This window comes from Amycolatopsis rifamycinica (assembly GCF_000695625.1).
Taxonomy (GTDB): Bacteria; Actinomycetota; Actinomycetes; order Mycobacteriales; family Pseudonocardiaceae; genus Amycolatopsis; species Amycolatopsis rifamycinica.
The window spans coordinates 1-56106 of the sequence record NZ_JMQI01000066.1 but is presented as its reverse complement, the minus strand read 5'-3'; the positions used below and the strand labels follow the sequence as shown (position 1 = coordinate 56106).

The following is a 56106-nucleotide window of genomic DNA, read 5'->3' as shown; positions in this document are numbered from 1 at the left end:
GACGCCCGGAGCCCGCGGGTCGCCACGGTCGCCCTCGTGCTGCTGCGCAACGAATACCTCACCCGTGGATTGACCACAGTGGACGACGAGGTGCTCGTCGAGATCGTCGACGACGTCTACCTGCCGCTGGTGCGCGCATGACGTCCCGGCTCACTCGTCACGGCAAGATCGCCGCCGCACTGGCGGACGCCGGCGACGACCTCCTGGCCTCGGCGCAGCCGCTCGGCACCGGCATCGGCGGGTCGTCCTGGCTGCTGCGAGTGGCCGGCGAGCCCGTCTTCGTCAAGCGCGTCCCGCTCACCGACGTCGAACTGGCGAACCCCCGCTCGACCGCCGACCTCTACGGGCTGCCGCCGTGGTCGCACTACGGGGTCGGGTCCGCGGGCGGCGGAGCCTGGCGTGAGCTGGAAGCCCACCTCATGACGACCGCGTGGGTCCGCGGCGGCGAGTGCGCCAACTTCCCGCTCCTGCACCACTGGCGCCTCGCACCCGGTCTGCCCCGGCCGCGCGGCGACATCGAGGCCGACGTCGCGTTCTGGCACGGTGACGCCGGCGTGCGGCGAAGACTGGAAGCGCTGGCCGCGGCCACCACCGACCTCGTGCTGTTCCTCGAGTACCTGCCGCACAGCCTCGCCGAATGGCCCGGCGACGACCTGCCGCTCGAGCGGGACCTGCGGCACATCACCGACTTCCTGGCCGCTCGCGGCGTCCAGCACTTCGACGCGCACTTCGCCAACATCGTCACCGACGGCGAACGGCTCTACCTCACCGACTTCGGCCTGGCCGTGGCCCCGGAGTTCGACCTCTCCGACGCCGAAGCCCGGTTCCTCGCCGAGCACGACGGCCACGACCGGGCCTACGTCCTGACCCACCTGGTCAACCGGCACGTCCGCGGCTTGCGCGCGTGGCCGGATCCGCGCACCCGCAACGACTTCGTCCGCGCGTGCGCCGCCGGAGAAGTGCCGCACCAGGCTCCGGTGCTCCGCCGGTACGCGCCGCTCGCCGCCGTCGTCAACGACTTCTACTTCGCGCTCCACACCGAGAGCCGGCGGACGCCGTACCCGCGGGACGCGATCGCCGAGCAGCTGGGCCGCCATCCGCAAGGCTCTTGACCACCGGACCACGCCGACCTAGAGTCAGCGTACCCCGGATCATGTTAACGTTAACATGGGCTGGTCCACCGACGTGCCCCGAAGGAACCGACAACGATGAAGTTGTTCTCCCCGCGCCGTTTCGGCGTCGTGCTGGCCGTCGCGGCCGCACTCGTCCCCCTCGGCGGTCCCGGTGCCGGTGCGGCGCCCTCCGCCGACAGCGGCTCCGGCGTCCGCGCCGCCGCTAGCACGCTGTCCGTGCCCGGCATCGACGACGTCCGCGGCCACCTCACGCTGCCGTCGACCGGCCCGGACGGCACGAGCGTCGCCTGGACGTCGTCCGCGCCGTCGGTGATCACCCCGACCGGCGAGGTCACCCGGCCGGCGGCCGGCGCGGCCCCGGCGAAGGTCGTCCTGACCGCGAAGGTCAGCCTCGGCCGCGAGAGCACCACGCGGCGGTTCACGGCCACCGTGGTTCCCAAGCCGGTCCAGGAACCCTTGGCCGGCTACAGTTTCTTCTACTTCACCGGCGAAGGCACCTCCAACGGTGAGCAGATCTATTCGGCCCTCAGCAAGGGCAACGACCCGCTGAACTGGACCGAGCTCAACAACGGGCAGCCGATCCTCAAGTCGAGCCTCGGCGAACTGGGCGTGCGCGACCCGTTCATCCTGCGCTCCCCCGACGGCGACAAGTTCTACCTGCTCGCCACCGACCTGCGGATCTACGCCGGCCGCGGCTGGGACGCCGCCCAGCGCACCGGCAGCCGGTCGATCATGGTCTGGGAGTCGACCGACCTGGCGCACTGGTCGCGCCAGCGCAGCGTCCAGGTGTCGCCGCCGACCGCGGGCAACACGTGGGCCCCGGAGGCCTTCTGGGACGCCAAGCGCGGGACCTACGTCGTCTACTGGGCCTCGAAGCTGTACGCGGAGAACGACCCGAACCACCTCGGGGACAGCTACAACCGGATGATGTACGCGACCACGCGCGACTTCGTCACCTTCAGCGCGCCGCAGGTGTGGATCGACCCGGGCTACTCGGTGATCGACTCGACGGTCATCAAGAACCAGGACACCTACTACCGCTTCACCAAGGACGAGCGCAACAACACCTCCTCGACGCCGTGCAGCAAGTTCATCACCGAGGAGAAGGCCACCGACCTGCTCGACCCGCACTACGGCTTCGTCGCCGACTGCATCGGCAAGGCCACGGCGACCAGCCCCGGCCTCTCCGCGGGCGAAGGGCCGACCGGGTTCAAGTCCAACACCGAGGACAAGTGGTACCTGTTCATCGACGAGTTCGGGGGCCGCGGCTACGTCCCGTTCGAGACCACCGACCTGAACTCGGGCAAGTGGACCATGTCGGCCGACGCGCACCTGCCCGCCTCGCCGCGCCACGGCACCGTCCTGCCGGTCACGCAGGCCGAAATGAACCGGCTGAGCGCGCCCCCGGCGCCGGTGAAGGCCGACGCCAACGGGCTCGTCGCGCACTGGCCGCTCGACGCGAAGTCGGGCACGGTCGCCGCCGACACCACCGGGCACGGCTACGACGGCGCCCTCGCCGGTGACGTCTCCTGGGCCGGCGGCGCGCTGGCCTTCGGCGGCAGGAACGGGCACGTCCAGCTGCCGAACAACCTGCTGACCGGAGCGGCCGCGGCCACCGTGTCGGCCGACGTCCTGGTCGAGGAGAACCAGCAGACGCCGTACTTCCTGTGGGGCCTGGGCAACACGGCGAAGGACGGCACCGGCAACGGCTACCTGTTCACCACCGGCGGCACCGCGAGCGGCGGCTTCCGCGGCGCCATCGCCACCGGCAACTGGACCACCGAGCAGGCGGCGGACGCCGGCGGCGGGCTGCCGCGCGGGGTGTGGAAGAACGTGACGCTCACCGTCGGCACCGGCGTCGAGGTGCTCTACCTCGACGGCGTCGAGGTGGGCCGCAACACCAACGCCACCATCAAGCCCGCCGACCTCGGCGGCGGTGTCACGGCGGCGAACTACCTCGGCCGCTCGGTGTACGCGGGCGACAAGACCCTGACGGGCAAGATGAAGGACGTCCGCCTCTACAGCCGGGCGCTGTCCGGGCCCGAGGTCGCCACCCTCCCGTCGAACAGCACCGCGATCCGCTCGGTGCAGCTCGACGCGCTCAAGACCCCGGCCGTCGTCGACGCCGGTGCCGGGACGGTCGTGCTGCCGGTCAAGCCGGGCACCGACCTGCGCCGGCTCGCGCCGAAGTTCGGCCTGGCGCCGGGCGCGACCATCAAGCCGGACAACGGGAAGGCCGTCAACCTCAGCTCGCCGAAGCAGTTCACCGTCACCGGGGCCGGCGGTGACCGTCGCGTGTGGACGGTCGAGGCGCACGAGGTGCGCAGCCCGGTGCTGCCGGGCTTCAACGCCGACCCGAACATCGTCGCGTTCGGCGACACCTACTACCTCTACCCGACCACCGACGGCTTCGACGGCTGGAGCGGGACGAAGTTCTCGGCCTGGTCGTCGAAGAACCTCGTCGACTGGACGGACGAGGGCGTCGTCCTCGACCTCGGCAAGGACGTCGGCTGGGCCGACAAGAACGCCTGGGCACCGACGATCGCGAAGCGCGGCGGGAAGTACTACTTCTACTTCTGCGCCGAGGCCAAGATCGGCGTCGCGGTGAGCGACTCCCCGACCGGGCCGTTCGTCGACTCGGGCCGGCCGCTGATCGCGAAGAACCCCGACGGCGGCCAGGCCATCGACCCGGCGGTGTTCCTCGACCACACCGGAAAGCCGTACCTGTACTGGGGCAACGGCAACGCCTACGTCGTCCCGCTCAACGACGACATGGTGTCCTACGACCCGGCGAAGATCACCCGCCTGACCGGCCTGGACGGCTTCCGAGAGGGGCTGTTCATGGTGGAGCGGAAGGGCACGTACTACCTCAGCTGGTCCATCGACGACACCCGCAGCCCGGACTACCGCGTCGGCTACGCCACGGCGCCGAGCCCCACCGGGCCGTTCACCAACCGCGGCCTGATCCTGAGCAAGGACGCCCACCTCGGCGTCCTCGGCACCGGGCACAGCTCGATGCTGCAGGTCCCGGGCACCGACGACTGGTACCTCGCCTACCACCGCTTCGGCATCCCGGGAGGCGACGGCACCCACCGCGAGACGACGATCGACAAGCTGACGTTCCGCCGCGACGGCACGATCGCCCCGGTCGTCCCGACGCTGGAAAGCGTCCGGCCGCAGCGGATCCCGTGGCACTGCGGGGCGGTCCGGGCGAGCTGAGCCGGGTGGGGCCACTCGTCCGGGTGGTCCACCCGATGCGGTGAGACGGAGATCACGAGCAGAGGTGTTTACCCCGGCTGGGCCGGGGTAAACATCCGCCGTTCGGGTTGCTCCAGCTGCTTTCCGCCTCAGGAGTCGTTTGATGACCAGCGTCCTGGCCGACAACCTCGGGAACTCGCGTCCGGTCCCCCGGCCGCGCCCGCGTCCGGTCACGTCCGACACGCTTTCGGAGCTCTCCCGCCTCGCCGCGCTGGCCGAGCTCGCCCGGCGCTCCTCGCCGTCCCTGATGCACCACGCGATCCTCGCCGGCACGTCCCCGGCCACGGTGGCGGCGGCCGCGAAGGTCGACGTCGCCGAAGCACACATCCGCTGGCACGAATGGGCCGACACGGCGGTCGGCCGCGACGAGTACCTCCGCGTGCACACGGCCTTCGCCGAAGCCGTCGTCGCCCGCCACGAGGCCCTGGAGGAGGAGCTGTGCCCGTAGAGACCGCGGAAACGACCCTGGCCGACCTGGCCGCACTGGGCGACGCGGCGACCGACCTGCTGGCCGAGATCACGGAGCAGCTGGCGACGGTGGCTTCACGGCGCTGAGGCCGCCGGACGACACGCGTACCCAGTCGGACGACACGGCGACGACCCCACCGCCCATCGTGTCGTCCACCCACGTACGCGTGTCGTCCACCCAGGTACGCGTGTCGTCCACCCAGGTACGCGTGTCGTCCGGTCGGGGCGGCTTCAGCCGCACGCGAGCCCCCGGATCGGTCGCGGCGCCTCCGACACGGTCCGACCCTGACAGCGGAACCGGCCTCACCCGGCCAGTTCGGGCAGGGCCAGCGTGTGCCGGGTGTACCGGACCTTGGCGTCGAGGTACCGCAGGTTGTCCGGGGTCGCGTGCACGCCGGTGGGCAGGGTGGCGGCGACCGTGACGCCCCGGTCGCGCAGCTGCCGGACCTTGTCGGGGTTGTTGGTGAGCAGGTCCACCTTCGTGATGCCCAGCGCGGCGAGCATCTGGGCCGCCGCGGTGTAGTCGCGGGCGTCCTCGGGCAGGCCCAGCGCGGTGTTCGCCTGGTAGGTGTCGAGCCCGGCGTCCTGCAGCGCGTAGGCGTCGAGCTTGGCGTAGAGGCCGATGCCCCGGCCCTCCTGGCGCAGGTAGAGCAGGACGCCGCCGGCCCGGTCGATCCGTTCCACGGCCTCGCGCAGCTGCGGCCCGCAGTCGCAGCGGGCGGAACCGAACACGTCGCCGGTCAGGCACTCCGAATGCATCCGCACCAGCGGCCGGACCGGGTCGCCGAACACGAGCGCGAGGTGCTCGCCGCCGTCGGCCAGGCCGTCGAAGGTGACGACTTCGGCCGAGGCCGAGTAGCCGTCGGCGAAGCGCAGCGGGACCCGCACGCGGGTGCGGACGGTGGCGGCGGGGATCATGGCGGCTCCAGTTGTCGTTCAAATTTGAACCTGATCCGACCGTACCCCTTGAGTTCGAATTTGAACAACAGGTACGGTTGTGACATGGGTCGTCCGCGGTGGCTGAACGCCGAGGAGAAGCGCGCCTGGAACGCGTTCCTCGGCACCTACGAGCTGCTCAACCGGCGCCTGGACCAGCAGCTCAAGCAGGACTCCGGCATCTCGCACCTGCAGTACGTGATCCTCGCCCGGCTCAGCGGCGCCCCGGACCGCGAACTGCGGATGGCCGAGCTCGCCTGCGCCGTGTCGAACTCCAAGAGCGGGCTGACCTACCAGATCAGCCAGCTGGAGCGAGCCGGCCTGGTGCGCCGCCGCGCGTGCGAAAGCGACCCCCGTGCCGTCTACGCCGTGCTGACCGACGAGGGCACGGCCCTGCTGGAGCAGGCCGCGCCCGGGCACGTCGCCCTGGTCCGCGAGCTGCTGATCGACGTCCTCACCCCGGACCAGCTGCACGCGCTGGCCGACGGCCTCGGCGAGGCGAACCGCCGCATGCTCGCGACCGGGGACACCACCGACGGCTGCTCGTGAGTGACCTGCGCCACTTTCGCCGCTGATCCCCCGGAATTCCGGAACCCGTGGCCCGCCGCCCGGGAACAGCCGATGACACCGGCTGGATCGGAAGGCGGGCGATGACCCCGGAAGACAACGATTCCGACGACGACGCGAGCGTGATGGCGCGGTCGCGGGACGAGCCGAGCCTGTTCGCGGTGATCTTCGACCGCCATTCGCGGCACATCCACCGCTACCTGGCCCGGCGCCTGGGCCCGGCGGCGGCGGACGACGTCCTGGCGGACACCTTCCTCATCGCCTTCGACAAGCGCGCGAAGTTCGACCCGGCCCGGTCCGACGCGCGGCCGTGGCTCTACGGCATCGCCACGAACCTGATCTCGCGGCAGCGGCGGACCGAGGTGCGCGAGCTGAAGCTCCGGCTGGCCGTCGGGCCGCCGGCCGCCGAGGAAGGGCACGCCGACCGGGTGGCCGACCAGGTCAGCGCCCAGGCCCTCGGCAAACGGCTCGACCGGGCAGTGGCCGCCCTGCGGCCGCGCGAACGGGACGTGCTGCTGCTCGTGGCCGCGGAAGGCCTCGGCTACCAGGAAGTCGCCGAAGCGCTCGGCATTCCCGTCGGCACCGTCAAATCACGGCTCAACCGGGCTCGCGGCCGCGTCCGCGCCGAGCTCGGCGCCTTCGACCTCGTGAAGGAGACCTCGGATCATGGATGAACTGGATCTGATCCGCGACCGCGCGGAAACCGTCGGCTTCGCACCGCCGGAGCAGCTCGCCCCCGCCCGCGAACGGCTGCTGGCCGCCGCGCGCGGCGAACGGCGGCACCGGCCGCGCCGCTGGTTCTGGGCCGCCGGCGCCTCGATCGGCCTGGCCGCGGCGATCACCGCCGTGGTCGCGCTCGCGCCCGCCGACCAGGTCGGCATCGGGCCCGCGGTGGCGCACGCCGACCCGGTCAAGGTGCTGACCGCCGCGGCGAGCAGCGCGCTGAAGGAACCGGCCAAGCCGCCGCGTCCCGACCAGTTCCTGTACGTGCGGACAGAGCAGCCGGACCACCACGTCCGCGAGGTCTGGTTTTCGATCGACGGCACCCGCGACAGCCTGATCGGCGGCGTCAAGGACGGCGGCTGCCGCAACGGCAAGGCGCCGATGTACGGCACGAACGACCCGCGCAAGGAAGGGACGCTCCAGGACTGCGCACCCCGGCCGGCCTACCGGACGGACCTGCCGACGACGGCCGACGCGATGCTCGCCTACCTCGAGTCCCAGCCCGGTGGCCGGAAGGGCGACGTCAACGCGATGGGCAAGAGCGTCTACAACCTCGCCTACGAGCAGGTCCTCCAGCCGGCGTCCTACGCGGCGCTGTTCGAGGCGGCGGCGCGGGTGCCGGGACTGACGGCCCTCGACCACGTCACCGACGGCGCCGGCCGCCCGGGCGTCGGCATCACGTTCCCGGTGCCGCCCGGCTCGAGCCCGAAGGCGAAGCCGGTCGTGCTGGTCTTCGACGCCACCACCTACCAGTTCCTGGGCACGACCGACAGCGCGGTGACGGTGAAGACCTACGTCGACGAGGTGGGGCAGCGCCCCTGACGGCCGGCCCGCGGGGACCCGACGGGCCCGCCACCGGCGCGAACGCGCGAGCCGGCCGGTCTTCGCAACCATTCCGGGCTCTCACTCGTGCATTAGAGGTGTGAGGACCTCTTCGGATCGACGACGGCAGTTCCGGGCCCGGGCGGTGGCGGTCGCGGTGCTGGCGGGCGCCGGCCTGGCGTTCGCCCACGCCGCGACCGGCGCGACGGCCGCGGGCCCCATCCTCGCCGCGGCCGCCGGCGGGACCGGCCTGCCCGACACCGCCGCGGCGGCTCCGCCGCCGGTGACCACCACACCCGCCCGGCCGGCGCCGAACCCGGTCCTGCCGTTCAACGCGAAGCTGACCTCCGACGACATCCCCGTCCCGGGCGGCGGGGTGCGCAGCGGTGCCTGCAGCGGAGCGCTGGTCGCGCCGCAGTGGATCGTCACCGCCGGGCACTGCTTCCACGACCTGAAGGACGCCCGGATCGGCGGGCGGCCGCCGTACACGATGACCGTCACCGTCGGGCGGCTCAAGGACACCGACCCCGGCGGCTACACGACCGAGGTCGTCGACGTGCGGCAGTCGCCGGTCAACGACCTCGCCGTGGCCAAGCTCGGCACCCCGATCGACGACATCGTCCCGGTGGCACTGGCCCCGACCCGGCCCTCGATCGGGAAGCAGCTGCAGTTCGCCGGCTGGGGTTCGCATTCGGCGACCGTGCTCGGACCGTCCGACCACCTCAAACGCGGACGGTTCACGGTGTCGGGCATCAACCAGTCGACCCTGGAGGCCCAGCCGGTCGGCCGGCGCACGGTCGAGAACGGCCCGTGCCCCGAAGACTCCGGCGGCCCGTTCTTCGTGTCGGACGACGACCGCACCGGAACACTGGTGGCCATCGTCAACACCGGGCCGCCGTGCCCGCAGCCCGGGCCCGAGACGATCGCGCGGGTGGACGTCGTGGCGAACTGGATCCGCGAACAAATCGGCTGAGCCCCCGGACGCGTGGTGACCGGGCACCGACGTGCCGTAGATGAGGAGGTATCGTTGGGGCGACTCGCGCACTAATCACCCGCCTACAACTCGCGCCGCCTCTGCCATAAACCCAGCAGCATCGTCGTGCCGAGGCGACCGTCAAGATCTGAGTACGCGAACGTGAAGGTACCTGCCGCAGACGTCTCGTCAGTCCCGGTCCTCGAAGTGCATGTAGGTCTCGAACCCAAACCGGGCGACCCGCTTCGTCCACTTCTTGTAGTCGGTTACCCTCACATCGTGCAGTTCCACAAGTCCGTCAATGGGTAGAACGGAAGCGAGTGCAGCCACGACGTCGCCGTCGTCGGGTAAGACATTAACTTGTTGCAGCACTTCCTTGGCTTCTTTTGGCTCCTTCACGAGCACAGCTAGCAATACCGCTGCGGGCCGGTGCGTGTGCACAGCGAACTCGCTGATCCGATTGGGCGGGACAGACAGGCGCAGCAGTCGATAAAGGTTGCTGAACTTTTTGACCGATCGCGGCGTCGGCAGGAACCTGCTGATTTCGGCAAGGAAGTCCTGCTCAGCCATGGTGATCAGGAGCTGCTCTGGGTCGGGTACCACGTCTTCGGCTTCGTTTTCAACCTCGGACAACGCAGTCGCGACATCAACCAGCGGATCCGTCGAAGCAGGCGCCGGTTCTCGGTCGTCCAGTTCAGTCGGCACCGAAACGTTTTGTTTCGCCGGTTCCACGGCCGCGGCATGGGGAGTCTCGTCTTCCCTCTCTCCAGCGGGCGGGTCAGCAACAGCGGGAAGCAGATCTCGCATGTAGCGCCCTGCGTGACTCCCCATGGGGCGGATGGTAAACGGGATGTGAAAGATCTTATCCAGGTACTCCAGCGGGGCAACCGGCTCTTCGTCATCTTCGGTACCCGTTGCGAACGACGTGGTGACATGCTTCCTGATCGACGCGGTGAGCCACCGCGGATCAACCGCGACGACCACCATGAACAGGTCCATGGTGAGCAGCAGGTTCAGTGCCTGCAGCACGTTCATCACGCGGTCGGGCGGACAGCGGTCGAGATCATCCACATATAACACGATGCGCTCCAGTGGCGGCGCGCCGACGTCGGCATTCCAAGCTTTACGGGCCTCCACGAGGGCTTGATCGAGTTGCCTCAGGTCGCGGTGGATTCGGCCGACAAGACCGCGATACGCCTCGTAGCGGGCAGAGTCCGCGAGGTCGGCGAGCAACGACGCGAGCCGGCGGTCAGGGGCGATGCGATCCAGTTCCCGCTCACAATCCTGGATCTTCCGGTCGATGCTGGCTTTCTCCTCGACCAGCTTCTTGTGCGCCTGTTCGGCCCACTCCGCCATCTTCTGCTTCACTACCCGGACAGGGCCCAAATACGCGCCAACGGACGTGATCAACCCTCCCGCTACTGCGATCAGGTCCTTAGCGAAGTGGACTCCGAGGACGATACCGAGAATGCCAGCGACGATCACCAGGATCGTGAGCCAGGCCCGGAGCCTACGCAACTCGCGCAACAATCCCTTGGCCGCCGCTACCGCGACACGCGCGCTCCGGAACGGTGCACGCAATGACGCCAGCCACCCGGACCGGACGTCGACTCTGTCTATGGCGACGAGGTCGGCCGAGATGCGCTCTTTATCCGCCTTATTTGCGGCGAGTTCGGTTTCCAACTCGACTCGGCGATCCGGATTGGCGACTGGCGACCCACCGGTTTGAGTGAGTCCTTGGAACAGGTGCTCGACGAGCCCGACCCAAAGGTGGTCATCGCTGTAGTGCCAGGCGTTGAACCACACCTGGCGAACGTGTGAAACGAACCGCCCCTGCCCAGGTGTACGCGCCGAGCGGGCCGCTAGCGCGTTTACCTGGTCGCTGAGTTGACTCATGAAGCTTGACTTGCCGGCTCCCCAGTTGCCCATGAGGGCGATAGACAGTGGCGGCGCGACCTCTCGAGCGCCGAGCAACAGCGCCATCCGCCGGACGTCTGCCGCCATGCTCAACGAGTCGGCGCTGCTGTGCTTGTCGGTTGCGACGTTCGCGAACTGCTCGAACATCGGCTCGTCCGGGCGGGTCGGCGGAAGTTCGTTGAGTGACCAGCGGACCAAGCCACCGTCGCCAGCGGCCAGACCGGTGGTGCCAGATGGCAACGGGACCACACAGTGCAGCGGCGCGCCATGGTCTCCGACCCGCTCCAGTTGTTCTCCGGTTTCACGGTTCCACGAGATGATGCGTCCGTCTGCGCCCACGGAGACGAGAACAGCGCCGCCAGCGGCATAGGTCACCGCGTTGGCGTAGCCATCGTGCCCCGCCATCGGCAATCCCAGCGGTTCACCGTCGGCGAGACGCCACCGGCACACCGTGCCGTCGTCGCTTGCGGAGACGACCTCCAACCCGTCGGGGGCCATGGCGATCGCATTGATCTGCTTGTGATGCCCACGCCAGTCTTTGCCTATCTGCTGGTCGTTGGCCAGGTTGTACTTGCGCAGAGCACCGTCGGCACCACCGGTGATGACATGGCTTTCGTCCGGGGTGACAGCAAAGGCATAGATTTCCTGCTTCGAAACCTCAATATGGTGGTCGCCTCTGGTTTCAACGCCGGTGTCTAGTACCCATCTACGCAGTCTGCCGTCTGTTCCCGCGGACAGCGCCGCCCTCCCGGCCGCGAGATAGCGGATCGCGGTAACCGCGCCGCCGTGTGCCCTGTCAATCCGGCCGGTTCGCCGTTTCTCGACCAGGTCCCATCGGCTAATGCCACCATCGCGGTCGCCGCAAAGCGCTTCCCGGCCGTCCCCGGTGATGGCGATCGAGACGATCGCTTGATTGGTCTCGAGGATGTCGAATCGCTCGGCGGTCTGGCTGATGAAGCGCTGCAGCACACCATCTAGGCTGCCTGACCATGTTTCCTGGCCCGTCAGAGTCGTAGCCAGCGCGTCGATGGGCCGCTCGCTGCCAACCGAGTCAGCGGCTTCCGTCGGAGGCGGCTGGCGACTGGTCAAGCGCCCGATAGCGCGTTCGACTCCGTCGGCGTCCATGACCGCGAAGTAAGCCGTCGTATTGCCCGCGGCGGCCCGAAGGTCTGCGGTGAGATCAGCGTGACGCGGACTGGAGACCGGCGGCCCTGGATATACATAGATGACGGTCAAAGTGGCGGTCGGTTCGGCGAGGATCTGCTTGGCGCTGTTCAGCCGCTGCTCGAGGACTGTCGACGTGCCTTGTAGACGATCACTCAAGAATCCCTGCGCTGCCTTGATCAGCTTCGCGGTTCCATTGGCGATGTGGCCGGTCCGCCCATCTGCCCAGGAAACGCCGATCAGCCAGACCTGGGACGTGTCGGGCTTGATCGCCACCGCATCGATTCCCAGGTCACCCGGCCCGTCGGTGATCGCGTCCAGCGCCTCGCGCGGCGCGCTCCCCACCAGATCCGCGACCACCACGGCCGTCAGCACCCGCGAGGTGCCGTCCGGGCCGGTTAGCGCTTCACTGAGCAGCGCATCGGTCCTGACCAGGTCACGAAGGAGGTTCTCGACACCCCTACGTCGATCTTCGGGCACTGACAGTCCTTCGTTTGCCGATCAGGAAGGCTGACATCGTAGAGGAACAACACCCCGTTCGCGGCGTCACGGTGGGCGTCGAGCCCAGTGAGCACGCGCTGCTGGGGGTCGCTGCGCGCCCAGTCGCTGATCGCTTGCGTTCCCGCGCCCTTGGCCACGGGGCGCTGTTCGCCCTGCCGGCCGGCGCGCCCACCGCTGATCGCGCGGCCGTCGTCAGCCGACGTGCTCGATCACGAACGCGGTCAGGAAGCCGATGGTGGCGAGCAGGCCGGTGTAGAGCTCGGTGCGTTCGAACGCCTCGGGGATCATCGTGTCGGCGATCATGGCGAGGATCGCCCCCGCGGCCACCGCCGTGATCGCGGCGACGGTCGCGGGGGACGCGGTTCGCAGCAGGACGTTGCCGGCCAGGGCCGCGAGCCCGCTGGCGACCGCGATGCCGCTCCAGACACCGAAGACGTAGCGGGCACTGCGGCCGGCGGCCTTCATGCCGGCGGCGCTGGACAGGCCTTCGGGGACGTTCGAGATGAACACGGCGGCGAGCACGGTGACCCCGATCCCGCCGCCGCCGAGCAGGGAGACGCCGAGCACCACCGATTCCGGGATCCCGTCGAGCAGGGCACCCACGGCGATGGCGGCGCCGCTGCCCGCGGTGTCCTGTTCGGACGGTTGCTGGCCACCGGACCGCTTGCGGTGCCGGGCGCCCCGGCGGGCGAGCAGGACGTTGATCAGGACGTACACGGTGGCGCCGCCGAGGAAGCCGCCCGCGGTGGGCCCGAGCCCGCCGGACCGCTCTGCCTCGTCGACGAGGTCGAAGGCGAGCGCGGAGATGAGCACCCCGGCCCCGAAGGCCATGATCCCGGCCACGACCCGCCGCGAGACCCGCACCCACCAGGCCACGGCGGCGCCGAGCACGAGCGCGATCCCGCCGACGAGCCCCCAGAGTCCCGCTTCCACCCATTGCGGCACGTGCGGCCACCTCCCGCCGAGTCCCTGATCGTCCGGGAGGGGACTACCCACGACGGGCCCGGCGGAACCCGCCGGTCGCCGAGAACGGAAACGGTTCCGAAGATCACCCGGCCGAGCGGACGGCCGCCCGCTCCCCCGCCGCCCTTCGCCTGCCCCGCGTGTGGCGCGCGTCACGGAATGCGCGGCGATCTTCGGCGCTACACACTGGAGAACCGTTCGTCCACAAGGGAGGGCCTATGTCCGCCACCACCACCCCGGAAGAGTCCGTCGCCGTGCCCGAGCTGGAGGACTTCGACTTCCCGCTCACCGATGGCGCCGCCTGCCGCATCGACGACCCGGACTGCGAAGCCTGCCAGTGAAACCAGGCTCCGGCCACGGCGTGACGCACGTGGCCGGAGCCTGACGACCTAGACGTGCATGGCCAGCCACAACGCCATCCAGGCGAGGCACGCCAGCGCCCCGCCGACCCCGAACGCGAGCAGCACGCGGCGCAGCCCCGCGACGACTCCGGGCCGGCCCGACATTTCGGTGATTCCCGCTTCCGTCATGGCCACCAGGTGCCCGCGTCCGAGGCCGACAAACCTCACGTCCCCATCACGAGACCCTCGATCGTGTGTTTCTGGGTGATCGGCGTCAGCACGTCGACGACCGGGCAGTGCAGGTGCGCGCGCACGGATTCCGGCAGCGACGCCCAGAACCGCTTCGTCACCGCGGTGTCGTGGCGCTCGTCGTTGCCCGCCCCCGGCGCGTCGAGGCCCAGCACCAGGACGGGACGCGCCTTGGCCGAGTGGTTCGCGGTGCCGCGGTGCAGCGTCAGGGCCGACCGGATCGAAATGTCGCCCATCTGCGGGAACTTGCGCACCGCGAGCTCCTCGTAGCGCGGCCAGGCCTCGCGCGGCGGGAACATGCCGTGCTCGAACGCGCTGCCGCTGTCCCAGTGCGTGCCGGGCGCGATCTCGAACGGGCCCATGTCCGGCTCGGTGTCGACGGCGGTCACGTTCACCGCCAGCGACGTCAGCCGCCGCTCGCGGGCGGTTTCGGCGGGCATCGGGAAGTCCCGGTGCCACGGCTGGTCGACCGCCCCGGCGAGCGGGACGTCGAAGCCCACCTCGACGATCCGGTACTCCGGCCCCAGCACCGCCTCGGCGACCGCCGTGATCCACGGGTGGGTGACCAGGTCGGTGAACCCGCGCAGCTGCTCCGGGTGGATCTCGACGTAGAACCGGTTCGGGCCGCGGCCGACGGCGCCGTCCGGCCGGGCGCGGGCCTCGGCGAACGCCGTGTCGATGTCCTCGCCGAGCTGCCGCACCCAGTCGCGGGAGAACGCCCCGGGCAGGCCGATGATGCCGTCGGCGTCCAGGCGCTCGGTCAGCGCCGCGAGTTCGGCGGCGGCCTTCGGGGCGGGGGCGGTCTGGTGTGCGGTCATCCGAACCTCCTGGGGGACACGACAGCGTGCCAGGCCAGTTTGCAACGTGGCATGCCACGTTGCAAGAGGTACGCTGCGCCGGTGAACCCGAAACTGCGTGACGTGGCCGAGCACGCCGGCGTCTCGGTGCGCACGGTGTCCAACGTGGTCAACGGGTTCCGGTACGTGGCCCCGGCGACCCGGGAGCGCGTGCAGGCGAGCATCGACGCCCTCGGCTACCGGCCCAACCTCGCCGCCCGCACGCTGCGGCGCGGCCGCACCGGGCTGGTGGCCCTGGTGATCCCGGAGATCGACTCGCCGTACTTCGCCGAGCTGGCCGCGCGCACGGTCCGGATCGCCGGCTCCCGGGGCATGACCGTGCTCATCGACCAGACCGACGGCGACGCCGAGCGCGAAAAGGAACTGCTGCACGGCCGGCGCAGCCAGCTGGTCGACGGCGTCCTGTTCAGCCCGTGGGCGGTGGCGCCCGCGGAGCTGGCCGCGCGCACCGACACCGTCCCGCTGGTGCTGCTCGGCGAGCACGACGGCACGGGGGGCGTCGACCACGTCGCCATCGACAACGTCGCCGCCGCGCGCGAGGCCACCCGGCACCTGCTGGCCTCGGGCCGCCGCCGCGTCGCGGCGCTGGGCATCCAGCCGCGCTCGCTGAACGCCACCGCCCGCCAGCGGCTGGCCGGCTACCGGCAGGCGCTCGCCGAGGCGGGCCTGCCGGCCGAGCCGGAGCTGGAAGTCCCGGTGCGGCGCCTGCACCGGGCCGACGGCCACCAGGCGATGCTGCGGCTGCTGGACCTGCCGCGGCCGCCCGACGCCGTCTTCTGCTTCACCGACGAACTGGCGCTCGGCGCCCTGCGGGCGGCCGCCGACCGGCGCGTCCCGGTGCCGGAGTCCCTGGCCCTGGTGGGGTTCGACGACATCGAAGACGGCCGCTACAGCGTGCCGGCCCTCACGACCGTGGCGCCGGACAAGGACCGCATCGCCGAACTCGCCCTCGACCGCCTGGCGCGGCAGGCGGCCGACCCGGCACCCCCGCGGTCGATCGTCGCCCCGCACCACCTGGAAGTGCGCGAAACGAGCTGAGCGTGTGGGGTGGCCGCCGCGGGGTAACCGCGCGGAAACGACCCCCCGGAGGACGCGATGGCACGGGACATCTACTCGGCGGAAGCGACGTCGAGCCGCGGCAGCGTCCGGGTGGACGGCCGCGGCGACCTGGCCTACCCGGTCGGCGAGCCCAGCGGCAACGGCACGGCCGACGCGCTCAACCCCGAGCGGCTCTACGCCGCCGCGCTGGCGACCTGCCTGCACCAGTCGCTGACGATCGCGGCGACGTCACTGGACGTGGAGCCGGCCGAAAGCGTGGTCACGGCCGAAGCCACCCTGTCCCACCGCGACGACGGCCGCTACGAACTCCACGCCGCGGTCGGCATCTACCTGCCCGGCGCGTCGACCGACGAGCTCTACGACGCGGTCACCCGCGAGGCGCTGCGGCTGTGTCCGCTGGTCGGCACCGAGGTGCCGGTGACCTTCGACCACGACCGCGCACGCGCGCTCCAGCACCACCGCGGCCCGGCCGACCCCGGCCAGAACTGACGGCGTCAGCACCGGGCGACGGCCACCCGGTCCCGGCCCGCCTTCTTGCCCGCGTACAACGCGTCGTCGGCCGCCCGGATCATCTCGTCGAGGCCGGCGCCGGGCTCCGACGGGTGCAGGGCCGCGCCGATCGTCGCCGACAGCGTCACCGGCTCGCCCGTCGGCGCGGTGATGCGCAGCGCCCGGATGCGGAGGCGGATCCGCTCGGCGATCGTGCGGACCTCGGCTTCGTCGACGTCGGGCAGCAGGACGGCGAACTCCTCGCCGCCGTAGCGGCCGACCGTGTCCCCGCGCCGGACGGCCCGGGTGAGCACGGTGGCCACCTCGGCGAGGACGTCGTCGCCGACCGGGTGGCCGTGGGTGTCGTTGATGCGCTTGAACCAGTCGAGGTCGATCATCAGCACCCCGATGCGCCCGCGGGAGTGCTCGAGCGCGTGCTCGGCCTGCTCGTGCCAGGCGATCGCGTTGAGCAGCCCGGTGCGCTGGTCGGTGCGGGCGGCGAGCTTGAGCTGGTCGAGCTGGACGCACTGGTGCAGCGCGAACGTCGGGATGATCATCAGCAGTGCGGCGGGCGGCCACCACAGCAGCGCGAGCGCGACGAACACCCCGAGCGCCAGCTGGCTGACCTCCAGCAGGTTGTCCGAGGCGCTGCCCAGCAGCCGGCGGGGGTGCTCGACGGTGACCGTCCAGGCGATGGCCGCGGCGACGAGCCCGGTGTTGACCACCCACTGCACCGCGGCCGCGGCGACGACGGCGGCCAGGTCGGCCCAGCCGGGCCGGGCGCCGGCGGCCAGGTGCTCGTGAACGCCGCTCGCGCGCAGCACGCCGGCCGCGGCGGCCGCGGCCAGCGCGAGCGTGGCGGCGGTGAACACGGTGCGGTGCGGGGGCCGGACCGCGTCGAACCGGTTGACCAGCACCCAGCGGTGGACGTAGATGACCGCCACCAGCACCAGCTCGAGCACCAGGGGTAGTGCGACGACCCCGGCGAAGATCCAGACGCTGCAGAGGTCGACGTACGGCGTGCCGTCGCGATCGCGGCGCCGCCGCTCGATCAGGTGCGAGGCGTGCAGGTGCGGCAGGGCCGCCGCGGCGAGCCAGCCCGCCGTGACCCATTGCTCCGGTGTCGGCGCCGTGCGGGCCGCGAGCGCCAGCACGCCGAGCGCCAGCAGGGTCACGCCCAGGACGAGCACGCGCACCCGGCCCGGCAACGACCACAGTTTCCAGCCGGGCGGACCTCCGCCGGTGGCCACGGTTTCCCCCATCGCAGCGCCTCCCCCGCGCCAGTGATCCCCCGATCGCCCAGGGTAGTCGCGTCACGGCCGGATGTCAGGTGTTTCCCGCGGGGACGACCCGACCGGGCGGCTGAGACGATTCCGGGGTATCCGGTACCGGACGAACCGCACGGAAAGGCGCGCCGATGAGCGACAAAGGCTGGTGAACCCCAGATCCTCCGCCCCTGCCACCGAGAAGGAGCCCGCGATGAGCGACAAAGGCTGGTGAACCTCAGGCTTCGGCCGGCAGCGCGGCCGAAACGGCGTCCGGGCGGCGACGTGCCCAGGCCGCGGCCGCGGCGAGCGCGACCAGTGCTCCCGCGGTCCCCGCCACGGCGATGGCCGTCGCCGGCCCGGCCAGCTGGGCCAGCACGCCGCCGGCCAGGATGCCGAGTCCCTGCCCGGCGATCATGCCGGTCCGCGCGAAGCCGAGGGTCCGCCCGCGCACGCTCGGCGGGGACAGCTGGACGAACGTCGCCCCGGCGGTGACCTGGTAGGCCGAGCACAGCCCGGACACGAACAGCAGGACCAGCGCCGTGCCCAGGGCCGGCCGCCCCCAGAAGGCCACGAGCGGCGCCGACGTCCCGACCGCGAGCACGCCGAGGGCACGCACCCGCACCGTCCGCGCGACCCGCCGCAGCAGCAGCGCGCCCGCCACCGCGCCCGCCGGTTCCGCGGCGAGCAGCACCCCGATCCATTCGCCGCCGGCCCCGGCTTCGTAGGCGAACGGGACAGCGAGCCCTTCGGGGACGACGGTGAACAGCGCCAGCCAGCCCAGCCACACCAGCGTGGCCAGCGTCCGGTCCCGGCGCACGGCCACGGCACCCGCGGCGATCCGGCGCCACCACGTCGCCTCGCTTTCGGCGGGCGCCGCCGGCGGGTGAGGGCCGAGGCCGGCGCGGATCAGCAGCGCGGAAGCCGCGAAGGTGCCGGCGTCGATGGCCAGGGCGGCGTGCGCGCCGACCCCGGTGACGACGAACGCGGCCGCGGCGAAGCCGAGCACCAGGCACAGCTGCGTCGTCACCTGCTGAACCGCTTGTCCCGCCTCGTACCGGCCACCCAGCAGCTCGGGCAGGACGGCGCCCTGCGCGGCCGAGAACGGCGCTTCGGCCAGCTGCACCAGCACGAGCAGCCCGGCCATCAGCGGCAGCGGGACCACGGGCACCGCCATCACCGCCACGAGCACCGCCCGGATCACGTCGCAGGCGACCATGACCCGGCGACGCGGGTACCGGTCGGCCAGCCACGACAGCAGCGCACCCGAGACGAGGGCGGGCAGCATCGACAGCGCGTACGTGGCCGCGCTCAGCGCGGCGGAGCCGGTGCGCTGGAAAACGAGTATCGACAAAGCGACCCGAGCCAGCTGATCCCCGGCGACCGAGAGCAGGCCGGCGAGCCAGAGCAGGCGGAACCCGCGTACCGCGAACGCGGACCGCGTCACCGCCATCCCCACCCCCAGGCACTGTCACGCAGAGCGTTGCCCAAGGCGCTCACGGTAGCGCGTCGGCGTACTCGCCACCATCGCCGAACGTCGGCCCCCGGTCTTCAAGCGCGCCTTTCCCGCGAAAAGTGCCGCTTTCGGGAGCGGCTGCCGGAAGTACGCGGGCCGGGCGAACGGCACCGGACCGTGAGCGGTTGGACCACGCCCGACCGGGTAGCCGGGACGGCATGCAGAGAGCCCACCTCCGTGACACCCCCGCCCCGCCGCACCGCGCGCTGACCGCCGTCGAAGACGCGAAAGCACTCGACGCCCCGGCCGCCGCTCTCGCGCAGCGGCTGCGTGGTGCCGCCGCGAGCGCGCCCGGCGGTTTCCTGCGCGGCCGCTGGCTCGGCCACCCGCTGCACCCGCTCGCCGTCACCGTGCCGATCGGCGCCTGGGTCTGCTCGGCCCTGTTCGACCTGCTGCCGGGCCAGGACGAAGCGGCCCGCCGGCTGGTCGCCACCGGCCTGCTGACCGCGCCGGCGGCCGTGGTCCTCGGCCTGTTCGACTACGCCGACCTCGACGAACGGCGGCGCCGGGTCGGGCTCACCCACGCCGCGGGCAACGCGGTGGCGATCGCCCTTTTCGGCGCGTCCTACGCCGCCCGCACGCGCGGGCAGGTGACTCGCGGCCGGGTCCTGGGCGCGCTCGGCCTGGCGATGGCGAGCGCCGGGGGCGCGCTCGGCGGGCACCTGGCCTACGCGCAGGGCGCCGGGTTCTTCCGCTGGCAGGCCGCCCGATGAGCTACCTGGCGATCTACCTGCGGGACCAGCTGGCCCTCGGCGTCACCTGGCGGGAGCTGGCCCGGCGCGCCCGCGACCACAACCGCGGCTCCGACCTCGGCCGGACGCTGGGCGAGGTCGCCGACGCCATCGCCGAGGACGTGCGGACCTTCGAAGGGATCATGCGGCGCCTGGAGGTCCGGCCGAACCCGGTGAAGGTCGCCGCGGCGGTCGTCGCCGAACGGGTGGCCCGGCTGAAGCTCAACGGCAAGCTGACCGGTTTCTCGCCGCTGAGCCGGTTCCTCGAGCTCGAGGTGCTCGTCATGGGCATCGACGGCAAGAAGACGCTGTGGCACACCCTCGGCCAGGTCGCGGGCCTGCAGGAGCGGTTCCCCGACATCGACTTCCAGGCTCTGATCGCGCGAGCCGACGCGCAACGCGACGCGCTCGAGCCGTTCCGCCGCAGCACCGGCGCCGAGGCCTTCGCCTCCCGAAGGCGCTAGGAACGGGGGAAAACGGTCCCGTCGAACAGCTTCCGCGCGGTGCGGATCACGGTCGAGCGGCGGACGCGGGACTCCTCGAATTCGATCGCGACGGCGAGCTTGCCGCTCGGGTGCTCGATCTGGACGGGGCCGCCGCCGGCCTCCAGCAGCTCGTGGCCGACCGCGCCGTCGAGCAGCAACGCCGTGACGACGCTGACGCCGCCGAGCACGCCGATCGACGGGTGCGGCTTGACCGGGATGAACGTGCGGGTGCAGATCGCGCCGCCGTCGCGCGGGGCGGCCACCAGCGTGGTCTTGGGAATCGAGCTCCCGCGGACGTCACCGAGCCCCATCAGCTTCCCGGCCTCGACGCGCAGGGCGTCGATCCGCCCGGCGAGCTCGCCGTTCGCACCGAGCTCCTCGGCCGGTTCGTACCCGGTGATGCCGAAGTCGCGGGCACGGGCCACCACGACCGGCATCCCGTTGTCCACACAGGACACTTCGATCCCGCCCACCTCGTCGCGGACGTGGCCGGTGGGCAGCAGGCTGCCGCACACGGACCCTTCGGTGCCGGTGAAGTCGAGTTCGACCGGCGCGGCGGTGCCGGGCACGCCGGAGATGGCCGTCTCGCCGCGGTAGTCGACTTCGCCGCCCGGGGTGGCGAAGCTCGCGACGGCGATCGACCCGGTGTTGAGCAGCCGCACGCGGACCGTCGTGCGCTCGGCCCCGGCGGGCACGAGCCCCCGTTCGACGGCGAACTGCCCGACGCCGGCGAGGAGGTTGCCGCACGTCTGGCGGTCGGAGACGGTGGGTTCCTCCACGCCGAGCTGCAGGAACAGGTAGTCGACGTCGTGGTCGGCGCCGGTGGCCTTCGCGACGATCGCGACCTTGCTGGTGACCGGCTGCGCGCCGCCGAGGCCGTCGATCTGGCGCGGGTCGGGGGTACCCATGATCCGCAGCAGCAGGTCGTCGCGGGCGGCCGGGTCGGCGGGGAGGTCTTCGGCGAGGAAATAGGCGCCCTTCGAGGTGCCTCCGCGCATGAGCATGCAGCGCACGCCGGTCATGACCGCTCCTTCGCGTACTCCTCGGCGGTCAGGTACCGGACGCCGAGGGCTTCGAGTTTTTCGCGCAGGCCGTAGCGGTCCAGGCCGAGCTGGCCACCGGCGAAGGCTTCCCTTGCCGCGGCTTCCTTCTCCAGCCGCGCCTGCGCCCGTTCGAGTCCACTGTGGACCTCTTCGCGCCGGACGCACAGGACGCCGTCGTCGTCGGCGAGCACGGCGTCGCCGGGGCGGACGAGCTGCCCGCCGACGACGACGGGGACGTTGACCGCCCCCGCGGTCGCCTTGACCGTGCCCTGCGCACTGACCGCGGCCGACCAGACCGGGAAGCCGAGGGCACGCAGGTCGGCGACGTCGCGGACCCCGGTGGTGGTGACCAGGCCCCGCACCCCGCGGCGGCGCAGCGCGGTGGCGAAGAGCTCGCCGAAGAGGCCGTCGCGGCAGGGCGAAGTGGTGGTGACGACGAGGAGGTCGCCTTCGCGGCACTGCTCGACGGCGGCGTGGATCATCAGGTTGTCCCCGGGCCAGCACAGCGCGGTGACGGCCGTGCCGCCGACGCGGGCGCCGTCCTGGATCGGCCGGAGGCCGGCGGCGAGCAGGCCCGAGCGGCCGAGCGCTTCGTGCACGGTGGCGACGCCGTAACCCGCCAGCCGCGTCACCTGATCGAGGTCGGCGCGCGGCGGATCGGTGACGATGACGGGGTCCATACCGCCACCGTACGATCCGGTCGACGAAATTGTCAACAATTTTGGCGGCAGCACTGGTCGCGGGTCAGGGGTGGAGCGGCGAGACCTCCGCCTCGGCCGACTTCAGGGCCTCGATCACGCTGGCCAGGTGGGTGCGCGCGGCCTCGGCCGCCTTCTCCGGCTGGTGGGCGCAGATCGCGTCGATGAGCGCCAAGTGCTCCGGGAGCGACACCTGCGGGCGGCCCGGGCGCATCGCGAGGCGGAACTGGTGCCGGACGCTCTGGCCGCGCAGCCGTTCCAGCACCTGCGCCGCCGTCCGCTGGCCGCTGATTTCGCGGACCCGGCGGTGCAGCCGCTGGTTGAGGTCCGAGTACCCGACCACGTCGCCGCCCGCCACGGCCGCCCGCATCCGCTCGCCGAGTTCGCGCAGCTCGCCCGCTTCCGCGTCCGAAATCCGCTCGGCCGCCTTCGCCGCGCACAGGGACTCGAGCATCATGCGCACCTCGGAGATCTCGACGGCCTCCTCCAGCGACACCGCCCGCACGCGGGCACCGCGGTTCTGCACGCGCTCGACGAGCCCCTCGTTGGTCAGCTCGATCAGCGCCGCGCGCACCGTCGCCCGGCTCGCCCCGAACTGGGCCGACAGGTCGGCCTCCACCAGCCGCTGGTTGGGGACGAACTCGCCGCGGACGATGGCGTCGCGGATGGCCGCCGCCGCGGACCGCTCCCCCGGCAGCCGGTCCGGCGCGTTCTCGGTCATACCTCGGCTCCGTTTGTTGACAATTTTGTCGAGCACATCGTGTACTCGATCGTAGCTGGCGAGGAGGATGCTGCTGTGACCGGAACCATCGCGGTACTCGGATTGGGCGAAGCGGGCGGCGCACTGGCCCGCGACCTGGTGGCCGCGGGCGCCGTCGTGCGCGGCTACGATCCGGCGGTTTCCGCCGCGGCGGGGGTGGTCAGCACCGGTTCCGAAGCCGAAGCCGCCCGTGGCGCCGACCTCGTGCTGAGCGTGAACAGCGCCTCGGCCGCCCGCCGGGCCCTGGACGCCGGGCTGGCCGGACTGCGCGAGGGCGCCGTCTGGGCCGACCTGAACACCGCGTCCCCCGGCACGAAACGGGAGCTCGCCGCCGTCGCCGCCGGACGCCGGGTGCCCTTCGCCGACGTCGCGATCATGGCGCCCGTCCCCGGCCGCGGGCTGCGGGTGCCGATGCTGGCCACCGGGCCGGCCGCCGTCGCCGTCGCCGCGGCGCTGAACCCGCTCGGCGCCGCGGTGGAGACCATGCCCGGCGAGGCCGGACTCGCCGCCGAACGCAAGCTGCTGCGCAGCGTCTTCTTCAAGGGGATGTCCGCCGCCGTCGTCGAGGCGCTGCGGGCCGCCCGCGCCGCCGGCTGCGAAGACTGGCTGCGGAAGATCGTCGTCGACGAGCTCACCGCCGCGGACGCGTCCACTGTGGACCGGCTGGTCGACGGGTCTCACCGGCACGCCGTCCGCCGCACCGCCGAGATGGCCGCCGCCGCCGAGATGCTCGGCGAACTCGGCGTCCGGGCCGACGTCGCCACCGCGGCCCGCGACCAGCTCCGCGGGCTCGCCCGGGACGGCTGACAGCCCGGCCGCCACGGCGCCCGGCCGCCGCACCGCGCGTAGACTCGGAAGCCCCGAGACTGCGCAGGTGAACCTTTCGTGACAGACGCCGCCCTCGAACGGGAACGGCTGCTCGCGCCCTCGCGCATCTACGTCGAACCCGCCGCCGCCGAGCTCCCCCGCGGCCGCCAGGTGCTGGACCGCTTCCCCGGCGCCACCGTCGTCGAAGTCGACAGCCACTGGCGCATCCCCGAGCTCCACGGCGACGAGACCAACGTCCGCCGCTGGGTGCGGATCAAGCGCGAAGCCCTGGTCCTGGGGATCAAGAAGTCGCTGACGGCCCGGCCCAACGGGCGCTCCGCCGACTTCATCGCCCCGTCGACGTCCAACGGCTGCGCGATGGCGTGCGCCTACTGCTACGTCCCCCGCCGCAAGGGCTATTCCAACCCGATCACCGTCTTCGCCAACATCGAGCGGATCACCGGGTACCTGGCCCGCCACATCGCCCGGCAGGGTCCCAAGCCCGAGCCGAACCAGTGCGACCCCGCCGCGTGGGTCTACGACATCGGGGAGAACTCCGACTGCTCGGTCGACGCCCTCGTCAGCGACAACGTCGCGGACCTGATCGACCTGTTCGCCGGCCAACCGGCGGCGAAGGCCTCGTTCGCCACCAAGTACGTCAACCACGGGCTGCTGGACCTGGCCCCGCGCGGCCGCACGCGCATCCGGTTCTCGCTGATGCCCGAGCAGCCGGCCAAGCTGCTGGACCTGCGGACCAGCCCGATCGCCGACCGGCTGCGCGCGCTCGACGACTTCGTGGCCGCCGGGTACGAGGTGCACGTCAACTTCAGCCCGGTCGTCGTCTACGACGGGTGGCTGGCCGACTGGACCCGGCTGTTGCGGGACCTCGGCGACGCCACGAACGACGTCACCAAGGCCCAGCTGGCCGCGGAGGTGATCATGCTGACCCACAACCGCGACCTGCACGAGGTCAACCTGGGCTGGCACCCCAAGGCCGAGCAGGTCCTGTGGCGGCCCGACCTGCAGGAGACCAAGCGCAGCGAGGGCGGCGGCGTGAACGTCCGCTACCGCGCCGGCCACAAGCGAGCGCTCCTGGACGAGCTGCTGGACCTCATCGCCGTCCACGCCCCGTACCTGCGCGTCCGGTACGCGTTCTGAGTCAGACGCCGGCCGGCGCCGCGGCGGCGCGCCCGAGCCGGGCCTGCCGGGTCCGCGGCCCGAAGACCGCCAGCACCAGGGCGCCGGCCAGCCACGTCCCGGCGATGAAGAAGAACACGCTCCGGTAGCCGCTGCCGTTGTAGAGCCCGGCCACGACGAGCGGTCCCGCCGCGTTCGACAGCCGGCCCAGGCCGTACGACACACCGGTACCCAGCGAGCGGCCGCGGGTGTCGAACAGCTCCGGCGAGTACGCGTACCCGAGTGCCGTGTACCCGCGCTCGAACATGTTGACCAGGAAGCCGAACACCACGATCAGCACCGGGTCGAACGTCAGTCCGTAGAGCAGCCCGCACACCGCGATCACCGTGCCGAAGGCGACCAGGCACCACTTGCGCTCGAAGCGGTCGGTCACCAGGGCCGCCAGGTACGAGCCCAGCGGCGCGCCGACAGTGGTGAGGGCCACGTAGAACACGGACTTCTCGACGCTGAACCCCTCCTTGGCCAGCAGCGTCGGCGCCCAGCTGGAATAGCCGAAGAACCCGATCGTCTGGGTGACCCACAGGACGGTGAGCAGCAGCGTCGGCAGGAGGTACTTCCTGCGCAGCAGCAGCCGCAGCGGCGCCTTCGCGACCGACGCTTCCCCGGCCGGCGGCGCCGGTTCCGGCAGCGGGCCCTTCTCCGCCTCGACCTGCGCCTCGATCTCCCGCAGCACCGCGTCCGCCTTCGCGTGCTCGCCGCGGCTTTCGTACCAGCGGGGCGATTCCTTCAGCCTCCGGGTGAACAGCACGAGCAGGACACCGAGCGCGCCCCACAGGTAGACCAGCCGCCACGCCCAGTCGCCGAGCGGGACCACGACGCTGGCGATCAGGTTCGTCACCGGCGTGCCGCAGATGCCGATCACGATCGCGTACGCCTGGTACTTGCCTCGGTTGGCGGCCGGGTACAGCTCGTTGACGTAGATCACCGCGACCACGGTCATCGCCGACAGGCCCGCCGACGTCAGGACGCGGAACACGCCCAGCGACACGATGTCCCACGAGAACACCGCCGCGAACGAGAAGACGCCGAACCACACGGTGGTCAGCACGAGCGCGTTCTTCCGGCCCCAGCGGTCGGCGATCGTGCTCGCGATGATCGAGCCGAAGAACATGCCGACGAACGACAGCGAGGTCACGTACGCGACCTGGTTGACGGTGACGCCCCAGAGCTTGATCAGCTTGGGCGCGGTGGTGGCGAAGCTGTTGATGTCGGCGAACTCGAAGAAGTAGGCGAACGAGACGGCGAACAGGGTGACCTTGTGGAACCGGGCGATCGGCAGGCGGTTCAGCCGGTTGAGCGCGTTGGCGTGCTGCATTGCATGCCCTTCGGGGGTTCAGGCGGTTTCGCCGGGCCAGTAGAGGCGCATCGGGTTGTCGACGAGCAGCTTCCGCCGCGCTTCGGGGGTGTCCGCGAGGTGCCGGACGTGGTCGACGAGCAGGCCGTCGTCGGGCATGTGGTGCCTGAGGTTCGGGTGCGGCCAGTCGGTCCCCCACAGCACCCGGTCCGGGAACTCGTCGACGACGCGGCGGGCGAAGGGCACGACGTCGGTGTAGGCGTGGCGTTCGCCGTCCAGCGCCGGCGGCCCGGTCACGGTGAGCCGCTCGGGACAGCTCACCTTCACCCAGACGTCGTGGGAGCCGGCGAAGCCGAGGAACCGCGTGAACTCCGGCCCGTCGACCGGCCGGGTCACGTCCGGCCGTCCCAGGTGGTCGATCACCAGCGGCGTGGGCAGTGACCCGAAGAAGGCCTCCAGTTCGGGCAGGTCGGCGGCCTCGAAGTAGAGGACGATGTGCCAGCCGAGCGGGGCGATCTTCTTCGCGATCGTGCGCAGCGCTTCGTGGGGCGCGGCGTCGACCAGCCGCTTGACGAAGTTGAACCGCACGCCCCGCACCCCGGCGGCGTCCAGCTCCCGCAGTTCGGCGGCACCGACGTCGGGGCGGACGGTGGCGACCCCGCGCGTCCGGCCGCCGGCCGCCCGGACGGCGTCGACCATCGCGGAGTTGTCCGCGCCGTGGCAGGTGGCCTGCACGATGACGTTCCGGCTGACGCCGAGGTGGTCGCGCAGGGCGAACAGCTGGTCGCGGCTCGCGTCGCAGGGGGTGTACTTGCGTTCGGGCGCGAAGGGGAACCGCGCCTGCGGGCCGAACACGTGGCAGTGGGCGTCCACCGTGCCGGGCGGCAGCCGGAAGTCCGGGGTGGCCGGTGCGGGGCACCAGTCCAGCCAGCCGGGCGTCTTCGGGGCGGTCACCGGCCCTGGCCCTTCAGCAGGGCGTCCAGCCGGGGGTAGACGGCGCGGGCGTTGTGCTCGCGGATCGCCGCCCAGTCCGCTTCGGACAGATCGGCGGCCTCGGCGTACCGGCGGGTGTCGTCGAAGTGGTGGCCGGTCCGCGGGTCGACGCCGCGGACGGCTCCGATCATCTCCGACGCGAAGAGGATGTTGCGCGCCGGGACGACCTCGAAGAGCAGGTCCGAACCCGGCTGGTGGTAGACGCAGGTGTCGAAGAAGACGTTGTTCAGCACGTGCTCCTCCAGTTCCGGCTTGCCCAGCGCCATGGCCAGGCCGCGGAACCGGCCCCAGTGGTAGGGCACCGCGCCGCCGCCGTGCGGGATGATCAGCCGCAGCGTGGGGAAGTCGGCGAAGAGGTCGCCCTGCACGAGCTGCATGAACGCGGTCGTGTCGGCGTTGAGGTAGTGCGCGCCGGTGGTGTGGAACGCCGGGTTGACGCTGGTGCTGACGTGCACCATCGCCGGGACGTCGTACTCCACCATCTTCTCGTAAATCGGGTACCACGACCGGTCGGTGAGCGGCGGCGCCGTCCAGTGGCCGCCGCTGGGGTCGGGGTTGAGGTTCAGCGCGACGGCGCCGTACTCCTCGACGCAGCGCGTCAGCTCCGGCAGGCAGGTGGCCGGGTCGACGCCGGGCGACTGCGGGAGCATCGCCGCCGGGACGAACCGCTCCGGGTAGAGCGTGCTGACGCGGTGGCAGAGCTCGTTGCCGATCGCCGCCCACGCCGCCGAGGTCTCGAAGCCGCCGACGTGGTGGGCCATGAAGGAGGCCCGCGGCGAGAAGATCGTCAGGTCGATGCCGCGTTCGTCCATCAGCCGCAGCTGGTTCGGCTCGACGCTCTCGCGCAGCTCGTCGTCGCTGATCCGCAGGTCGCCCCGCACGGGCGGAGCACCGGCCCCGTCGAGGGCGGCGATCTGCCGCTCGCGCCACGCCGCCAGTGCGGGTGGGGCGGTCGTGTAGTGGCCGTGGCAGTCGATGATCAAGGTGGTTCCTCGTCGCTTCGGGTCTCGATACGCGCACCCTAATCGTCGATGAGATTGTTAACAATATCTACGACGAAGTTGGTCGAGCGACTTCCCAGCCGGGCGCTGTTCCATCAAATCCATTTGATGTACTGTCCGCGGATGGCCACCCAGCCACCCGAGTTCGTCCGCCTGGCCGCCCACCCGGTGCGGTGGTCGCTGCTGACCGCGCTCGCCGGCGGCGACCTGCGGGTCCGGGAGCTGGTGGAGCGGGTGGGCGAGCCGCAAAACCTGGTCTCCTACCACCTGCGGCTGCTGCGGGGCGGCGGGCTGGTCACCGCGACGCGCAGCAGTTTCGACGGCCGGGACAGCTACTACCACCTCGATCTCGACCGCTGCGCGGGCGCGCTCGCCGAAACCGGTGCGGCGCTGCACCCCGCCCTGCGCCCCGAAGCCCCGCCGTCGCCCTCCGGCCGGGTCGCGGTGCTGTTCCTCTGCACCGGCAACAGCGCCCGCTCTCCGATCGCCGAAACCCTGCTGCGCCGGCGCACCGCGGGGAAGGTGACGGTGACCAGCGCGGGCAGCCACCCGAAGGCCGCCCTGCACCCCGCCGCCGTCCGGGTGCTGGACGAGGAGTTCGGCATCGACGTCACCGGGCAGCGGCCGCGGCACCTGGACACGGTGGCCGGGCAGCGGTTCGACCACGTCATCACGGTGTGCGACAAGGTCCGTGAGGTCTGTCCCGAGTTCCCGCACCGCCGCCACTGGAGCATCCCCGACCCGGCAGCGGACTCCATGGCCAGGACGGCTTCGGAGCTCGACACGCGCGTCCGGCACCTGCTGCCGGAACTGGTACCCGGCAAGGAGGCCCCGTCATGACCGAGCAGCACGCCAGCGTCCGCTACATCGTCGACGACGTCCAGGCGGCCATCGACTTCTACACGACCCACCTGGGTTTCACGGTCCGGATGAGCGCGGCACCGGCGTTCGCCGACGTCGTCCGCGGCCCGCTGCGGCTGCTGCTGTCCGGCCCGGCGAGCTCCGGGGCCCGCGCCACCCCGGCGGACGCCGCCGCGGCCGGGCGCAACCGCATCCACCTGGTGCTCGACGACCTCGACGCGGAGATCGCCCGGCTGACCGGAGCCGGGATCGCCTTCCGCACCGAGGTGGTGTCCGGCCCGGGTGGACGGCAGGTGCTGCTGGCCGACCCGGCCGGGAACCTCGTGGAGCTGTTCCAGCCCGCGCACTAGGCTCCGCCGGGTGCCGGACACGCGTCTCGACCTCGCCCGGATCCAGGCCGCCCGCCGGGTGATCGACCCCGTCTTCCTCGACACGCCGCTCTACCGCTGCGAAGCGCTGGAACCCGTCCTCGGCTGCGCGGTGAGCATCAAGCTCGAGACGGCGAATCCGGTGCGGAGCTTCAAAGGCCGCGGCACCGAGGTGGTCGCGAGCGGGCTCACCGGGGCGGTCGTCTGCGCCAGCGCGGGCAACCTCGGCCAAGCCCTCGCCTGGTCCGGGCGCGGCCGGGGGCTCGACGTCACCGTCGTCGCCTCGCGGCAGGCCACGAAGGCCAAGCTCGAGCGCATCCGCGCGCTGGGCGCCCACCTCGAACTGGTCGACGGCGACCACGAACTGGCCCGCGAACGCGCCGCGGCCATTGCCCGGCACGACGGCATCCGGCTCGTCGAAGACAGCCTGGACCTCGAAACCTGCGAGGGCGCGGCAACCATCGGCCTGGAACTGGCGGACGCCGCGGAGCCGTTCGACGCCGTGCTGATCGCCCTCGGCGGCGGGGCCCTCGCGACCGGGGTGGGCCACGTCGTGCGGTCCCGGACGCCCGGGACCGAAGTGGTCTGCGTCCAGCCGGCCGGCGCCCCGGCCATGACGCGGTCCTGGCACGCCCGGCGCGTCGTCACCACCGGCCCGACGGACACGATCGCCGACGGCGTCGCCGGGCGGCGGCCGATCCCGGAGGTACTGGCCGATCTGCTCGTCGTCGCGGACGACGCCGTTCTCGTCACCGAAGCCTCGATCATCGCCGGGATGCGGCTGCTCCTCGAGCACGCCGGGCTGGTCGTCGAGCCCTCGGCCGCGCTGGGCATCGCCGCGGTCCTCGAAGATCGTGACCGCTTCGCCGGCCGGCACGTGGTGACCGTCGTGTGCGGCGGCAACGTCGACCTGGCCGCCTACCGCCGCTGGGTCGGCTGACTGCGGAAATTACCAAAGGTAAGTTCTGTCGCCGCCTTGACTTTACCAATGGTCAGGGAGGAAGGTACTGGCCACCCGATTCGTCTAGACCAATCGGTGCTCCCCGCGGTACGGCAACCCCAGGAGGAGACCCATGTCCCGCAGCGCCCGGACCACCACCGCAGCCCTGACGAGCCTGGCCACCGCGGCCGCGGCCGCCGTCGTCCTCTCCGGCGGGGCCGCCGCCAGCCCGGCGTCCGCCGCGGCCGGCTGCGGTGTGCTCTTCGACGACTTCCACTACTCCTCACCCGCCGATGCCGCCTTCGGCAGCGCGGGCTGGACCACGCGCAACGACGTCGGCAGCCCCGGCGTGCCCGGTGCGCGCTGGCTCACGAGCAACATCACCTTCCCGGCCGTGGGCGGCGAGCGCGTCGCCCAGCTCGCCGCCACCACCGACGGCAGTGCCGCCGGCACCACGCACGCCGAGCTGTACCAAAACCAGCTGCGGTTCTTCGAAGGCACGTACGCCAGCCGCGTCCGCTTCACCGACGCGCCGGACAGCGGCCCCGACGGCGACCACGTCAACGAAACCTACTTCACGATTTCCCCGCTGCGGTACGACCGCGACCCGCTCTACAGCGAACTCGACTTCTCCGAGTACCTGCCCAACGGCGGCTGGGGCGGCGCGCAGGCGAACTACCAGACCAGCTGGTACACCTACTGGAACAGCCCGACGTGGGACGGCCTGCGGACCTCCACCGCGCAGAACCGCAGCCTCGCCGGCTGGCACGACATCGTCACGCAGGTCTCCGGCGGGCACGTGAAGTACTACATCGACGGCGTGCTCACCGCGGACCACACCACCGACGCGCAGGGCAACCCGGTGTACCCGCGCACGCCGATGTCGATCAACTACAACATGTGGTTCATCGACACCGCCGGGCACACGAGCGGCACCAGTGCCTACACCGAGCAGGTCGACTGGACCTACTACGCGGGCAACCAGGTCGTCGCCCCGGCCGACGCCGTCGCGCAGGCCGGGCAGTACCGTTCGGCCGGAACGTCCCATGTGGACACCGTCACCGGCTGCACGACGCCGACCACGCCGCCGACGACGACCAAGCCCACCACGCCGACGACACCGACGACGCCCACCACGCCGTCCCAGCCCGCGAACTGCTCGGCGGCGTCGGAATGGGACTGGGGCACGGTGTACCTCGAGGGACAGCGGGTGAAGCACCACGCCCACCTCTGGCAGGCGAACTGGTGGACCCAGGGCTCGGAACCCGGCCTCACCGCCCAGTGGCGCGACCTCGGCCCCTGCTGACCTCCGGGAGATCCCCATGCGCAGCCGCACCCTCGCCGCCGCACTGGCCGTCGCCGCCGTGACCGCCAGCGCCTGCGGCACCGAAACCCCCGCTCCCGCCGCCGGCGGCGGCACGCTCACCGTCTGGCTGATGAACGGCGACCTCAGCGACCGGGCCACCGCGGCGATCAACGCCGCTTTCGAGAAGGCCACCGGCGCCAAGGTCACCGTGCAGGTCCAGGAGTGGGACAACATCAACACGAAGATCAGCACGGCGCTGGCCCAGGACACCACGCCGGACGTCATCGAGATCGGCAACACGAACGTCCCGCTGTTCGCCGCCAACGGCGCGCTGACCGACCTCACCCCGCGCCGTGACGAGCTCGCCGCCGGCCGGACCTGGCTGCCCGGGCTGGCCGGACCGGCCACTGTGGACGGACACCTCTACGCCGCCCCGCTGTTCGCCGGCAACCGCGCGGTGATCTACGACAAGCAGGTCTGGGCCGACGCCGGCGTCACCGCCCCGCCGAAGACCCTGCCGGAACTCACCGCGGCCCTGGACCGGATCAAGGCGAAACACCCGGCACCGGACTTCTCGGCCTTCCACTTCCCCGGCCGGTACTGGTTCGGCGCGCTGCAGTTCGTCTGGGACGCCGGTGGGCAGCTGGCCACGCAGCGGGACGGGAAGTGGGCCGGTGCCCTCGAAAGCCCCGAAGCGCTGAAGGGGCTGCAGGCGTGGAAGGACTTCCAGAACGCCTACTCCTCCCCCGCGTCCCGCAACGTCGACACCAAGGCCCCGGACCAGGCCGCGATCTTCTCCGCGGGCGGTGCCGCGGCCATCCTCGACACGAGCGTCAACACCGTGCTCAAGAACAAGCCGGAGCTGAAGGACCGGCTGGGCACGTTCCCGTTCCCGAGCGCCACGCCCGGGAAGACGCAGCCGGTGTTCCTCGGCGGCTCGGACCTCGCCGTCGCGGCCAAGAGCCGCCACCAGGACCTGGCGCTGGCCTACCTCAAGGCCGCGACCGACCCGGCCGTGCAGCGGGACGCGATCGCCGGCATCGACGGCTGGACGCCGATCTCGACCGAGCTGATCGACCAGGTCACGCCGGCACTGCCGCCGCTCAACACCGCTTTCGCCACCGCCGCGAAGACCAGCGTCGCCACCCCCGCCGCCCCCGGCTGGGCGACCATCGAAAGCGACAAGTCCATCAACACGTTCTTCGCCGACATCGCCACCGGACGACGGCCGATCGCCGACGCCGCCCGGGAGTTCGACGCCCACCTGACCGAGGCGCTGGGCGCCCGCTGACCGGCGGGGTGGCCCGGCCGACCGCCGTCCCCGCCGAGCCACCTCGCCCCTGTCCCGCGAAGGAGTCCCCGTGCTGCTCGAAAAGGCGCGCGTCCGGGAAAGACCGCGACGCCGTTTCTTGCTCCCCTACGGCCTGCTCCTGCCCGCGGCCACGCTGCTGGGGCTGGTGCTCGGCTACCCGCTCGTCCGGCTGATCGTCATTTCGCTGCAGGACTACGGCCTGCGGTCGCTGTTCACCGGCACGACGGCGTTCGCCGGCGGGGACAACTACGCCGCCGTCCTGAGCGACCCCCAGCTGCTGCCGGTACTCGCCCGCAGTGTCGGGTTCTGCGCCGCCCTGGTGCTCGGCACACTCGCGATCGGGTTCGGCGTCGCGCTGCTGCTGCGGCGCCTGGGCCGCCGGATGCGCACGGCGGTCACGCTGTGCCTGATCGCGGCGTGGGCGCTGCCGAACGTGGCGTCCACAGTGGTCTGGCAGTGGCTGTTCCAGCCCGGCTACGGCGTGGTGAACTGGCTGCTGACCCGGCTCGGCTTCGGGGACCTCACTCAGCACGACTGGACCACGAGCCCGGCCTCGGCGTTCGCCATCGTCTGGCTGCTGGTCGTGTGGCAGTCGGTGCCGTTCGCCGCGCTCACCCTGCACGCCGGCCTGTCGCAGATCCCGCGGTCCTACTACGAAGCCGCGGCCCTCGACGGCGCCGGGCCGTGGCGGGCGCACCGCACGATCACCGTCCCCTTCCTGCGGCCGATCCTCGGGCTGGTCACCATCCTCTCGATCATCTGGGACTTCACCGTGTTCAACCAGATCTGGATCCTCACCCAGGGCGGCCCGGCCGGCGGCACGACGACGCTGGGCATCTGGACCTTCACCCGCGCCTTCAGCCGCAACGACTTCGGCCAGGGCGCGGCGATCGCCGTCGTCTCCGTCGTGCTGCTCGTCGGCCTGACCGCGGTCTACGTGCGGCGGCTCGTCCGCTCCGGGGAGGACCTGTGATCCGCCGGATCGGCCGGAACGCCGTCGCCGCCCTCTTCTGCCTGGTGTGGATCTTCCCCGTCTACTGGATGGTGCTCACGGCGTTCAAGCCCGCGGGCCGGATCCTCCAGCCCACCCCGCAGTTCCTGCCCGTCGACGTCACGCTCGACAACTTCGCCGGCGCGCTCGCCAAGCCCGGGTTCGGCCAGGACCTGCTCAACAGCGCCGTGGTGGTCGTCGCGGTCGTGGTCCTCTCCATCGTGGTCGCCTTCCTGGCCGCGACGGCGTTGACGCGCTTCCGCTTCTTCGGGCGCCGCGGCTTCCTCGTCGGCGTGCTGGTGCTGCAGATGGTGCCGGTGCCCGCACTGGTCATCCCGCTGTTCCTCGGCCTCAAGAGCGCGCACCTGCTCGACACGCTGCCCGGGCTGATCCTCACCTACGTGGCGCTCGTGCTGCCGTTCACCATCTGGACGCTGCGCGGCTTCCTGCACGGGATCCCGGCCGAGCTCGAGGAAGCGGCGATGATCGACGGCGCGACCCGCGGGCGCGTCATGCGCTCGGTCCTGCTGCCGCTCGTGCTGCCCGGGCTGATCGCGACCAGCGTGTTCGCCTTCATCACCGCGTGGAACGACTTCCTCTTCGCCTACGTGATCATGAAGGACAGCTCGGGCTACACGCTGCCGGTCTGGCTCGTTTCGTTCAGCACCAGCACGGGCACCGACTACGGCGGCCTCATCGCCGCGTCGACGCTGTTCGCGCTGCCCGTCGTCGTCTTCTTCGCGCTCGTGCAGCGCCACCTGGTCGAAGGCATGACCGCGGGCGCGGTGAAGGGCTGATGCTCATCCCCCGCCCCGCGCGGCTGACCCGTCGCGCCGGTTCCTGCGTGCCCACCGGCATCCTGGCCGGCCCCGGCACCCGGGGCCCGGCCCGGCTGCTCGCCGCGTACACCGGTCTCCCGCTGGTCCACAACGGACCCGTCATCCGGCTCGCGTCGAAACCGGGGCTCGGGCCGGAGGAGTACACCCTGGACGTCACCCCCGACCGTGCGCTGCTCACCGCGTCCACCGAAGCGGGCCTCCTCGCCGGTGTGCAGACGATCCGCCAGCTGGCTCCGCGGCTGCCGTGCCTGACGATCCGCGACGCGCCCCGGCTGCCGTGGCGCGGCGTGCTGCTCGACGTCGCCCGGCACTTCCTGCCGATGGAGTTCCTCCGCGAGTTCGTCGACCTGCTGGCCCTGCACAAGTACAACGTCCTGCACCTGCACCTCACCGACGACCAGGGCTGGCGGATCGAGATCGCCGGCCGGCCGCGGCTCACCGAAATCGGGGCGTGGCGGGCCGAGTCGATGGTCGGCCCCGCCGGCAGCGGCGTCTTCGACGGCGTCCCGCACGGCGGCTTCTACACCCAGCGGGAGCTGCGCGAGCTGGTCGCCTTCGCCGCCGAGCGCGGAGTGCGGATCGTGCCGGAGATCGACCTGCCCGGGCACGTCCGCGCGGCGCTGGCCGCCTACCCCGAGCTGGGCAACCGGCCCGAGGTGCCGCTGCCGGTGTGGACGGAGTGGGGCATCAGTCCCGACATCCTCGGCGTCCACGACGACGTCTTCGCCTTCTGCCGGGACGTCCTCGGCCAGGTCGCCGACGTGTTCCCGTCGCCGTACCTGCACATCGGCGGCGACGAATGCCCGACGACCCAGTGGGAAACCAGCCCGGCCGCGCGGGCGAAGGCCGCCGAACTCGGCGTGCGCCCCGCCGAACTGCACCCGTGGTTCCTCGGCCGGCTGCACGACATCGTGGCCGGCCTGGGCCGCCGGGCCGTGTGCTGGGACGAAACCGGCCACGCCGCGGGACGGCTGCCCACGGGCCTGATCGTCACCGCCTGGCGCGACGCCGCCCACGGCGCCCTCGCCGTCGCCGGCGGCCACCCGGTCGTCATGGCCCCGCACACCTCCACGTACTTCGACTACCGGCAGAGCGAAGACCCCGGCGAGCCACCGCGCGAACCCGTGACGACCCTCGAGGACGTCTACCGCTTCGATCCGCTGGCGGGCGGCCTGCCCGTCAGCGACGGCACCACGCCCGGCGTGCTCGGCACGCAGGCCCAGCTGTGGACCGAGCACGCGCCGACCCCCGACCACGTGCGGCACCTGGCGTTCCCGCGGCTGTGCGCACTGGCCGAACGGGCGTGGTCGCCGCCGGGCCGCGGTTATGCTGACTTCCACCAGCGCCTGACCGGCCACCTCGACCGCCTCCGGGCGCTGGGCGCCCTGCCCAAGGAGCGCGTCCGGTTCGCCGGCGCACTCGGAGTACCCGGGAAGACGGTGCCTTGACCGCTGTGACATCCGAGGCTTCGCCCCAGGCCGGGGGCTCCACAGAGCGCCCGCCCACCGTCAAGCGCGACCGCGTCCGCCGGCACCTGCTGAACGTCATCGAGAACGCCGGTCCCGGCACCGGGCTCGCGTCCGAACGGGAGCTGGCCGCGGAGCTCGGCGTGTCCCGCCCGACCGTCCGGGCGGCCATCGACGAGCTGACCCGCACCGGGCTGCTGGTGCGCCAACGCGGGCGCGGCACCTTTACCAGCCCGCAGAAGGTCACCCAGGAACTGGCGACCGGCCTCGCGGTGCCGCCCGCCGAAGGCCACTGGACCAGCCGGGTGGTCGCGTTCGCGGTCTCCCCCGCCCCGCGGTCACTGGCCGGGGAGCTGGAGCTCGAGCCGGGCACGCCGGTCCTGCGCGTCACCCGCGTCCGGCACGTCGACGACGAACCGATCGCGATCGAACACCTGGCGCTGCCCGCTCCCCTGGTCCCCGGCCTGCGCCCGGCGGACCTCGAAACCGGCAACTTCTACCGGCTGCTGCGGGAACGCTTCGGGATCACCGTGCAGGACGCGGTGCAGACGATCGAGCCCGCGGTGACCGACCCCGGCCAGGCCGAGCTGCTCGAAATCGCCGTGTACGCCCCGATCCTGCACATCGAGCGGCTCACCCGCGACACGACGGGCCGGATCGTCGAGCTGACCCGCTCGGTCTACCGCGGCGACCGTTATCGCATCACGTCGAAACTGCGGTTCGACGCCGAATCGGGTTAGTCAGCCGAGGGCGTCGAGCAGCTCGCGCTCGCGCCGCGCGCTGAGGCCCGCCTGGCGTTCCCGGTCCAGGCCCTGCTCGCGTTCCCAGCGCAGCGTGTCGGCCAGCAGCTCCGCCCGGGGCCGGTGCCGCAGCCCCGCGGCGCGTGCCGCGGACCCGTCCCGGGCCGACCACCCCTCCCAGCCCGGCTCGACCAGCCACATCGCCAGCGACTCGGGCCCCATGTACTCGGCCACGCCCTGGGCGAGCAGCCACGCCGGTTCGGCGGTGACCACCGGACCGGTGTGCCCGCCGGCCGCGCGGGACAGCTCGATCCATTCGGCGAACGGAACGACCGGGCCGACGGCGTTGTACGTGCCGGTGGCGCCCGTCTCGGCGGAGTCGAGCAGCCACGCGGCGAGGTCCCGCACGTCGATCACCTGAGTGGGCAGCGACGGCGTGCCGGGGACCAGCATCGGCCCGCGCGGATCGCGGGCCGCGCGGGCGACCCAGTAGCCGGAGCGCCCGGTGTGATCGCCCGGTCCGCCGATGAGCCCGGCGCGGGCGACGAGGAGGCGGTCGCCCACCGCGGCCGCCGACGCCTGCTCGCAGGCGACCTTCGCCTCGCCGTACACCTCGCGGCCGGCCTCGTTCCGGTCCGTCGGGGGGAGCAGGGCCGCGGACTCGTCCGCCCCCGGCGTGGCGTGGGAGGCGTAGACGTTGCCGGACGAGACGTACACCCAGTGCCCGGCCTGGCCACCCAGCGCCTCGAGCGCTCCGCGCACGAAGCCCGGCTGCCAGGACACCTCGACGACCGCGTCCCACCCCCGGTCCAGCACGGGTTCGTATGCCGACGGAGCACGCCGGTCGGCCGCGACCAGCGTCGCTCCGTCCGCCACTTCGCCGCTCTCGCCCCGCGCGAGGCAGGTCACCCGGTGGCCGCGTCCGATCGCCTGCCGTGACAGTTCCCGGCCCACCCACGCCGTCCCGCCCAGCACCAAGATCTCCATACCCGGACACAAGCACCGGGAGCGCCGTTCGGCCAGGCGGTTTCGCTGACAGCGGATGTCCCGCTCAGCGTTACCCGAACGAGTGAACGACGGGCGGCGTCCGGGTGACGGCCGCCCGAGGTCCGCTCGCCACGGCAGGTGCGCACCCCGGCGCACCGGCCGGGAATTGCGCTGTTCGCCTTGCCTTTTCGGCGCCGGAGTGAAAGCGCTTCAAATCTCGGGTCCACGCGGCATAGGATTTTCCTTCGGCCAGGAAAACGATTCCCGGCCATTTCCCTCCTTTTCCGGAATCGAGGACCAACCATGCGAAGACGCATGCTGGGGGCGGTCCTGCCCCTGGTGCTGACGGCGGCCACCGCCGCCCCGCTGCCCGCGGCCGCCGAGCCGGCGGTCTCGGCGCTGACGAAGTCCGTGCAGGGCACCGGTTCCCCGGCCGCGCACGGCGCGACCGCGAAGTGGGTCGTCGGCTACGAAGACCACGCGACCACGACCGGCGCCGCCACCGTCACCGACGCCGTCGGCGCCGGGCAGGCCTACCAGGCGGGCTCGCTGCACGTCCCGCCCGGCTGGACGCCGGAGTGGTCCACCGACGGCAGCACGTTCACCGGGACCGAACCGGCGTCCGGCGTCACCGCCGTCCGCGGGACGAACCCCGCCGCCGGGCCCGACGCGACCCGGCTGAGCGGTGCGCTGACCCCGCCCGTGCAGGCGGTGACCACGGCGACCGGCGGCGACGGCTTCACCCCGATCCTGTACCGCACCCCGGGCGGCGTGCTGCAGGCCTGGAACATCTTCCACCATTCGGCGGCCACCTCGCCGAAGGTGGTCTGCACCGATCTCGCCACCGGGCAGCGGTGCCCGGGCGGACCGTGGCCGAAGGTGCTCAACACCGCGCCCGGCCCGCTCGGCACCCTGGGGGCCGGGGACATCACCTCACCCTTGATCGAGCAGTACGTCCGGGATCCGGCCGCGCCCGCGAAGGTCTACTACCCCGGCCTGACGGCGACGTCGGCCGGCGTCGGCTGCCTCGACCTGGCCGCGGCGGCCAACTGCGGGTTCTGGCCACTGGCCGCCCTCGGCGGGTCGCCGCCGGTGCACAACCTCACGGGTTTCGCCGAAAGCGGCGGAAACCTGTACGGCGTGGTCAGCTCCGGCGCGGTGCTCTGCTGGACCATCGCCACGCAGAGCGCCTGCGGCGGCCAGCCGTACGCCCCGATCCTGCCCGCAGCCGACCAGCCGTACGTCTACGGCGCGGTGACCGTGGTGGCGGGCAAGGTGTTCGCGTCCACGGCGGCACCGGGCACCGCGCTGCCGCCGGCACTGGGCTGCTTCGACCCGGCGACGGCCGCGGCCTGCGCGGGCTGGGCGTCTTCCCGGCCCACAGGACCGGCGGGCAATGTCACCTACAACGCCTACACGGCGTACAGCACCACCGGTGTCCCGGTGGGTGCGTGTTCGTCGACGACCGGCGGCACCAACGTCACGACGTGCTACGCCCTCGACGGCTCGGCCCTGCCGGTGCCCCCGAGCGCGGCCGCGCTGCCGAACGGGACCTACGTCTTCAACCCGGAGGTCGTCCCCGATCCGGGCGGTCACCTGCGCAGCTACCTCCCGGTGTGGAACGGGGGTATCGCCGGTGCGGCCCTGTGCCACGACTGGGCGACCGGCGCGGCGTGTGCGGGACTGCCCACGCGGATCACGCACCCGAACGCCGCCGGGGGCGACACCCGGGACTACGGCTACGCGTACGACCAGCCGTCCGGCTGCCTGATCGGCCTCGGCGACGCGGGCGTGCTGTTCTCGATGGACCCGGCCACCGGCGCGACGCCGTGTGTCCGCTCCGGCGGGCAGGTGACCCTGCGTCCGGGTGACTTCTATTGCGACGGCGGTGCGCACGTCCAGGGCTACACGTCCGCGCGGCTGACGGGCGTCGACCCGGCGAACGTCGACTTCGCGGCGTCGCGGGTGACGGTCGTCGACCAGGACAACGCGGTGGTGGCGACCCCGGGCTTCGCCCCGGACGGCTCGGTCGACCTGACCGGCGTCTCGGTGGCGGCGCACCCCTCGATCACCGTGACGACGACGCTGGTCCTGCGCAGCGCGGCGGGCTTCAGCGGTTCACTGGTGGTCGACTTCGCCGGCGACGCACCCCAGCTGTGCTTCCGCACGACGATCTCGGCGGACTGCGCGGTGACGTCGGTGGCGAACACGGCGACCGGCACGGACTCGACGGGTTCGTTCACGTCCAACACGGTGACGCTCCCGGTCGCCCCGGGCGCGTCGTGCACCCCGAAGGTGACCGTGGAGAAGGAGATCTGCACGGCGGTCCACCCGGACCAGTGCGGCCCGGGCGGCGCCGGACCGTGGGCGAAACAGGCCCCGGTGGGGCTGCTCGGCGTGCTCGCCGCGTCGGCGTACTGGCGGATCACGGTGACGAACCAGGGTCCGGTGGGCATCACGTCCGCGCAGGTGGTGGACACCGTGGAGCCGTCGTGCCAGACGGGTCCGTTCACCCTGGCGGCGGGCCAGTCGAAGCAGGTGCACTGCACGACGTTCGCGCTGCTGAACCTGTTCCCGATCACCAACAAGGCGAAGGTGACCTACGTACCGGTGAACGTCCCGCCGGGGACACCTCCGTCCACAACGGACTGGTCGGCGGCCAAGGCCTGTTCGCTGCTGTGCGGCCTGTAGGGAGGTGAGACCGCCGGCTCGCGGGGACGTTCCCCCGCGGGCCGGCTCACACCGGGACGGCGTCGGCGGGCTCGGGTGCCTTCGGCGCGACCGCGGGCGCCATCAGGACCGCGCACAGGGGCACCGCCATCGCGATCGCCGCCAGCACGAACACCGGGAACAGGAAGGAGAACACCTCCGCGCCCGCCGGATCCGGGGCGTTGGGGTCCATGGTCATCCGGACCGCCGCCATGCCCGTGTAGTGCATGCCCGTCACCGCCGCGCCCATCACGAACCCCGCCACCAACCGCAACGCGAGGCGGTCGAGGAAGACCGCGAACCACAGCGCCGCCGTCGCCGCCACCACGGCGATCACCACCGACAGCGCCACCAGCCCGCCGTCGTAGCCGAAGTCACCCTTGACCCGCAGCGCCGACATGCCCGTGTAGTGCATGACGTTCACGGCCAGGCCGGTGATCACGCCGCCGAGGGCGAGGCGCCACCAGCCGAACTTCGCGCGGCCGCCCACCACCAGGAGCCCCGCGAACACCGCCGTCACCGACAGGATCGCCGACAGGACCGTGCGGAAGATGTCGTAGCGGACCGGCATGCCCGGGGTGCTGAAGCCGAGCATCGCCACGAAGTGCATCAGCCAGATGCCGACGCCGCCGATCGAGATCGCCGCCAGCACCAGCCACCGCACGCGGTGGCGGGGATCGGCGGCGTGGCGGGCCTGCACCGCGCACGCCAGCCCGAGCGCGCAGCCGACCACCGACGTCAGGTACGCGAGCACGAGCAGCCAGTGCCCCAGCGCGAAATGCTCCATGGCGAAGTCCTCTCTACAGGTCGCGCAGCCCGTACAGCACGCGTTCCATCAGGTCGTGGCGCTCGTCCCAGGTGGCGGTGTCCGACAGCGTGTCGCGGACGATCACCAGGTGGTCCTCCATCAGGTCCGCCACGAGCACGCGGACCACGCCGAGCGGCAGGGCCAGCAGCGCGGCGATCTCCATCGGCGACCGCGGCCGGACGCACAGCTCGAGCACCTCCGCGGACGCGTTCGACGACTGGTGGACGGCTTCGGCCCGGCCGTCGGCCGTGGTCTCGACCAGTGCCTCGACGGCGATCTCGACCGACGGGGCCGTCCGGCCTTCCGTCCACGCGTAGGGACGGGCGAGCGCCGGGCTGCGGCGCGGCTCGTCCCCGTGCGCGTCGTCGGTCACCGGTGGTCCTGGGCCACCGGTATCTCGCGCGCGGGCACGTCGACCTTCTGCCCCACCCGCTCGACCAGCATCGTCATCTCGTAGCCGACCAGCCCGATGTCGCAGCCGGTCGAGGCGAGCACGACGAGGTTCGAGCCGTCGCCGACGCTCATCAGCAGCAGGAACCCCTGTTCCATCTCGATCACCGACTGCACGACCCGCCCGGCGGTGAACAGCTCGGCGGTGCCCAGCGACAGGCTGGACAGGCCGGCCGCGATGGCCGCGAGCTGGTCGCCGCGCTCGCGGGGCAGCGCCTCATCGCCGGCGACGAGCAGGCCGTCGGCGGAGACGAGCACGGCGTGCGCGACCCCGGAAACGTCCTGGACGAACCCGTTGACCAGCCAGTTCAGCGTCGCGGACCGTTCGGGTGGCAACGTTCCGCCGAGGGGGCCGGCCGCCTGCTGGCCGGCGGAGCGCCGGGGGTGCAGTTCCGTCATCGCGGATCCACTTCGTCCTTTCCGGGTTGTTCGGCGCGCGCCGCGCTCTCCAACCGGGCGGCGCGCATGCCCTGGTAGTGCCGGGAGAGACTGCTGCGCACGGCGGCGGCGTCGCGGAAAGAGCCACCGGTCTGTTCGCGCACCCGGGGGACGACGGCGCCGGGCGCGAGCTGCGCCCCGGGCCGCCGGGTGGGCAGGCCGGCGTCGGTGAGCCGCTGCGCGGCGGCGGGCTGGAGAGCGCTTTCGGCGGCTTGCCGCGTGCGATCGGCGGGGGTGTCCCAGTCGCCGACCGGGGTGAGTGCGGGCCGGGTGGAGCCGGCGGCTTGCGCCGGAGCGGTGGAGGCGGCTTGCGCCGGAGCGGCGGTGACGGCCGGAGTCTCCGTGGCGTTCTCCGCCGCGATGGCCCGATGCGCTCCGGAAGTCTCGCCCGCCCGCTCGGCGTGGGCCACCCGGTCGACCGGACTCGCGGGGGTTTCGGCCGCGGGCGGCCAGTCCGCTGACTCGACCACCGGTGCTCCGTGCGCGGCGGAAGCTTCGAGCGCAGGTCCGCTCGCCGGTGCCGGTGCCGGGGCCGGTGCCGAGGCCGGAGTCGGAGCCGGAGCCGGTGCCGAGGCCGGAGCCGGAGCCGAGGCTGAGGCCGGAGCCGGAGCCGGTGCCGAGGCCGGGGCCGGGGCCGGGGCCGGATCCCCCACCGTCGGCCGCCTCGCCGGGCCCGTCGTTCCGTTCCGGCGGACCACCGGCTTGGCCGCCGGCTCGGTGAACCAGCTCGTCACCACCTGCTCGAAGATCGGCGTCGAGGCTTGGGCCGGGACCGCCGGTGGCCGGGAGTTCCCGTTGCGGATCGCCGCCACCGCCCGGCCCGCGCCGATCGGGCGGGCCAGGTCCGCGACCACCAGTGCGCCCGGGACGTGGACGCTGGCCGTCACCCCCGCGTGGCGGGCCGCCGTTCCCGTGGACCGCAGGCGCACCGTCACCCCGTGCAGCGCCGCGAGCCTGCCGACGACGAACAGGCCCATCCGGCGGGTCGTCTCCGGGCCGACCGTGCCGGCCGCCGCCAGCCGCTCGTTCACCGTCGCGAGCTCCGCCGGCGTCATGCCCAGTCCCTGGTCGACCACCTCGATGAGCAGGCCGCCGTCGGCGCCGCGGTCGGCCGTCAGGGCCACCTTGTGCTCCGGCGGCGAAAAGCGCGTCGCGTTCTCCAGCAGCTCCGCCAGGATGTGCACCACGTCCGCCGCCGCCTCGGGCTGGACCGCACCGCGCGGTGCGTTGCCCAGCGCGACCCGGCGGTAGTCCTTGACCTCCGAGGTCGCCGCGCGCAGCAGGTCGCGCGTCGGCACCGGTTCGCGGCCGTGGCGGACCGGGCGGCCGCCCGCCAGGACGTGCAGGTTCTCGCCGTTGCGGCGCAGCCGGGTCGCGATGTGGTCGATGCGGAACAGCTCGTCGAGCCGCCGCGGGTTCTGCTCCCCCGCTTCCAGGTCTTCGATGATCGACAGCTGCTGCTCGACCAGCGACTGGCTCCGCCGCGACAGCGTCATGAACATCTCGCTGACCTGCTTGCGCAGCTCGGCCTGCTCGACGGCGAGCCGCACGGCCTGGCGGTGCATGTCGTCGAACGCCCGCGCCAGCTGCCCGATCTCCTCGTCCGTCCGCACGCCGGAATCGGGCACCGCGCGCCAGTCGACGTCGTGGCCCTCGCGGATCTGCCGCACGGTCTCCGGGAGCTGGTCGTTCGCCGCGCTCAGGGCGGCCGCGCGCAGCCGGCGCACCGGCGTGACCAGCGAGCGCACCACCAGCAGCGCGATCGCGAGCGCGCCGAGCAGCGCGCCCAGCACCAGCGCGGTGTCGCGCAGGGAGTCCGACCGCGCGTCGTCGGCCGCCGCCGACACGTTCGCCGACAGCTGCGTCACGACGTCGTCCAGCACGCCGGTCACCCCCGCTGTCTCGGCGGTGATCGAGGGCAGCAAGGACGCCAGCGGGCGGCCGCCGTTCGGTTCCTGGAGGGCGTCGAGCCGGGCGTCGGCGGCGCCGGTCGCCGCGGTGAACCGGGCCAGCTGCGCGCCGGCCAGCTGGTGCTCCGCCTGTTCGGCGAGCACCTCCTGCTCGGCGGCGGTCTGGATGACGGCCGGGCGCAGCGAAGCGTCGTCCGGGCTGTTCTGCGCGGCCCGGCGGTAGGTCTCTTCGGTGGCCAGTTCGCCACGCAGGTGTACCAGCAGCCGGGCGGTCTCCGCGTTGCCGGCGTCGGCCGGGACGAAGGCGGGCACCAGGTCGCCGAGAGTGGCGATGATGTCGTTGTAGCCGGCGGCTTTCGTGCGGAAGTCGCCGCCGCCGGCGCCGGCCGCGCGGATCCCGGACAGCTTGCCGAGCGCGGTGTTCAGCGCCCGGCCGCTGTCGCCAGGCAGCGGCGCGAACCCGGCGTCGCGCTGGACCGCGGCCACCTTCGCGTCGACGGCCGCGGTGAGCGTGTCCGGCGCCCCGGCCGGGACCGCGACGGCGGCGACCATCTCCTCGCCGAGGGAGGCGGTCAGGGCGATCGTGTCGCGCAGCACCGGCAGCCGGTCGCGGGCCGCGCTGAGCGCCGTGGCCCGGTCGAGTTCGCCCTGGATCCGGATTTCCGCGAGCGCCACCGCGACCAGGACCGGCAGCAGCAGGACGACGCTGATCTTGGTGCGGACGCTCCAGTGCGCCGGCCACCACGCGGCGTCCGCCGGGCGGCGGGGCGTGGATCTGCTTTCGTGCATGGCGGAATCGCTCGATTCCCAGCCGCGCGGACGGCTGACGTCGAACTCGGACAGGACGAGGGGGCCCCAGGGGCCGATCGAGGACGCCGGAGAAGCGGACGGGAACCCGGCTCCCGGACCGGGTACGACGTGGCGTTGATCGAGCCGATCAGCAGCGAACATCACCCCCGGCGTGGTTGTCAACCCTGCGCAGCGGCGTTTCGGAATGCCGGCTTCGAATTATTTCCGGCACCCTCCCGCGGTTGACACAACGTGTTCTTCCGGTCGCTGCTTGTACATCGTTCAAACATATTTGCGCAGCTCCGGCGACTACCCGGCGGTGGCTCAAATCCTCCCGCACACTGGCGGCAGAATTACCCACAGCAGTCGCCGGGGCGAATTCGGCCATCGCTCGAATGGTGGGTTATTAATTTCCGCGATGTGCCCGGGTGGAAGTCCCGACCCGGGACGCGGCAGAATCGCGGCCGTGACCGAAGTGGACGAACGGGGCGGCAAGCGGGTCGGCTGGGTCGAGCTGTACTTCGACCTCGTCTTCGTGTTCGCGGTGGGCCAGGTGGCGCACGGCATCGTCGCGGACCCGCACTGGGCGCGCGCCGCGGCGGCGCTCGGCCTGTTCGCGACGCTCTGGTGGACGTGGATCGGCTTCGCGGTGCTGTACAACCGGCGCGGCGACGACAGCCGCGTCGCCGACCGGCTGTTCGTGCTCGCCGGCACGATCCCGTGCGGGATCGCCGCGACCCAGGCGCACCACGTCTTCGAAGGGCACCCGGCGATCTTCGCCGCGGCCATGGCCGCGGTCCGGCTGGTCCTGGCGGCCGCGCACCGCTGGCCGCGCGGCGGCGGTGACCAGCGGCGGATCAGCTGGGGCTACGCGGTTTCGGCGGTTCTGTTCGGCGTCTCGGCGGTCCTGCCGCACCACGGCCTGGTGTGGGCGTTCGCGCTGGTGCAGGAGGCCGGGTTCCTGCTGCTGGGCGACCGCCCCGACCGGCGTCGTGGCGAACGGCCCACGCGGGCGGCCCGGTGGCGGATCATGTTGACGCCGCCGCGCGACCCGAACCTGGCGGTCGACTCGGCGCACCTGGCCGAGCGGTTCGGGCTGTTCATGATCCTGCTGCTCGGCGAGCTGGTGATCACGGTCGGCACGGCGGCGCTCGAGCGCCCGGCCGACGACCTGGGGTACTGGCTGGCCCTAGCCGGCGGGCTCGTCCTGGCCGGGGCGCTGTGGTGGGTGTACTTCTCCTCGGCGGCGGAAATCTACGAGCGCATGCTCGGGTTTTCGGGCGGCAACCCCGCGCTGGCGTACTCGCTGTACGCGGGCGGCCACCTGATGCCGGCGTTCGCGCTGCTGCTGATGGCGGCGGGGATCAACCTGTCCCTGCACGAGTCCCCACCCCACGCGGCAGCGTGGTTCACGACGGCGGGCCTGACGATGTACCTGGCCGGAACGCGCGTCTTCGCGGCGGGATCGCACCGCTGGTACTTCGCGCTGGCCCGGGTGGCGGCACTGGCGGCGACGGTCAACCTGGCGTTCCTCGACCGCGTGCTGCCGGCACCGGCGGTGGTGCTGGTGATCGCGGTGTGGGCGGCGGCGACGGCCGTGGCGACGGCGGTGATCCGCCACCGCAACCTGACTCGCCTCGGCGACGACCCGGTGGCGTTCTTGAGGCAGATCGCCGACCACCGCCGCCCGGAACCCGAGGGCGGCTGAGGACTTTCGCCGGTTGCCCACATTCGGGGCGGGGTGTGGACAAGGGGGGCTCGAGGGGCGGCTTCGGCGGATTTTCCGTCGGGGCGGGTCGATACGCTGGAGCGGGGACGGACCCCCTGGGCGCTGCTCTCAGGCGGGCGCTGCTCTCAGGCGGGCGCTGCTCTCGCGCGGGCACAGCTCTCGCGCGGGCACAGCTCTCGCCCGGGCACAGCTCTCGCCCGGGCACAGCTCTCGCCCGGGCACAGCTCTCGCCCGGGCACAGCTCTCGCCCGGGCACAGCTCTCGCCCGGGCACAGCTCTCGCCCGGGCACAGCTCTCGCCCGGGCACAGCTCTCGCCCGGGCACAGCTCTCGCCCGGGCACAGCTCTCGCCCGGGCACAGCTCTCGCCCGGGCACAGCTCTCGCCCGGGCACAGCTCTCGCCCGGGCACAGCTCTCGCCCGGGCACAGCTCTCGCCCGGGCACAGCTCTCGCGCGGGCACAGCTCTCGCGCGGGCACAGCTCCCCGGCGAGCGCCTCTCGGGGCTCCCGGCGCTGCTCGCCCGCAGCCAGCGCGTACCCCGGCGGCCAGTGCTCTCCGGCGGAAACTGCCCTCCGGCGGGCGTCCCTCCCCGCCGAATGCCGCCCCGGCCGGCGCTGCCCGCAGGCTCCCGGCACTGCACCCCGGCGGCCAGCGCTGCACCCGGGCGGCCAGCCCTGCTCTCGGAGGTCGGGCGGGTCGCGGCCCGCGCCTGCTACCGGTCCAGCCCGGGCGTGGCCCACCCTCAGCGGTGCGCCCGGCGGTCCATCGGACCCCACTCGCGGGACCCCTGCTCGTCCACCAGCTCGCGAGCCTCCTGCAGCACCTCGTCCGCCACCCAGGCCAGCGGCTCCACGGCCACCACCAGCGGCTCGTTGTCCGGGCCGCGGGCGATCTCGCGGCCGCGCAGCACCCACGGCCGTACGTCCGGGCCGCGCAGGCTGCGCAGGTGCTCGTAGTCGTAGAGGCGGCGGGCCAGCCACAGCCGCAGGGAGCGGTCGTGCCACCACTGCTCCAGCCGCAGGGAGTTCGCCGACAGGCCGGGCAGCGGGATCCCGGTCAGCCCGTCGCGGCTCGACGCGCTGTCCGCGAGGTCGACCTCCGGGCCCCGGGACCAGCGGACGTACAGGTCGTCGCCTTCCGCTCCGAAGAGCCGGGCCAGCTCGGCCAGATCCTTCACCGTGGGCAGCATGATCACGCTTTACCCGCCCGGCGGCCGGCTAACCTAGTTGGTCAGGATCTGCGGCGATAGCACCTTCAGCATCGCGTTCGTCCACTTCAGCTGCCGCAGCGTCTGCGGGTGGCAGCGGGTCGCCAGCTCCAGCAGTCCGGTGTCCTTCGCGGCCTGGGCGCTCTGCGCCAGCAGCTCCCAGTCGAGTGACACGCCCGCCGCGCGGCGGTGCAGTCGGCGCAGGTCGGCCAGCAGCAGCACGCCCGGCTCGGGGCGGCGGCCGCTCAGCTCGGACAGGGCCGTCCGCAACGGCTCCAGCGGGCCGGGACCGGGGACGTCCTCGCCGAGGTCGAGGCCGTGGGCGCGGCCGGCCCGGGCGATCTCGCGCACGTGCGCCGCCGACCAGCCGGCCAGGTCGCGGGCGAGGTGGTGGATCTCGTGTTCGGCGTGGTGGCGGTCGGACGCCTTCAGCAGGTCCTTGGCCATCGCCGTCTCCGCGCGGTGCAGTTCGCGCAGGACGAGGTCGAGCTTCATCGGACGACCTCCTCGTCGACCGTCGCGGGCACCGGCTCGGCGGCCGGGGCAGCCACGGCGCCGACCCGGCGGAGCGCGGCCGCGGCCGTCTTGAACAGCGGCTGCTTGGACACCGGGTCCCAGTCGGTGAAGGTGAGCTCGTTGGCCGCGCGGTCGCCGTCCTTGCCCGCCGGGTGTTCGACGTCCCAGTAGCCGTAGTGGAACGGCAGGAACAGCACGCCGTCGCGGATGCCGCCGATGCGGACCCGGGCGCGGACCGCCCCGCGCGGTGTGGAGACCTCCGCGAGGTCGCCCTCGGCGAGCCCGGCGGCCTCCGCGTCCCGTGCGGACACCTCGAGCCACACCTCCGGCGCGGCCGCGCGCAGCTCCGGTGCCCGGCCGGTCTTCGTGCGGGTGTGGAAGTGGTAGATCGTCCGGCCGTTGATCAGGAAGAACGGGTGGTCTTCGGACGGCGTTTCGTGCGCCGGGAGGTACTCGGCCGCCTTGAGCATGGCCTTGCCGTCCGGGTTCATCGCCCGGTACTCGGTGGGTTCCATCGGCGCCCCGGTGACGAGGTCGCGACCGTAGCCCTCGCAGTAGTCCGGCTGGGCGAAGAACTTCCCGTCGGTGTAGAGCCGTTCGGTCCCCTCCGGACTGTCCGGAGTGCACGGCCACTGGACGCCGCTGACCTCGCGCAGTTTCGCGTAGCTCAGGCCGCTGTAGTCGCACGGCCGGCCCGCCGACGCGCGTTTCCACGCTTCGAACGCGGTTTCGGCGTCGTGCCACTGCGGGAACGGCTCTCCGTCGTTGCCCCGGAAGTCCATGCGCCGCGCGTAGTCCAGGAAGATGTCGAGGTCCGGGCGCGCCTGCCCGGGCGGCTCGACCGCCTTCTCCGACAGGTGCACCGTGCGGTCGACGTTGGTGAAGGTGCCGGTCTTCTCGCCCCACATCGCCGCGGGCAGCACCACGTCGGCCAGCTCGGCGGTCTCGGTGAGGAAGGCGTCCTGCACGACCAGGAACAGCCGCGGCGAGTCCAGGATGGACCGGATCCGGTGCAGTTCGGGCAGCGACACGACCGGGTTGGTGGCCGATACCCACAGGAACCGCAGGGTGCCGGTTTCGGCGTAGCGCAGCATCTGCATGAGGTGCGTCGGCGGCCCGTAGTGCGGGATCTTGCCGACGTCGACGTTCCACAGCGCCGCCAGCTCGGCCACGTGCGCGTCGTTGGCCCAGTTCCGGAAGCCGGTCAGGTCGCCGTCGGCGCCGCATTCGCGCGTGTTCTGCGCGGTGGGCTGGCCGTTCATCTGCAGCACGCCCGCGCCGGGCTTGCCCAGCATGCCGCGCAGCAGCACGAGGTTGTTGACCTGAACCGCGGCCGCGGACGCCTGGTGGGACTGGTAGAAGCCCTGCAGCACCGTGCACAGCAGCCGCTCCGCCGAGCCGAGCAGCCGGGCGGCTTCGCGGATCTCGCCGGCGTCCAGCCCGCAGATCTCCGCGGCGCGCTCGGGCGGGTAGTCCGCGACCAGCGCGGCGAGGTCGTCGTAGCCGACCGTGCAGCGCTCGACGTACTCGCGGTCGACCCACCCGTGCTCGATGATCTCGTGCAGGATCCCGTTCATCAGGGCCACGTTGGTCCCGGGCAGCGGCGCCAGGTGCAGCGTCGCCGCCCGGGCGACCGGGGTGTCGCGCGGATCGACGCACAGGACCGCCGGTGGCCGGGGCCCGGCGAGCCGGTCGAGGATGCGCGACCACAGGACGGCCTGGGTTTCGGCCATGTTGTGGCCGAAGAGGGCGATGACGTCGGCGTGGTCGACGTCGGTGTAGGACGACGGCTGGCCGTCGCAGCCGAAGGACTCCTTCAGCGCCGCGGCCGCGGTCGCCGTGCAGAGCCGGGTGTTGCCGTCGAGGTGGTTGGTGCCCAGCCCGCCGCGGGCGATCGCGGCGAGCGTGTAGTACTCCTCGGCGAACAGCTGGCCGCTGGTGTAGAACCCGAGCGCGCCGGGCCCCTGTTCGTCCAGCAGTTCCTTGCTGCGCCGCACGACCAGGTCCATCGCCTCGTCCCAGCTCGCCTCGACGAGCTCGCCGTCCTTGCGCACCAGCGGGGTCGTCAGCCGGTCCGGCGAGGAGTTCGCCTGCCAGCCGAAGAGGTCCTTCGGGTCGAGGCGGCCGTGGTTGACGCGGTCGTCCGCGCGGCCGCGGACCCCGGCGATCCGGCCGTCCTTCACCGCGATGTCGAGCCCGTCGCCGTTGGAGTGCAGCACCGCGGCGCTGCGGACCCAGCGGTCAACGTCGTCCGGCCGCAGGTCGCCGTCGAGGTGGCTGTCCACCCGCACCGGCCACGGCTCGCCCGGTCCGTACGGCGTTCTGGTCCCCCAGGGCTCGGTGATTCCGTCACGCTTTCCCACCGCAAGGACCTCCGATCACGACCTAGCTGTCGCCGGGGTACCCGGCTTTCCCGTCGGCAAACGTCGTTTCGCGCCATTTAATTTGCGCGACGCAAAAGTGAGCGGGATTCCGATTCGTCCGTTTCCACCGCCCGGGCGAACCGCTCGAACGCGGCGATCGCCGCCGTGCGCGCCGGCGGGTCGAGCCGGTTCAGGACGCCCGCCAGCACCCGGCGGCGGTCCCGGTCGACGCGGTCGACCACCTGCCGCCCCGGCCCGGTCGGGGCGAGCAGCGTCTCCCGCCGGTTCAGCGGGTTGGGGGCCTTTTCCAGCAGGTTCAGCGCGACCAGCCGGTCACACGCCCGGGTGACCGAAGACGGGTTCATCGCCAGTTCGCGCGCCACCCGGCCCATGGTGACCGGCGTCCGGTCGACCACCACCCGCAGCGCGCGGAACTGGGTCAGGGTCAGCTGCTCGGTGTTCCGCTCGACGGTCGAGTCGGCGATCAGCACCATCGCCCGAAGCGCGGCCAAGGCCGCATCGGTTCCGTCTGGCTCCTGCCACGTTTGCGTCACGCAAGTATGATAGACGGCGAAAGCGGGTACAGCGATTCGTGAGCGCCGACGGCGACCACGAAAGGAGGCGTCCGCGCCGGTGAAACCCGATCCCGGGCACGTCGAGGCCGCGGCCCTGCGCGACTACGTCGAGACCGTCGCCGAGCTGCTGCGCGTCGAACCGGCCGCGTCGTGGAGCGAATGCGGCAGTCCGTCGACCGCGTACATCGCCCTCGCCGCCCGGCGCGCGGGCCGGTTCCTGATGCTGTCGTGGACCGACGGCGGCGGGTGGTGCCTGGCCGTGGAGCCGGACGGCGTCGAAGAGCCCGCGGTCCTGGTCCGGTGGCCCGAGCCGGCGCGGCCGCGGCCCGCCGTCGTGGCTCGCCGGGTCCACGAGGCGCTCACCGAAGCGGCACCGCACCCCCAAGGGAGTACTCATGAGCCAGACAGTCGGTGACTACCTGCTCCAGCGCCTGCGCGAGTGGGGCGTGGAGCAGGTCTTCGCCTATCCGGGCGACGGCATCAACGGGCTCGTCGCCGCGTTCGGCAAGGCGGACAACCAGCCGCGGTTCGTGCAGGCCCGGCACGAGGAGATGGCCGCCTTCGCGGCGGTCGGCTACGCGAAGTTCAGCGGCAAGGTCGGTGTCTGCATGGCCACCTCGGGCCCGGGCGCGATCCACCTGCTCAACGGGCTCTACGACGCGAAGCTCGACCACGTGCCGGTGGTCGCGATCGTCGGGCAGACCGCGCGCAGCGCGATGGGCGGCAGCTACCAGCAGGAGGTCGACCTGCAGGCGTTGTTCAAGGACGTCGCGAGCGAGTACCTCGTCGAGGTCAACGTCGCCGAGCAGCTGCCGAACGCGCTCGACCGGGCCATCCGGACGGCCGAGTCGTCCCGCTGCCCGACCGCCCTGATCATCCCCGCCGACCTGCAGGAGGAGGCGTACTCGCCGCCGCAGCACGCGTTCAAGCAGGTGCCCTCCAGCCCGCCGGGCACGGCGTGGTCGCGGCCGGTCCCCGCCGACGCGGACCTCGACGCGGCCGCCGAAGTGCTCAACGCGGGTGAAAAGGTCGCCATCCTGGTCGGCCAGGGCGCGCGCGGCGCGGCCGCGGAGGTCCGCCAGGTCGCCGAGGTCACCGGCGCCGGCGTGGCGAAGGCGTTGCTGGGCAAGGACGTCCTGCCCGACGACCTGCCGTGGGTGACCGGCTCGATCGGGTTGCTCGGCACCCGGCCGAGCTACGAGCTGATGCGCGACTGCGACACGCTGCTGATCGTGGGCTCGAACTTCCCGTACAGCCAGTTCCTGCCGGACTTCGGCCAGGCGCGGGCCGTGCAGATCGACCTCGACGGCCGGCTGATCGGGATGCGCTACCCGACCGAGGTCAACCTGGTCGGGGACAGCGCGGCCACGCTGCGGGCGCTGCTGCCGAAGCTGACGGGCAAGCCGGACCGGGCGTGGCGCGAGACGATCGAGAAGAACGTCGCCTCCTGGTGGGACACCGTCGAGAAGGAAGCGGCGGTGGACGCCCAGCCGGTCAACCCGATGGCCATCGTGTCGGAGCTGTCGAAGCGGATCCCCGAGGACGCCATCGTCACCGCGGACTCCGGCTCGTCCACCAACTGGTACGCCCGCAACCTCCGGATGCGCGGCGACATGCGCGGGTCGCTCTCCGGCACGCTGGCCACCATGGGCCCGGGCGTGCCGTACGCGATCGGGGCCAAGTTCGCCCACCCCGACCGGCCGGTGATCGCCCTGGTCGGTGACGGCGCCATGCAGATGAACGGGCTCGCCGAGCTGATCACCATCGCGCGGTACCAGCACCTGTGGAGCGACCCGCGCTGCGTGATCTGCGTGTTCCACAACAACGACCTCAACCAGGTCACCTGGGAGCTGCGCGCGATGGGCGGCGCGCCGAAGTTCGAGGAGTCGCAGACTCTGCCGGACGTCGACTACGCCGGGTTCGCCCTGTCGCTGGGGCTCGCGGCCGTCACGGTCGACAAGCCGGACCAGCTGGCCACGGCGTGGGAGACGGTGCTCTCGGCGGGCAAGCCGGCCGTGCTGGACGTCCGCTGCGACCCGGACGTGCCGCCGATCCCGCCGCACGCGACCTTCGAGCAGGTGAAGTCGGCGACCGAGGCGGTCCTCAAGGGCGACCCCGACGCGTTCCACCTGGTCGCGCAGGGCGTCAAAACGAAGCTGCAGGAGTTCCTGCCGGGCGGGAAGAGCTGATGACGCGCGGAGTCGCGGCGGCGCGCGCAGTGTGGGGCACCGGCATCGTGGCCGCCTCGCGGTCACTGCCGGTCCCCCGGGAAGTGGCCCTGGCGCTGGGCCTGCGCCACCTGGCGCAGGCCACGGCGGTGCTGCGGCGGCCGGACGGCCTGGTGGCCCGCTGGGGCTGGACGATCGACGTGGCGCACGGCGTGAGCATGCTCGGTCTGGCCGTGGTGTCCCCCCGGTGGCGGACGGCGGCGCTGGCGAACGCGGTGGTCGCGGCCGCCTGGGCCCGCGCGGCCCACACCGGAGAACGGAGGCAGTCATGAGCCAGGTCGTCGTCGTGACCGGCGCCAGCGGCGGCATCGGCCGCGCGGTCGCCCGGGCCTTCGGGGCGCGGCAGGCGCGCGTCGCCCTGCTGGCCCGGGGCGAGAAGGGGCTCGAAGCCGCCGCGGAGGACGTCACCCGCGCCGGCGGGACGGCGCTCGCGATCCCCGTCGACGTCGCCGACTTCGACCGGGTCGACGACGCCGCCGCCCGGGTCGAGCAGGAGCTCGGCCCGATCGACGTGTGGGTCAACGTGGCGTTCACGTCGGTGTTCGCGCCGTTCGAGGAGATCAAGCCCGACGAGTTCCGGCGCGTCACCGAAGTCAGCTACCTCGGCTACGTGCACGGCACGATGGCGGCCCTGCGCCGGATGAAGCCCCGCGACCGGGGCACGATCGTGCAGGTCGGCTCGGCGCTGGCGTACCGCGGAATCCCGTTGCAGAGCGCGTATTGCGGCGCGAAGCACGCGATCCAGGGCTTCAACGAGGCGTTGCGCTGCGAGCTGCTGCACGACGGCAGCCACGTCCGCACGACGATGGTGCAGATGCCGGCGGTGAACACCCCGCAGTTCTCCTGGGTCCGGTCCAAGCTGCCGCACCAGGCCCAGCCGGTGGCGCCGATCTACCAGCCGGAGGTCGCGGCGCGCGCGGTGCTGCACGCGGCCGACCACCCGCGCCGGCGCGAGTACTGGGTCGGCGGCAGCACGGTCGGCACGCTGATCGCGAACGCCGTCGCGCCGGGGATTCTGGACCGCTACCTCGCCCGGACCGGTTACGGTTCGCAACAGACGAGCGAGGACAAGCCCGCGAAGCAGCCCGAGAACCTGTGGAGCCCGGCGGACCGCGCACGGGACTTCGGCGCGCACGGCCAGTTCGACGACGAGGCCAAGCCGAGAAGTGTGCAGCTGTGGGCGAGCCGGCACCACGGCGCGGTCGCCGCCGCCGGCGGCGCCTTGGCCGCGACGGCGCTGGCGGTGTGGCGGCGGGCCCGGACCTAGCCGGTCGGTCACCTCGGCCGAAAGGACGAGGCCGCGGCGGCCGAACCGCCCCTTCGGCCGAGGTGACCGGGTCCTCCCCTCCCCTAGCTTGCTCATGAGCCGGAGGAGGGGCCGTGCAGTTCACCGCCAAGCGAGTCGTCGTTTCCGCCGCCGTGGCCGGCGTTGCCGTGGTTGCCGCCGGGGCCACCGTGCTCGCCACCGCCGCCGATCCGGTCTCGCCGGAGGTCACCGGTACGACCCCCGCCGAGGCCGGGCACGAGAACGAAGGCAAGTACTCCGCCGGGGACTTCGTCCTCACCGTGCACGAACTGGACGACGACGGCGCGGGCACGAGCACCGCCATCGGGCCCCACACCGTTTTCTACTCGAAAACCCTGCACGGGAACGGAAACCGGCAGCACACGGTCGTCAAGTTCTCCGCGGGCCCGGACGCCGGCGCGCCGGTCTTCTTCAGCTATCCCGTTCCCGCGCCCGGCCGGGTCGTCGACTGCGTGGCCGCCGGGACCGAAGCCGCGCCGCGGGTGCGGTGCGAGACCAAGCCGTCCGGCTGAGGGGTCACCGGCCGAGCGCCGCCACCAGCAAGGCCGCCACCGCGGCACGGTGCTCCGGACGGTCGGCCCACCGCAGCCGGCGGCCGGCCTCGACCACCACGCCGAAGCCCGCGTGCACCAGCACCCGGGCCTGGCGGGCGTCGAGGTTCGGGCGGGCTTGGCGCAGGTGCTGCTCCCACACCGCGATGTGCTCGCGCTGCGCCGCGACCAGCGGACGGCGCAGGCCGTCGGGCAAGCCGGCGATTTCCGCGTTGGCCACGCTGTTGAGGGCGCTGTGCTCGAAGCTGTACGCCACGTACGTCGCCGTCAGCGCGCTCAGGGCGTCGTGCGGGCCGGTCGTTCCGCGCAGGTTGTGGTCGACCGCCTGGGCCAGCAGCCCCGCCGCCTGCAGGCAGGCCGCCGCCAGGATGTCGGCCTTGCCCGGGAAGTAGCGGTAGAGCGCGGACGGGACCAGCCCCACCGCCTCGGCGATCCGGCCGTTCGTCACCGTGGCGAACCCGTCGCGTTCGAACAGCGGGACGGCGGCCGCGAGGATCTCCGCCCGCC

54 protein-coding genes (1 of these 54 only partly in view) are annotated in these 56106 nt (G+C 72.4%); 31 read left to right on the top strand and 23 right to left on the bottom strand.

Annotated features, from left to right (window positions below):
* The 4 genes from DV20_RS31815 to DV20_RS31800 form a co-directional block, all read left to right on the top strand.
* Window positions 1-141: the 3' end of a TetR/AcrR family transcriptional regulator gene (locus DV20_RS31815; protein WP_043786751.1), read on the top strand. 441 nt of this gene lie to the left of the window's left edge; only the last 141 of its 582 coding nucleotides appear in the window; its start codon lies off the left edge, out of view; it ends in the stop codon at window positions 139-141.
* Window positions 138-1112, top strand: coding sequence for a hypothetical protein (locus DV20_RS31810; RefSeq protein ID WP_043786750.1), 975 nt, complete (start codon window positions 138-140; stop codon window positions 1110-1112). The genes DV20_RS31815 and DV20_RS31810 overlap by 4 nt, the downstream gene beginning before the upstream one ends.
* 96 nt (window positions 1113-1208) lie before the next feature.
* On the top strand, window positions 1209-4352 hold the full coding sequence (locus DV20_RS31805) for a family 43 glycosylhydrolase (RefSeq protein WP_043786747.1): 3144 nt from the start codon (window positions 1209-1211) through the stop codon (window positions 4350-4352).
* Between the two features lie 142 nt (window positions 4353-4494).
* A complete protein-coding gene (locus tag DV20_RS31800; protein WP_043786745.1) occupies window positions 4495-4839 on the top strand; it encodes a hypothetical protein in 345 nt (114 codons plus the stop codon).
* A 323-nt stretch (window positions 4840-5162) separates the two neighbouring features.
* Here the strand turns inward: DV20_RS31800 and DV20_RS31795 are convergent, their stop codons facing one another.
* Window positions 5163-5777: a GTP cyclohydrolase II gene (locus DV20_RS31795; protein WP_043786744.1), complete on the bottom strand. Its 615-nt coding sequence runs from the start codon at window positions 5775-5777 to the stop codon at window positions 5163-5165.
* 84 nt (window positions 5778-5861) lie between these two features.
* Between DV20_RS31795 and DV20_RS31790 the strand changes: the two genes are divergently transcribed.
* The 4 genes from DV20_RS31790 to DV20_RS31775 all read left to right on the top strand — a co-directional run bounded on the left by DV20_RS31790 (window position 5862) and on the right by DV20_RS31775 (window position 8880).
* Complete coding sequence (locus DV20_RS31790; RefSeq protein WP_043786743.1) at window positions 5862-6344, top strand: MarR family winged helix-turn-helix transcriptional regulator; 483 nt, start codon at window positions 5862-5864, stop codon at window positions 6342-6344.
* A gap of 101 nt (window positions 6345-6445) precedes the next feature.
* Window positions 6446-7036, top strand: a complete 591-nt coding sequence (locus DV20_RS31785) for an RNA polymerase sigma factor (protein WP_043786742.1) — start codon at window positions 6446-6448, stop codon at window positions 7034-7036.
* On the top strand, window positions 7029-7907 hold the full coding sequence (locus DV20_RS31780) for a CU044_5270 family protein (RefSeq protein WP_043786740.1): 879 nt from the start codon (window positions 7029-7031) through the stop codon (window positions 7905-7907). The genes DV20_RS31785 and DV20_RS31780 overlap by 8 nt, the downstream gene beginning before the upstream one ends.
* A 100-nt stretch (window positions 7908-8007) precedes the next feature.
* Entirely contained in the window at window positions 8008-8880 is an 873-nt protein-coding gene (locus tag DV20_RS31775; protein WP_235191030.1) for a S1 family peptidase, read from the top strand.
* 189 nt (window positions 8881-9069) lie between these two features.
* On the opposite strand, the gene DV20_RS31770 is transcribed toward DV20_RS31775, so the two are convergent.
* On the bottom strand, window positions 9070-12441 hold the full coding sequence (locus DV20_RS31770) for a P-loop NTPase fold protein (protein ID WP_152603780.1): 3372 nt from the start codon (window positions 12439-12441) through the stop codon (window positions 9070-9072).
* A gap of 213 nt (window positions 12442-12654) precedes the next feature.
* Window positions 12655-13407 carry a ZIP family metal transporter gene (locus DV20_RS31760; RefSeq protein WP_043786732.1) on the bottom strand — a complete coding sequence of 251 codons (753 nt, stop codon included), beginning with the start codon at window positions 13405-13407 and terminating at the stop codon, window positions 12655-12657.
* A gap of 236 nt (window positions 13408-13643) precedes the next feature.
* Between DV20_RS31760 and DV20_RS47070 the strand changes: the two genes are divergently transcribed.
* A complete protein-coding gene (locus DV20_RS47070) occupies window positions 13644-13766 on the top strand; it encodes a hypothetical protein (RefSeq protein WP_255410490.1) in 123 nt (40 codons plus the stop codon).
* 48 nt (window positions 13767-13814) lie between these two features.
* On the opposite strand, the gene DV20_RS45985 is transcribed toward DV20_RS47070, so the two are convergent.
* Together DV20_RS45985 and DV20_RS31750 are read right to left on the bottom strand one after the other, a co-directional pair.
* Entirely contained in the window at window positions 13815-13955 is a 141-nt protein-coding gene (locus tag DV20_RS45985; RefSeq protein ID WP_167344410.1) for a hypothetical protein, read from the bottom strand.
* Between the two features lie 35 nt (window positions 13956-13990).
* Entirely contained in the window at window positions 13991-14833 is an 843-nt protein-coding gene (locus tag DV20_RS31750; protein WP_043786728.1) for a phytanoyl-CoA dioxygenase family protein, read from the bottom strand.
* Window positions 14834-14914: 81 nt separating this feature from the next.
* Between DV20_RS31750 and DV20_RS31745 the strand changes: the two genes are divergently transcribed.
* Together DV20_RS31745 and DV20_RS31740 are read left to right on the top strand one after the other, a co-directional pair.
* The gene (locus tag DV20_RS31745) at window positions 14915-15910 is read left to right on the top strand and encodes a LacI family DNA-binding transcriptional regulator (protein WP_043786725.1); all 996 of its coding nucleotides are present in this window, start codon (window positions 14915-14917) and stop codon (window positions 15908-15910) included.
* Window positions 15911-15967: 57 nt separating this feature from the next.
* Window positions 15968-16420 carry an OsmC family protein gene (locus DV20_RS31740; RefSeq protein WP_043786723.1) on the top strand — a complete coding sequence of 151 codons (453 nt, stop codon included), beginning with the start codon at window positions 15968-15970 and terminating at the stop codon, window positions 16418-16420.
* A gap of 5 nt (window positions 16421-16425) precedes the next feature.
* Here the strand turns inward: DV20_RS31740 and DV20_RS31735 are convergent, their stop codons facing one another.
* Both DV20_RS31735 and DV20_RS31730 read right to left on the bottom strand, forming a co-directional pair.
* Window positions 16426-17682 carry a GGDEF domain-containing protein gene (locus tag DV20_RS31735; RefSeq protein WP_235191029.1) on the bottom strand — a complete coding sequence of 419 codons (1257 nt, stop codon included), beginning with the start codon at window positions 17680-17682 and terminating at the stop codon, window positions 16426-16428.
* 241 nt (window positions 17683-17923) lie between these two features.
* Window positions 17924-19138 (bottom strand): MFS transporter, encoded by a 1215-nt coding sequence (locus DV20_RS31730; protein ID WP_043786720.1) that lies wholly within the window; start codon window positions 19136-19138, stop codon window positions 17924-17926.
* Between the two features lie 221 nt (window positions 19139-19359).
* Here DV20_RS31730 and DV20_RS31725 point away from each other — a divergent pair, with 221 nt between their 5' ends.
* Window positions 19360-19914, top strand: a complete 555-nt coding sequence (locus DV20_RS31725; protein WP_043786718.1) for a DUF2231 domain-containing protein — start codon at window positions 19360-19362, stop codon at window positions 19912-19914.
* Complete coding sequence (locus tag DV20_RS31720; RefSeq protein ID WP_043786717.1) at window positions 19911-20396, top strand: hypothetical protein; 486 nt, start codon at window positions 19911-19913, stop codon at window positions 20394-20396. Before DV20_RS31725 ends, DV20_RS31720 begins: the two co-directional genes overlap by 4 nt.
* Here the strand turns inward: DV20_RS31720 and DV20_RS31715 are convergent.
* The 3 genes from DV20_RS31715 to DV20_RS31705 form a co-directional block, all read right to left on the bottom strand.
* Window positions 20393-21439, bottom strand: a complete 1047-nt coding sequence (locus tag DV20_RS31715; protein WP_043786714.1) for a 4-oxalomesaconate tautomerase — start codon at window positions 21437-21439, stop codon at window positions 20393-20395. The genes DV20_RS31720 and DV20_RS31715 overlap by 4 nt on opposite strands.
* Window positions 21436-22140 carry a 4-carboxy-4-hydroxy-2-oxoadipate aldolase/oxaloacetate decarboxylase gene (locus DV20_RS31710; RefSeq protein WP_043786712.1) on the bottom strand — a complete coding sequence of 235 codons (705 nt, stop codon included), beginning with the start codon at window positions 22138-22140 and terminating at the stop codon, window positions 21436-21438. The genes DV20_RS31715 and DV20_RS31710 overlap by 4 nt, the downstream gene beginning before the upstream one ends.
* Window positions 22141-22204: 64 nt before the next feature.
* Window positions 22205-22879 carry a GntR family transcriptional regulator gene (locus tag DV20_RS31705; RefSeq protein ID WP_051736216.1) on the bottom strand — a complete coding sequence of 225 codons (675 nt, stop codon included), beginning with the start codon at window positions 22877-22879 and terminating at the stop codon, window positions 22205-22207.
* 75 nt (window positions 22880-22954) lie between these two features.
* On the opposite strand from DV20_RS31705, the gene DV20_RS31700 reads away from it, so the two are divergent.
* Window positions 22955-23725, top strand: a complete 771-nt coding sequence (locus DV20_RS31700; protein WP_043786710.1) for an NAD(P)-dependent oxidoreductase — start codon at window positions 22955-22957, stop codon at window positions 23723-23725.
* Between the two features lie 78 nt (window positions 23726-23803).
* On the top strand, window positions 23804-24883 hold the full coding sequence (locus DV20_RS31695) for a spore photoproduct lyase family protein (protein WP_043786709.1): 1080 nt from the start codon (window positions 23804-23806) through the stop codon (window positions 24881-24883).
* A gap of 1 nt (window position 24884) precedes the next feature.
* Here DV20_RS31695 and DV20_RS31690 read toward each other — a convergent pair whose 3' ends face one another.
* Genes DV20_RS31690 through DV20_RS31680 form a run of 3 tightly spaced genes read right to left on the bottom strand, consistent with a single transcriptional unit; the run spans window position 24885 to window position 28192 of the window.
* On the bottom strand, window positions 24885-26237 hold the full coding sequence (locus tag DV20_RS31690; RefSeq protein WP_043786707.1) for an MFS transporter: 1353 nt from the start codon (window positions 26235-26237) through the stop codon (window positions 24885-24887).
* Window positions 26238-26255: 18 nt separating this feature from the next.
* Window positions 26256-27170, bottom strand: coding sequence for an amidohydrolase family protein (locus tag DV20_RS31685; protein ID WP_043786705.1), 915 nt, complete (start codon window positions 27168-27170; stop codon window positions 26256-26258).
* Complete coding sequence (locus DV20_RS31680) at window positions 27167-28192, bottom strand: amidohydrolase family protein (RefSeq protein WP_043786704.1); 1026 nt, start codon at window positions 28190-28192, stop codon at window positions 27167-27169. Before DV20_RS31680 ends, DV20_RS31685 begins: the two co-directional genes overlap by 4 nt.
* Before the next feature lie 141 nt (window positions 28193-28333).
* Between DV20_RS31680 and DV20_RS31675 the strand changes: the two genes are divergently transcribed.
* From DV20_RS31675 to DV20_RS31635, 9 genes are all read left to right on the top strand, one after another.
* The gene (locus DV20_RS31675) at window positions 28334-29050 is read left to right on the top strand and encodes an arsenate reductase/protein-tyrosine-phosphatase family protein (RefSeq protein ID WP_043786703.1); all 717 of its coding nucleotides are present in this window, start codon (window positions 28334-28336) and stop codon (window positions 29048-29050) included.
* Window positions 29047-29421: a VOC family protein gene (locus DV20_RS31670; protein WP_043786701.1), complete on the top strand. Its 375-nt coding sequence runs from the start codon at window positions 29047-29049 to the stop codon at window positions 29419-29421. Before DV20_RS31675 ends, DV20_RS31670 begins: the two co-directional genes overlap by 4 nt.
* Window positions 29422-29431: 10 nt before the next feature.
* Entirely contained in the window at window positions 29432-30379 is a 948-nt protein-coding gene (locus tag DV20_RS31665) for a threonine ammonia-lyase (RefSeq protein ID WP_043786700.1), read from the top strand.
* A 133-nt stretch (window positions 30380-30512) separates the two neighbouring features.
* Window positions 30513-31685 (top strand): carbohydrate-binding protein, encoded by a 1173-nt coding sequence (locus tag DV20_RS31660; RefSeq protein WP_043786698.1) that lies wholly within the window; start codon window positions 30513-30515, stop codon window positions 31683-31685.
* 16 nt (window positions 31686-31701) lie between these two features.
* A complete protein-coding gene (locus DV20_RS31655; protein ID WP_043786697.1) occupies window positions 31702-32976 on the top strand; it encodes an extracellular solute-binding protein in 1275 nt (424 codons plus the stop codon).
* Between the two features lie 70 nt (window positions 32977-33046).
* Window positions 33047-33970: a carbohydrate ABC transporter permease gene (locus DV20_RS31650; RefSeq protein ID WP_043786696.1), complete on the top strand. Its 924-nt coding sequence runs from the start codon at window positions 33047-33049 to the stop codon at window positions 33968-33970.
* The gene (locus DV20_RS31645) at window positions 33967-34785 is read left to right on the top strand and encodes a carbohydrate ABC transporter permease (protein WP_043786695.1); all 819 of its coding nucleotides are present in this window, start codon (window positions 33967-33969) and stop codon (window positions 34783-34785) included. The genes DV20_RS31650 and DV20_RS31645 overlap by 4 nt, the downstream gene beginning before the upstream one ends.
* The gene (locus DV20_RS31640) at window positions 34785-36275 is read left to right on the top strand and encodes a beta-N-acetylhexosaminidase (protein ID WP_043786693.1); all 1491 of its coding nucleotides are present in this window, start codon (window positions 34785-34787) and stop codon (window positions 36273-36275) included. Before DV20_RS31645 ends, DV20_RS31640 begins: the two co-directional genes overlap by 1 nt.
* 5 nt (window positions 36276-36280) lie before the next feature.
* Window positions 36281-37033, top strand: coding sequence for a GntR family transcriptional regulator (locus DV20_RS31635; protein ID WP_051736215.1), 753 nt, complete (start codon window positions 36281-36283; stop codon window positions 37031-37033).
* Here the strand turns inward: DV20_RS31635 and DV20_RS31630 are convergent, their stop codons facing one another.
* Entirely contained in the window at window positions 37034-38020 is a 987-nt protein-coding gene (locus DV20_RS31630; RefSeq protein WP_043786691.1) for an NAD-dependent epimerase/dehydratase family protein, read from the bottom strand.
* A 303-nt stretch (window positions 38021-38323) separates the two neighbouring features.
* Between DV20_RS31630 and DV20_RS31625 the strand changes: the two genes are divergently transcribed.
* On the top strand, window positions 38324-40711 hold the full coding sequence (locus tag DV20_RS31625; protein ID WP_043786687.1) for a DUF7617 domain-containing protein: 2388 nt from the start codon (window positions 38324-38326) through the stop codon (window positions 40709-40711).
* A 46-nt stretch (window positions 40712-40757) separates the two neighbouring features.
* Here DV20_RS31625 and DV20_RS31620 read toward each other — a convergent pair whose 3' ends face one another.
* From DV20_RS31620 to DV20_RS31605, 4 genes are read right to left on the bottom strand one after another with little or no spacing between them, the layout of a single operon-like run.
* On the bottom strand, window positions 40758-41516 hold the full coding sequence (locus tag DV20_RS31620; protein WP_043786686.1) for an MHYT domain-containing protein: 759 nt from the start codon (window positions 41514-41516) through the stop codon (window positions 40758-40760).
* Between the two features lie 13 nt (window positions 41517-41529).
* Window positions 41530-41910 (bottom strand): DUF742 domain-containing protein, encoded by a 381-nt coding sequence (locus DV20_RS31615; RefSeq protein WP_043786685.1) that lies wholly within the window; start codon window positions 41908-41910, stop codon window positions 41530-41532.
* Window positions 41907-42386, bottom strand: coding sequence for a roadblock/LC7 domain-containing protein (locus DV20_RS31610; protein WP_084093776.1), 480 nt, complete (start codon window positions 42384-42386; stop codon window positions 41907-41909). Before DV20_RS31610 ends, DV20_RS31615 begins: the two co-directional genes overlap by 4 nt.
* A complete protein-coding gene (locus DV20_RS31605; protein WP_043786684.1) occupies window positions 42383-45124 on the bottom strand; it encodes a sensor histidine kinase in 2742 nt (913 codons plus the stop codon). The genes DV20_RS31610 and DV20_RS31605 overlap by 4 nt, the downstream gene beginning before the upstream one ends.
* A 466-nt stretch (window positions 45125-45590) precedes the next feature.
* Here DV20_RS31605 and DV20_RS31600 point away from each other — a divergent pair, with 466 nt between their 5' ends.
* Entirely contained in the window at window positions 45591-46832 is a 1242-nt protein-coding gene (locus DV20_RS31600) for a low temperature requirement protein A (protein ID WP_043786681.1), read from the top strand.
* A gap of 763 nt (window positions 46833-47595) precedes the next feature.
* Here DV20_RS31600 and DV20_RS31595 read toward each other — a convergent pair.
* From DV20_RS31595 to DV20_RS31580, 4 genes are all read right to left on the bottom strand, one after another.
* Entirely contained in the window at window positions 47596-48042 is a 447-nt protein-coding gene (locus tag DV20_RS31595) for a DUF6098 family protein (RefSeq protein WP_043786894.1), read from the bottom strand.
* Between the two features lie 33 nt (window positions 48043-48075).
* Window positions 48076-48555 carry a hypothetical protein gene (locus DV20_RS31590; protein WP_043786680.1) on the bottom strand — a complete coding sequence of 160 codons (480 nt, stop codon included), beginning with the start codon at window positions 48553-48555 and terminating at the stop codon, window positions 48076-48078.
* Window positions 48552-50939, bottom strand: a complete 2388-nt coding sequence (locus tag DV20_RS31585; protein WP_043786679.1) for a molybdopterin oxidoreductase family protein — start codon at window positions 50937-50939, stop codon at window positions 48552-48554. The genes DV20_RS31590 and DV20_RS31585 overlap by 4 nt, the downstream gene beginning before the upstream one ends.
* A gap of 77 nt (window positions 50940-51016) precedes the next feature.
* Window positions 51017-51493: a MarR family winged helix-turn-helix transcriptional regulator gene (locus DV20_RS31580; protein ID WP_043786676.1), complete on the bottom strand. Its 477-nt coding sequence runs from the start codon at window positions 51491-51493 to the stop codon at window positions 51017-51019.
* A gap of 79 nt (window positions 51494-51572) precedes the next feature.
* On the opposite strand from DV20_RS31580, the gene DV20_RS31575 reads away from it, so the two are divergent.
* From DV20_RS31575 to DV20_RS31555, 5 genes are all read left to right on the top strand, one after another.
* Entirely contained in the window at window positions 51573-51929 is a 357-nt protein-coding gene (locus tag DV20_RS31575; protein WP_043786674.1) for a DUF6292 family protein, read from the top strand.
* Window positions 51910-53703, top strand: coding sequence for a thiamine pyrophosphate-requiring protein (locus DV20_RS31570; protein ID WP_043786673.1), 1794 nt, complete (start codon window positions 51910-51912; stop codon window positions 53701-53703). Before DV20_RS31575 ends, DV20_RS31570 begins: the two co-directional genes overlap by 20 nt.
* Window positions 53703-54014, top strand: coding sequence for a hypothetical protein (locus tag DV20_RS31565; protein ID WP_043786668.1), 312 nt, complete (start codon window positions 53703-53705; stop codon window positions 54012-54014). Before DV20_RS31570 ends, DV20_RS31565 begins: the two co-directional genes overlap by 1 nt.
* Window positions 54011-55009, top strand: a complete 999-nt coding sequence (locus DV20_RS31560; RefSeq protein WP_043786666.1) for an SDR family oxidoreductase — start codon at window positions 54011-54013, stop codon at window positions 55007-55009. Before DV20_RS31565 ends, DV20_RS31560 begins: the two co-directional genes overlap by 4 nt.
* 113 nt (window positions 55010-55122) lie before the next feature.
* Window positions 55123-55560 carry a hypothetical protein gene (locus DV20_RS31555; RefSeq protein ID WP_043786665.1) on the top strand — a complete coding sequence of 146 codons (438 nt, stop codon included), beginning with the start codon at window positions 55123-55125 and terminating at the stop codon, window positions 55558-55560.
* A 4-nt stretch (window positions 55561-55564) separates the two neighbouring features.
* Here DV20_RS31555 and DV20_RS31550 read toward each other — a convergent pair.
* Window positions 55565-56106 (bottom strand): TetR/AcrR family transcriptional regulator (locus DV20_RS31550; RefSeq protein WP_043786662.1); only part of this gene is annotated, 542 nt, incomplete at its 5' end.

Excerpts from the sequence above, each read along its gene's own strand:
- DV20_RS31690 (WP_043786707.1), bottom strand. The coding sequence starts at position 26,237 with ATGCAGCACGCCAACGCGCTCAACCGGCTGAACCGCCTGCCGATCGCC.
- DV20_RS31780 (WP_043786740.1), top strand. The coding sequence starts at position 7,029 with ATGGATGAACTGGATCTGATCCGCGACCGCGCGGAAACCGTCGGCTTC.
- DV20_RS31655 (WP_043786697.1), top strand. The coding sequence starts at position 31,702 with ATGCGCAGCCGCACCCTCGCCGCCGCACTGGCCGTCGCCGCCGTGACC.
- DV20_RS31675 (WP_043786703.1), top strand. The coding sequence starts at position 28,334 with ATGGCCACCCAGCCACCCGAGTTCGTCCGCCTGGCCGCCCACCCGGTG.
- DV20_RS31670 (WP_043786701.1), top strand. The coding sequence starts at position 29,047 with ATGACCGAGCAGCACGCCAGCGTCCGCTACATCGTCGACGACGTCCAG.
- DV20_RS31740 (WP_043786723.1), top strand. The coding sequence starts at position 15,968 with ATGGCACGGGACATCTACTCGGCGGAAGCGACGTCGAGCCGCGGCAGC.
- DV20_RS31620 (WP_043786686.1), bottom strand. The coding sequence starts at position 41,516 with ATGGAGCATTTCGCGCTGGGGCACTGGCTGCTCGTGCTCGCGTACCTG.
- DV20_RS31705 (WP_051736216.1), bottom strand. The coding sequence starts at position 22,879 with ATGACCGAGAACGCGCCGGACCGGCTGCCGGGGGAGCGGTCCGCGGCG.
- DV20_RS31565 (WP_043786668.1), top strand. The coding sequence starts at position 53,703 with ATGACGCGCGGAGTCGCGGCGGCGCGCGCAGTGTGGGGCACCGGCATC.
- DV20_RS31750 (WP_043786728.1), bottom strand. The coding sequence starts at position 14,833 with ATGACCGCACACCAGACCGCCCCCGCCCCGAAGGCCGCCGCCGAACTC.
- DV20_RS31730 (WP_043786720.1), bottom strand. The coding sequence starts at position 19,138 with ATGGCGGTGACGCGGTCCGCGTTCGCGGTACGCGGGTTCCGCCTGCTC.
- DV20_RS31710 (WP_043786712.1), bottom strand. The coding sequence starts at position 22,140 with ATGGACCCCGTCATCGTCACCGATCCGCCGCGCGCCGACCTCGATCAG.
- DV20_RS31805 (WP_043786747.1), top strand. The coding sequence starts at position 1,209 with ATGAAGTTGTTCTCCCCGCGCCGTTTCGGCGTCGTGCTGGCCGTCGCG.
- DV20_RS47070 (WP_255410490.1), top strand. The coding sequence starts at position 13,644 with ATGTCCGCCACCACCACCCCGGAAGAGTCCGTCGCCGTGCCCGAGCTG.
- DV20_RS31630 (WP_043786691.1), bottom strand. The coding sequence starts at position 38,020 with ATGGAGATCTTGGTGCTGGGCGGGACGGCGTGGGTGGGCCGGGAACTG.
- DV20_RS31625 (WP_043786687.1), top strand. The coding sequence starts at position 38,324 with ATGCGAAGACGCATGCTGGGGGCGGTCCTGCCCCTGGTGCTGACGGCG.
- DV20_RS31595 (WP_043786894.1), bottom strand. The coding sequence starts at position 48,042 with ATGCTGCCCACGGTGAAGGATCTGGCCGAGCTGGCCCGGCTCTTCGGA.
- DV20_RS31605 (WP_043786684.1), bottom strand. The coding sequence starts at position 45,124 with ATGCACGAAAGCAGATCCACGCCCCGCCGCCCGGCGGACGCCGCGTGG.
- DV20_RS31790 (WP_043786743.1), top strand. The coding sequence starts at position 5,862 with ATGGGTCGTCCGCGGTGGCTGAACGCCGAGGAGAAGCGCGCCTGGAAC.
- DV20_RS31610 (WP_084093776.1), bottom strand. The coding sequence starts at position 42,386 with ATGACGGAACTGCACCCCCGGCGCTCCGCCGGCCAGCAGGCGGCCGGC.
- DV20_RS31720 (WP_043786717.1), top strand. The coding sequence starts at position 19,911 with ATGAGCTACCTGGCGATCTACCTGCGGGACCAGCTGGCCCTCGGCGTC.
- DV20_RS45985 (WP_167344410.1), bottom strand. The coding sequence starts at position 13,955 with ATGACGGAAGCGGGAATCACCGAAATGTCGGGCCGGCCCGGAGTCGTC.
- DV20_RS31560 (WP_043786666.1), top strand. The coding sequence starts at position 54,011 with ATGAGCCAGGTCGTCGTCGTGACCGGCGCCAGCGGCGGCATCGGCCGC.
- DV20_RS31570 (WP_043786673.1), top strand. The coding sequence starts at position 51,910 with ATGAGCCAGACAGTCGGTGACTACCTGCTCCAGCGCCTGCGCGAGTGG.
- DV20_RS31735 (WP_235191029.1), bottom strand. The coding sequence starts at position 17,682 with ATGGGGGAAACCGTGGCCACCGGCGGAGGTCCGCCCGGCTGGAAACTG.
- DV20_RS31785 (WP_043786742.1), top strand. The coding sequence starts at position 6,446 with ATGACCCCGGAAGACAACGATTCCGACGACGACGCGAGCGTGATGGCG.
- DV20_RS31800 (WP_043786745.1), top strand. The coding sequence starts at position 4,495 with ATGACCAGCGTCCTGGCCGACAACCTCGGGAACTCGCGTCCGGTCCCC.
- DV20_RS31640 (WP_043786693.1), top strand. The coding sequence starts at position 34,785 with ATGCTCATCCCCCGCCCCGCGCGGCTGACCCGTCGCGCCGGTTCCTGC.
- DV20_RS31810 (WP_043786750.1), top strand. The coding sequence starts at position 138 with ATGACGTCCCGGCTCACTCGTCACGGCAAGATCGCCGCCGCACTGGCG.
- DV20_RS31715 (WP_043786714.1), bottom strand. The coding sequence starts at position 21,439 with ATGACCGGCGTGCGCTGCATGCTCATGCGCGGAGGCACCTCGAAGGGC.
- DV20_RS31725 (WP_043786718.1), top strand. The coding sequence starts at position 19,360 with ATGCAGAGAGCCCACCTCCGTGACACCCCCGCCCCGCCGCACCGCGCG.
- DV20_RS31590 (WP_043786680.1), bottom strand. The coding sequence starts at position 48,555 with ATGAAGCTCGACCTCGTCCTGCGCGAACTGCACCGCGCGGAGACGGCG.
- DV20_RS31795 (WP_043786744.1), bottom strand. The coding sequence starts at position 5,777 with ATGATCCCCGCCGCCACCGTCCGCACCCGCGTGCGGGTCCCGCTGCGC.
- DV20_RS31660 (WP_043786698.1), top strand. The coding sequence starts at position 30,513 with ATGTCCCGCAGCGCCCGGACCACCACCGCAGCCCTGACGAGCCTGGCC.